Raw genomic sequence first — 57,391 nt, 5'->3', positions numbered from 1 at the left:
CCAGCACCATGCTGCGGTTCCGGGCCGCGTACGTGTCGGGGGCGTACCGGGCGCCGGGGCAGCAGGCGTCCGCCTCGCAGGCGCTGGTGCAGCGCCGGATCGTGCCGTACGGTCTCGACTTCGTTCCGGTGCAGGTCCCGCAGGTGCCGGTGGCCACCGCCCCGGAGCCGGAGCAGCCTGCCGACGGCAAGGCCGTGGCGATGCTCGACGTGCTGATCGACCAGCTCAAGGGTCGGGGCCGTCCTGCCCACCAGGTGTGGCTGCCGCCGCTGGCCGACCCGCCGGGCCTCGGTGAGCTGCTCGGCCCGCTGGCTGTCGACCCGACCTACGGCCTGTGCACCGCCTCCTGGCCGGGGCGCGGGCGACTGACGGTGCCGGTCGGCGTCGTGGACCGCCCCTACGAGCAGCGCCGGGACCCGATGATGGTCGAGCTGGCCGGGGCCGGCGGCAACGTGGTCATCGTCGGTCGGTCGCTGAGCGGCAAGAGCACGATGCTGCGTACGCTGCTCGCCTCGCTGGCGCTCACGCACACGCCGCGGGAGGTGCAGTTCTTCTGCCTGGACTTCGGCGGGGGCGCGCTGCGCAGCATGGAGCGGTTGCCGCACCTGGCCGGGGTGGCGGGTCGGCGCGACGTCGAGGCGGTCCGCCGGACGGTGGCCGAGGTGGTCGCCGTCCTGGACGACCGGGAGAGTCGTTTCGCCCAGCACGGCATCGACTCGGTGGCGAGTTACCGTCGTCGCCGTGCCGCCGGTGAGTTCGCCGACGACCCGTTCGGCGACGTGTTCCTTGTGGTGGACGGGTGGAACACCCTGCGCCAGGAGTACGAGGAGCTGGAGCAGACCATCACCACGTTGGCCAATCGGGGCCTCGGCTTCGGTGTGCACGTGGTGCTCACCGCCGTCCGGTGGGCGGAGATCCGGATCAACATGCGTGATCTGCTCGGCACCAAGTTGGAGCTGCGCCTCGGTGACGCGTCGGAGTCCGAGATCGACCGTCGGGCGGCGAACAACGTGCCGGAGAAGTCGCCCGGTCGTGGCCTGACCCGGGACAAGCTGCATTTCCTCACCGCCATCTCGCGGATCGACGGCCGTCGCGACATCGACGATCTGAGCGAGGCCTCGCTGTCCCTGGCCGGGCACGTGGCGGCGAACTGGCCGGGTCGCCCGGCGCCGAAGGTGCGGTTGCTGCCGCGCCGGATGCCGGTGGCGGAGCTGGCCCGGATCATCGACAGGTCGGCGCCCGGTCTCCCGATCGGCGTCAACGAGTCGGCGCTCGCTCCGGTCTACCTGGACCTGGCCAACGAGCCGCACCTGACGGTCTTCGGTGACGCGGAGTGCGGCAAGACCAACCTGCTGCGCCTGATCGCCCGGGGGATCACCGAGCGGTACACGCCTGCGCAGGCCCGGCTGGTGATCGCCGACTACCGGCGTGGCCTGCTGGGGGCGGTGGAGGGTGACCACCTGCTCGACTACGCCCCGTCGAACCAGGCGTTCGCCCAGGGGCTCGGATCGATCCGCAGCGCGCTGTCCAACCGACTGCCCGGCCCGGACGTGACCACCGCCCAGCTGCGTGATCGGAGCTGGTGGAAGGGTCCGGATCTTTACATCCTGGTGGACGACTACGACCTTGTGGCATCGGGTGGCAGCAACCCGCTGAGCGCCCTCCAGGAGTTGTTGCCGCAGGCCCGCGACATCGGTCTGCACCTGATCGTCACGCGTCGCGTCGGTGGTGTGTCCAGGGCGCTCTACGAGCCGGTGTTGCAACGGCTTCGCGAGTTGGACTCTCCGGGCCTGCTGATGTCCGGCAACCGGGAGGAGGGCGCGGTCTTCGGCACGTTGCGGCCGAGCCCGCAACCGCCCGGTCGGGGCACCCTGGTGCGCCGTCGCGATGGCCAGCAGTTGATTCAGACCGCCTGGTCCGAGCCGGCCTGAGCGCTGTCGTTCGTTCGGCAGGGTGGTGGGCCTTTCCGGCCCGATTCACCACCATCCATCGAACGTCGCCGGTCAGGGCTGCGAGGGCTGGACCCGTTCCGCTACGGTCTTCACAGGAGTGTCCGTCGGTGGGGTGTTGCTGCCTTGCCGCGGGGGAGGATGCGGCGAAGCCGCCACCACAACAGACGGAAGGGTGTGAAGCATGGCGTTCGAGGTCGAAGCTGCGACTCTGCATACCGCCGCGAGTGACGTGCGGTCCACGCGCAGCGAAGTCGACGGCGAGCTGAAGAAGCTGTGGAACGTCGTCGACGACCTGGCCATCGCGTGGAAGGGTCAGGCGTCCACGGGCTTCCAGTCGCTGATGACGCGCTGGAACGAGGACACCGTCAAACTGCTGACGGCGATGGACAGCATCGCTGACCTGCTCGACAAGTCGGGTACGACGCATCAGGTCAACGACGAAGAGCAGCAGCAGATGCTGGACAAGTTCCACTCTGCTCTCAACCCGTGATCCGTAGCCGGCAGAGGAGGAAATCGTGACGATCAAAGTTGACTATGCGGTCCTCGAGAGCAGCAACCAGCAGATGCAGGCCATCTCGAAGACTCTCGAGGAGAAGCTTGACACGCTGCGGTCGATGCTGACCAAGCTGCACTGGGACGGCGAGGACCGGGTTGCCTACGAGCAGCACCAGGCGAAGTGGGACGCGGCGGTCCGGGACATCAACCGCATCCTGAACGAGATCGGTGGTGCCGTGGGCATCGCCCGTGAGAACTACCTCACCACGGAGATGAGCAACTCCAAGGTGTGGAGCTGAGGCATTCGCACGAGCGGCTCCGGTCCGGTTCGCCCGGCCGGAGCCGCTCTGTGTCTGGTGTTGGCGGACGTAACCGTTGGCGGACGTAACAGTCGGCACCGGGCTGCGGTGCGCCGCTCAGCCGGCAGTTGGTGCGTCGGTGCGTCGGCCGGGGCGCCAGTCGCGTCGGCGGCCAAGGGTCATGATCGGTCGCGCGACCAGCAGCAGCAGGGCGAGTAGCCCGCCGATGACCGCCGCCCAGATCGCTGTGGGGCGCTGCCAGCTCAGCGGGTCGTCCCGTACGGCGGGCGCCGGGAGCACGCCGGCCGGAGGGTTCGCCCGGCTGCCGAGCAGGCTCGACACCGCCCGGTACGGGTTGACCATCCCGTGGCCGATGTCGGCGTTCTGGCCCTCGGGTGGGTTGTCCGCTGTGCGTGTCAGCCGGTCCGCGACCTGTTGCGGGTCGAGACTGGGGTAGGCGGCCCGGACCAGCGCGGCCACTCCCGAGACGTACGCGGCGGCGTAGCTGGTGCCGCCCTCCGGCACGGTGCGGTAGCCGCTGTTTCCGGGTGCCGGCCCGACGATGTTCATCCCGGGTGCGGCGATGTCGACGTAGTCGCCGCTGATCGAGGTGCCGACGTGGCCGCCCTGCTCGTCCACCCCGCCGACCGCTATCACCCCGGGGTACGCCGCCGGGTAACCCGGCAGGTTCTGCGAATCTTCCGACCGGTTGCCCGCGGCGGCGACCAGCACCACCCCTTTGGCCAGGGCGCGCTCGACGGCCGCCGTCAGTTCGGGGCGGGGAATTGTGGTCAGGGACAGGTTGATCACGTCGGCGCCCTGCGCGACCGCCCAGTCGATGGCCGCGGCGATCTCCGCCGGGAGTTGCGGGTTGTTGACCGCGCCGAGCTGCGGCAGAACCCGGATCGGCAGGATGCGGGCGGCCGGGGCGATGCCGCTGAAGGGGACGACAGTGCCCTCCCGGCCCGCGATGATGCCCGCGATCAGCGTGCCGTGCCCGGCCTCGTCGCACTGGCCCTGTCGGGCCGGCAGGCCGTTGAAGTCGCGCCCTTCGAGCACCTGCCCCTTGAGGAGCGGGTGGGCGGCGGAGACTCCAGAGTCGATCACGGCCACCGTGATCCCGGCGCCCCGGGACAGGGGCCACGCCGAGGACGGCTCCAGCCGGCGGAGCGCCCACGGCAACTGGGTCAGGCTGTCGGTGCCGGTGGGGCCGCAGAGGGGCGGCGCGGCGGTCGCGGGGGAGGGTGCCACCAGGCCGGCGCCGAGCAGGACCGCCAGCGTTCCACTGAGGACGCCGCGAAGGGCACGGCGGGACGGGGTCGCGCTCAACGGCGGGCATTCGCGCACACGCAAAGGTTACCGCCGTGACCATCGGTCAGCGGCCCCCGGTGACCACTGTCAGGCCCGGGGCTCTGCCTTCGCTGTGGAGTCGTCGGCGAACAGCGCGAGCAGGTCGCCGACCTGCCGGTCGGCCTCGGCGGGGTGCCGGAACCGGCCGGCCGGGTTGAGTGTGTATTCGTTGCGTCGCCCGACCCGGGTGCGGTGCAGGTACCCGCCCGCCTCCAGGTCGGCGACGATCGCCTGCGCGGCCCGTTCGGTCACGCCGACCTCGGCCGCGACGTCGCGCAGCCGGGCGGTCGGATCGCGGGCGATGGCCAGCAGGACGTGCCCGTGATTGGTGAGGAACGTCCAGTTCCGCCCGCCGCCGGTTTCGTCCGTCACCGTGCTCGCCATCGTGTGACCGCCTTTCCGGATGTCCGTCTGCCCTCGCGAGAGTCTGGTCCGCCCCGCCCCGGGAAGGTTGCCCAGGGGGTGGCCGAAGTCAACGTATGAAATCTAAATCACGCATACCTTGACGCATCTTACGGTGCGTGTGACGGTGGAGCACGAGCCAGCGCCCGCCGCCCGGCCGGCGGAGAGCCGGTTTGACCAGGTCAGATGCGTCGAGACGAGGTGCGGGATGAGTCATACCGGGAGCTCCGGCGGTCAGCCGGGTCCGCAGCGGACCACCGACCGGGCCGCCGCGCTCAGCGAGCCGACCCGGGCGTACGCCGAGCTGGTCGCCGGCAACCGGCGCTTCGTCGATGGCGCCCCACGCCACCCCAACCAGGATGCCGGGCACCGGGCCGCCGTGGCCGACGGGCAACACCCGTTCGCGGTGATCGTCGGCTGCTCCGACTCGCGGCTGGCTGCCGAGATCATCTTCGACCGGGGTTTGGGCGACCTGTTCGTGGTTCGCACCGCCGGGCACACCGCCGGTCCCGAGGTGCTCGGCAGCGTCGAGTACGCGGTGACAGTCCTCGGCACCCCGCTGGTGGTGGTGCTCGGCCACGACTCCTGCGGTGCGGTGCAGGCCGCCCGGGAGTCCGCCTCGACCGGCGCCGCGCCGAGTGGCCATCTGGGCGCGGTGGTCGACGCCGTTCTGCCCAGCCTGCGCCGAGCCGCGGCCGAGGGCGTGGACGACATCGACGGCATCGTCGACATCCACATCGCACAGACCGTCGAGACGTTGCTCGGGCAGTCGCCCGTGCTGGCCGACGCGGTGGCGCAGGGGCGGTGCGCGGTGGTGGGTGTGTCCTACCGGCTGGCCGCCGGCGCGGTGCGCCCGGTGGCCGCCGTGCCGGCCGGCCTGGCGGCGTTGGAGACCGCGGCCTCGACCGACCCGGCCGCGCCTGCCACCGTCTGACGCGTCGAGGGCCGCTCCGCATCACGCGGAACGGCCCTCGACGGGGATCGTGCGGGTCAGAGCAGTGACATGTGCACGTGGTCGGTGTGGTTCGACGGCCCGCTGTACGAACTCCAGCCGGTGGCCGGGAACCAGATCTGCCGGTTCCAGATCACGTAGTAGATGCCGAGCCGGTCGGCGTTACGGATGAGGAACGCGGCAACGTTGTTGCCGTACGTCCGGGTGTCGTTGTTGTGCCACGGGGAGAATCCGCTCTTCTGCAGCGACCAGTCGCAGGCGCGCCCCTTGGGGTGCTCCCACGGCCCGCCGGGGCGGTAGCAGCCGACGAACCGGTTGAAGCCGGCCGCCTTGACCTCCTTGTACGCGTGCAGCGTGCGCGGCGTGATGCAGCCGGACGTGGTGGGGTCATTCTCGCTGCACGACTGGGGCTTCCAGTCACCGTCGGCGGTGCGACCCGGGCCGATCTTCGCGACCTTGGAGGTGGCGTCCACCAGGCCTCCGGTGAAGCCCTTGCCGCCGACGAGGGAGAGCGCCTTGTCGGCCTCGCTCTTGCGCTTCGCCATCAGGGCGGTCTGCTTCTGCTGCTCGCGGACCTCGGTGTCGAGGGCCAGCTTCGCCTGCTCGGCGCGGGCCTTCACCTCGTTGACCTCGGAGAGCTTCTTCTCGTTGACCATGTTCATCTCGTCGAGCATCCCGGCGCGTTGGACGAACGAGTCGGGAGCCTCGCTCTCCAGCAGCATCGCGACCGCGCCGATCCGGCCGGTCCGGTACGCCTGGGCGGCGATCTGCCCGACCTGCGGGGCCAAGGCGTCCAGGTCGGCCTTGGCGCGGTTGACCTCCGCCGCCAACTCGCCCTGCCGCTTCTTGGATTTGTCCAGCTTGGACTTTGCGGCGGAGTAGTCGCGGTTGGCCTGCTCGATGACGTCGTTGAGCAGCTTGGGCTCGCCGTCCTCCTCGTGCCCGGACGGTGTGGGGTTCGTCGGGGCGGCGTGCGCCGGGAGCGGCCCGGCGAGCACTGTCAGTGCGGCGATCACGGCCACCACGGGTGTCAACCAGCGGCGTAGGGGTGCCGTCACAATGTTCCCTTCCGTCGACCGCCGACCGGGTTAGCTGACGGGTTCGGGGCGGAAGTGGCCCCTACCGCTGACGCGGATTCACCCCAGGCACCTGGGTCCCCGGCTCGCCGGTTGGCGATTGGGCGGTGGCACCGCAGGCGCCGCTTCGCGCCTTCATCGGTAACCGGCAGCGAGGTTACCCGAGAGTCGACCGCCTGAGCTACGCCTGGATGCCGACCAAAAGCGTCATTTCGCCATAGCGTTGAGTGACCAGTGACGTGGTTCTCAGGGTGGATGCCCGATCTGGTCACGCTGAGGAGTGTCACCATGTCGTATCCGTGCTCCTGTTCGGCTCCGGCCACCGGTCGGTGGCCTCGGATGGGGGTGCGGTCCGCGTCCGGTCCGGCTCGTCGGAGCCGGCCGTTCGCGGTGAGCTGAGTGCGGCCAGTGCCTCGCTGCGGTCCGGCTGGGGCCGGGGCGCGGGAGCGTCGGTGGACGCCGCGGCAGCGCTGCGCCCGGCGGCGGTCACCACAGCGGCCAGCCCCGTGGTCAGCGGCACGGCGGCGATCAGACCGAGGGTGGCGACAGCGCTGCGGACGATCTCCTGCGCGAGGAACTCACTGGTGAGGATCTGCCCGATCGGCCGCGCGTCGGCGGTGAGCAGGAGCAGCAGGGGCAGTGACGCGCCCGCGTACGCCAGCACGATGGTGTTGACAGTGGAGGCGATGTGCGCGCGGCCGACCCGGGTGGCGGCACGGTACAGCTGCAACCGGGTCAGCCCGGGGTTGGCGTTCGCCAGCTCGGTGACGGTGGCCGCCTGGGTGACAGTCACGTCGTCGAGCACCCCGAGCGAGCCGATGATGATTCCGGCGAGCAGCAGACCGTGCAGGTCCACGTCGCCCTGGAACATCGACAGGGTGGTGGCGTCTTCGCTGCCGAACCCGGTGAGGTGGGTCGCGGCGGTGGCGATGGTGGCGAGCACGCCGGTCAGCACCAGGCTGCCCAGGGTGCCGAGCACCGCGACCGAGGTCTGTGCGGTGACCCCGTGGGTCAGATAGAGCACCACGAACATGATCAGGGCCGCGCCGACCACCGCCACCAGCAGTGGCGACCTGCCCGCGCTGATGCCCGGCAGCACGAAGGTGAGCAGGATGGCGAAGCTGGCGGCCAGCCCGGCGAGCGCCGCCAGACCTCGCCACCGCCCGAACGCGACGATCGCGGCAGCGAAGACCACCGCCAGCCACACCATCGGGGTGCCGCGTTGGTGCTCGGCGATGTTCCAGTTGCTGGTGGTGGGATCAACCGGATCGGCCAGCTCGACCAGGACGACCTCGTCGCCGACCTCGACCCGGGGTGCGCCGGGCCCGTCGGGCACCGGAGTTCGTACCTGCTGGCCGGCGTTCGGTCCGTCGTCGACCCGGACGTCGACAGTGCCGCACCGCCCGTCGCCAACCCTCGGTGTGCCCTCCGGAACCGACGGCACCTGCGGGCACGGCTCGCTCACCACCCGGGTGACGGTGCCGGGGTGGCGCGGCACGTCCGCACCACCATCGGTCTGCGGTGACCCGCCGCGCGGCCAGAGCAGCACCGCGGCCAGCACTGTGGCGACGAAGAGGGGTACCACAGTCACGACGAGGATCCGTCGCACCCGTGGTGGGGCGGACGGAGCGGGGTGAGTGTGGTCGGCGGCCAAGGCGAGTCTCCCAACGATCCGGTGCGGGATACGGGTCAGCGGGCCGGGCGGTTCACAGTTGCTGTGGAAACGCGGCGGACGGCGGGGCTGATCGCTGCCTGACGACCGCCTGATCACGGACGGTCAGTGCTCGGCCCGGTCGGCCGGGGGCGACGCCATGACGTGGCGGCGCCGGTGCCCGACTGTGCAGCGGCATTCGGAGGGCCATCGTGGGAGATGCTAGCCAGCCCTCGCGGGGGTCGCAGGTCGTGGCGGAGTGTCGGGTGGCCGAACCGCTCGCGCGGCGGTCTCCGGGGCGGCATGTTGGAGCCATGCCCGCTCCGACACCGCCCGATCCTGACCGACCGCGACGCGCCGGACCCATGCCCGACGACAAGCACTCTGGGCACGACCAGCACGACCAGCACGACCAGCACGGCAAGCACGACAAGCACGCCGGGCACGATCCGGCGATGTTCCGCCGCCGGTTCTGGGTCTGCCTGGTGTTGACCGTCCCGGTGGTGCTGACGAGTCATCTCGTGTCGGGTCAGCTGGGCCTGGCCGGGGACGACAGCGTCCCCGGCCAGGACTGGGTGGGGCCGGTGCTCGGCTCGGTGGTGTTCTGGTGGGGCGGCTGGCCGTTCCTGGTCGGTGCGGTTCGGGAGGTCCGGGACCGGGCGCCCGGGATGATGTTGCTGGTCGCGATGGCGATCACCGTCGCGTACGCCGCGTCCCTGGCGACCAGCGTCGGCGCCTTCGACCTGGACTTCTGGTGGGAGTTGGCCGCGCTGGTCACCATCATGCTGCTCGGGCACTGGCAGGAGATGAAGGCCATCGGGCAGGCCCGGGGAGCGCTGACGGCGCTGGCCGCGCTGTTGCCGGACGAGGCCGAACGGGTGGCGGCGGACGGGCGGGTCGAGGCGGTGCCGGTGACCGGTCTGCGGATCGGCGACGTGGTGCTGGTCCGACCGGGGGGTCGGGTGCCGGCGGATGGCCAGGTCGTCAAGGGCGCCGCAGAGCTGGACGAGTCGATGATCACCGGGGAGTCGCGGCCGGTCGCCAGGTCGACGGGCGACCGGGTGGTGGCCGGCACCGTCGCCACCGACTCGGCGGTCCGGGTGCGCGTCGAGGCGTTGGGTGAGCAGACCGCCCTCGCCGGCATCCAGCGCATGGTCGCGCAGGCCCAGGCTTCCGGTGGACGGGCCCAACTGTTGGCCGACCGGTTCGCCGCGGCGCTGTTCTACCTGGCCACCGGCACCGCCGTGCTGACGGTGCTGGTCTGGACCGCGCTCGGTCAGCCGGACGAGGCGGTGGTTCGTGCGGTCACCGTCCTGGTGATCGCCTGCCCGCACGCGCTGGGTCTCGCCATCCCGCTGGTCGTGGCGCTCTCCACGGCGCTCGCCGCGCGGTCCGGGATTCTGGTCAAGGACCGGTTGGCGCTGGAGCGGATGCGGACCGTCGGCGCGGTGCTCTTCGACAAGACCGGCACGCTGACAAGGGGCGAGCACGGCGTGACCGACCTGGTGACGGTGTCCGGCGTCGAGCGGGACGAGGTGCTGCGGATCGCGGCCGGTGTCGAGTCGGAGAGCGAACATCCGTTGGCCCGGGCGATAGTGGCGGCGGTCGGGAGCGCCGGCCCGGCCCGGGCAGCCGGGTTCCGGTCGCTGCCGGGCCGCGGTGTGCAGGCGACGATCGACGGTACGGAGTACGCGGTGGGCGGGCCGGCGCTGCTGCGCGAGTTGGGCCTTCCGGTCCCGGCGGAGCTGGAGGCCGCGACCGGGCGGTGGTCGGCGCGGGGTGCCGCGGTGTTGCACCTGGTGCGGCTGCCGGACGCCGTGCTCGGTGCGTTCGCGTTGACCGACGAGGTGCGTCCGGAGGCCCGGCGTGCCGTCGACGAGCTGCGTGCCGAGGGTGTCCGCACCATCGCCATGATCACTGGTGACGCCCGGTCGGTGGCCGAGGCGGTCGCCGCCGACCTCGGCTTCCGACCGGGCGTCGACGAGGTCTTCGCCGAGGTGCTGCCGGCGGAGAAGGACGATCGGGTGGCCGAGCTTCAGCGACGGGGGTTGGTGGTGGCGATGGTGGGTGACGGGGTGAACGACGCGCCGGCGCTGGCCCGGGCGGACGTGGGCATCGCGATCGGCGCGGGCACCGATGTGGCGATCGAGTCCGCCGGGGTGGTGCTGGCATCCTCGGACCCGCGCGGGGTGGGGGCAGTGGTCCGGCTGTCCCGGGCGTCGTACCGGAAGATGCGACAGAACCTGGCCTGGGCGGCCGGCTACAACGTGGTGGCGCTGCCGTTGGCCGCCGGGGTGCTGGCCTGGGCCGGCGTGGCGTTGAGCCCGGCGCTGGCCGCGGTGCTGATGTCGGCGTCCACCATCGTGGTGGCGCTCAACGCGCAGTTGCTGCGCAGGGTCCGTCTCGACCCTGCGCCGGACTGAGCGCGGTCAGCCGCGCTTCATGAGCCGGCCGACCGCCGCCATCATCTCGGTGGCCATCTCGTCGGCCCGACCCTCGGCGGCGCCCTCGTGCATGCAGTGCCGGGCGTGCCCGTCGAGCAGCCCGAGGGCCACCTTGTCGAGGGCGGCCTGGATGGCGGAGATCTGGGTGAGCACGTCGATGCAGTAGCGGTCGTCGTCGACCATCTTCTCGATGCCCCGGACCTGCCCCTCGACGCGGCGGAGCCGCGCGAGCAGCTGGTCCTTGCTGGCGGTGTATCCGCGGATCGGGGTGGGTGCGGTCATGCCGACAAGGATAGCGTACCCCCAGGGGGTATGGTACGGTCGGCTCTGTCGAGATACCCCCACCGGGTACCGGTACCGCGAAGGAGACGATCCAATGGTCAACACGACGTATCAGGTGCAGGGCATGACCTGTGGGCACTGCGTCAGCGCGGTGAGCGCCGAGGTCGGCGCCATCGCGGGGGTGCGTGACGTCCAGGTCGACCTCGCGGCCGGCCGGGTCACCGTCAGCAGCGATCAGCCGCTGGACACCGCTGTCGTCCGAGCCGCTGTCGACGAGGCCGGCTACGACCTCGTCGACGCGTGATCGGCGGGCCGGCGTGCGTACCGTGACGAGACTCGCCGGGTTCGCCGTCGGCCTGGCGGCGGTGTTCGGCGCCACCTACGGGGTCGGCAGGGTCGTCGACACCGCCCCGGCCGCCGAGAGCCGGCACGACGATGCCGCCACCACCCCGACGGCGGACGAACGGGGCGGGACGGGCGATCGGCTCCCCGGCGGGCTGCTCGTCTCCGAACACGGCTACACCCTCGAACCGGTCGACGCCCCGGCCGGCGAGTTCGCCTTCCGGATCGCCGGCCCGGACGGCCGCCCGGTCACCCGGTACGACGTGGCGCACGACAAGCAGATGCACCTGATCGTCGCCCGTCGGGACCTCTCCGGCTTCCGTCACGTCCACCCCGAGCTGGCCCCGGACGGCACCTGGCGGGTCGACACCCCGCTGGCCGGCCCCGGGCAGTGGCGGGCGTTCGCCGACTTCACCCCGACCGGGGGTGAGCCGCTGACCCTCGGCGTGGACGTGACAGTCCCCGGCGAGTTGACCGAACGGCCGCTGCCCGCCCCGGCGACCACCACCACGGTCGACGGCTACACGGTCACCCTGACCGGAGCGCCGCAGCCCGGCCGCACGTCGTCGCTGACACTGACCGTCAGCCGGGACGGGCAGCCGGTCACCGACCTGGAGCCCTACCTGGGCGCGTACGGGCACCTTGTGGCACTGCGCCAGGGCGATCTGGCCTACCTGCACGTGCACCCGGACGGGACGCCCGGCGATGGGCGCACCCGACCCGGTCCGGCCGTCACCTTCCTCGCCGAGGTGCCCTCGACCGGCAGCTACCGTCTCTACCTCGACTTCCAACACGGTGGGCGGGTGCACACCGCCGAGTTCACAGTGGTCGCCGACGCTGCCCCGACCGGCGACGCCCCCACTCCGAGCGGGCCCGCACCGACCGGCGGGGCCGACCACGGCACCCCCGGGCACGGACACAACTGACGGGACCAGACGATGACCACCACCAGCAGACCCCTGCCCGAGGCGCCCAACCGGATCGAACTGGCGATCGGCGGGATGACCTGCGCCGCGTGCGCAGCCCGGATCGAGAAGAAGCTCAACCGGATGGACGGGGTGAGCGCCACAGTCAACTACGCCACCGAGAAGGCGACCGTCCGGTACGCCGACGGCATCACGCCGGACGACCTGATCGGGACCGTGCAGAAGACCGGTTACACGGCGGCGCTGCCAGCCCCGCCCAGCGCGGAACCCCCGGTGGACCCGTTGCGGGGGCCGCGTACCCGGCTCTGGGTGTCGGTGGCCCTGAGCGTGCCGGTGGTGCTGCTGGCCATGGTCCCGGCCTGGCAGTTCGACTATTGGCAATGGTTGTCGCTGACCCTGGCCGCCCCGGTGGTGGTCTGGGGTGGGCTGCCGTTCCACCGGGCCGCCTGGACCAACCTGCGGCACGGCGCGGCCACCATGGACACCCTGGTGTCGCTCGGCACCCTGGCCGCGTTCGGTTGGTCGCTCTGGGCGCTCTTCCTCGGCGACGCGGGGATGCCCGGCATGACGCACCCGTTCCGCTTCGACATCACCCGCACCGACGGCGCCGGCAACATCTACCTGGAGGCCGCCGCCGGGGTCACAGTGTTCATCCTGGCCGGTCGCTACTTCGAGGCCCGTTCCAAGCGGACCGCCGGCGCCGCCCTACGCGCCCTGCTCGACCTCGGCGCCAAGGACGTGACAGTGCTGCGTGACGGCGTGGAGACCCTGATCCCGGTGGACCGGCTCGCCGTCGGTGACCGGTTCGTGGTCCGCCCCGGGGAGAAGATCGCCACCGACGGAGTGGTCGACGAGGGCACCTCCGCCGTCGATGCCAGCATGCTCACCGGTGAGTCGGTGCCGGTCGAGGTCGCCCCGGGTGACGGCGTGGTCGGCGCCACGATCAACGCGGGTGGGCGGCTCATCGTCACCGCCACCCGGGTCGGCGCGGACACCCAGCTCGCCCGGATGGCCGACCTGGTGGAGCAGGCGCAGAGCGGCAAGGCAGCCGTGCAGCGGCTGGCGGACCGGATCTCCGGCGTCTTCGTTCCGATCGTCATCACCCTCGCCGTCGGCACGCTCGGCTGGTGGCTCGGCAGCGGGGCCGGCCCGACCGCCGCGTTCACCGCCGCCGTGGCCGTGCTGATCATCGCCTGCCCGTGCGCGCTCGGCCTGGCCACCCCGACGGCGCTACTGGTCGGCACCGGTCGGGGCGCCCAGCTCGGCGTGCTGATCAAGGGCCCGGAGGTGCTGGAGTCGACCCGCCGGGTGGACACCGTGGTGCTCGACAAGACCGGCACCGTGACGACCGGCCGGATGACAGTGGTGGACGTGGTGCCGGCGAGCGGTGTGGACCGGGCCGAGCTGCTCCGGCTCGCCGGAGCGGTGGAGGCCGCCTCCGAGCACCCGATCGCCCGTGCGGTCGCGGCCGCTGCCACCGACGCGGGCGCGCTGCCCCCGGTGACCGCCTTCGGCAACCTCGAAGGGCTGGGGGTGACCGGCACCGTCGACGGGCGGGCCGTGCTGGTCGGCCGGGTCCGGCTGCTGCGCGAGCGTGAGCTCGACGTACCGCCGGAGGTCGAGTGGGCAGTGCGCGACGCCGAGGCTGCCGGCCGTACGCCGATCGTCGCCGGCTGGGACGGACGGGCCCGGGGCGTGCTCACTGTCGCCGACGTGGTTCGGCCGACGAGCCGGGCGGCGGTGGCTCGGCTGCGCGGGCTGGGGCTGACTCCGGTCCTGCTGACCGGGGACAACACCACAGTTGCTCGCGCGGTCGCCGCCGAGGTGGGCGTCGACGAGGTGATCGCCGAGGTGCTGCCGGCCGGGAAGGTCGACGTGATCAAGCGGCTTCAGGCCGAGGGGCGGTCGGTGGCGATGGTCGGTGACGGGGTCAACGACGCCCCGGCGCTGGCCCAGGCCGACCTGGGGCTGGCCATGGGTACCGGCGCCGACGTGGCGATCGAGGCGGCCGACCTCACCCTCGTCCGGGGCGACCTGGACGCCGCTGTGGACGCCATCCGGTTGTCCCGCCGCACGCTCGGCATCATCCGGGGCAACCTGTTCTGGGCGTTCGGCTACAACGTGGCGGCGCTGCCGTTGGCCGCCGCCGGGCTGCTCAACCCGATGATCGCCGGCGCCACGATGGCGCTGTCCTCGGTCTTCGTGGTGGCCAACAGCCTGCGCCTGCGTCGCTTTCGTCCGGCCGCTGCCGATCTGTGACGACGGTAATGGTTGGGCCGGTGCCGGCGGGGGTACCTCTGTTGTCGTAGCGACGCTTGCAATGGAGGTTGGCAATGGGATTCGACGACAAGATCAACAACGCCACCGAGGACGCGACCGGCAAGCTGAAGGAAGGCGCCGGTCGGGCCACCGACAACGAGCAGCTGGAGGCGGAGGGTCGCGCTGACCAGTCCACCGCCAAGCTCAAGCAGGCGGGCGAGAAGATCAAGGACGCCTTCAAGAGCTGACGTACGACGTAACCCGCACGCCGGGCCGGTGATCATCACCGGCCCGGCGTGCTGTGTGTCAGGACTCTTTCGCCGACCCTGAGATCCCCCTGATTCCACTCGCGTCCCGCACCGCAGCGCGCCGACACCTGCTAACTTTCCTTGGCATGTGCAAGGGCTGGTTATGAGCGCCGCCTCACCGCCGACCGGCGACGACCTGGTCCGGGTGCTGGCCACCCTGGCCAACCCGCACCGGCTGCGGGTCGTCGCCGCGTTGGCCCGTGAACGTGCGTACGTCAGTGGGCTGGCCCGGCAACTGGGCATCAGCCGGGCGCTGTTGCAGGTCCACCTACGGAAGCTGGCGGCGGCCGGGCTGGTCACCGCCCGCCTGGAGTTGTCGGAGGACGGGAAGGCCATGAACTACTACGAGGTGGAGCCGTTCGTGCTCACACTCACCCCCGCTGTCATCGCGGCCGCGGTCGAGACGCTGACGGTGCCCGACTCGGGCGAGCAGCCGGGAGCACAGCGATGAGCGAGCACGACTGGACCGAGGTGGTCGGCGCGATCGGCATCTTCGCCTTCCTGATCAGCGTGGTCACGGTGACCGTCGTGCAGCTCGCCAAGACCCGGCGGGCCCGGTACGAGGCGGACCGGGCGGACGACTACCGCCGGCTCGCCGAGACGGCCGCTCAGGCCCAGGCGGACAACGCCCGACTGCTCGCGGCGATGGACGGCCGGCTGGGCGGGATGGAGACCCGGATGACCACGCTCGAACGCGTCCTGCGCGAGGTCGACTGACCCGGCGGACGAGAGGCCCCGGGCCGCCGAGCGGCTACTCGACGGCCCGGGTGGAAGCAGCATCACCTCGCCCAGTGGGCGAGTTTCACAGGCAACGCCCCTTCGAGGAGAGGACAGCACCTCATGCTGCGCGTACGCAAATCCGCAGTCGGCTGGGCGGTCGCCCTGGCCGTGACGGCCACCGGCCTGGCCCCGGCGAGCCCGGCCGCCGCCCGACCACAACCCGCCCCGACGATCGAGTGGCGGCCGTGCGCCGAGGACAGCAGCGCCGAGTGCGGCACCCTGTCGCTGCCCGTGGACTGGAACCGACCCCGAGGTGAGCGCTTCGACCTGTCGCTGGCCCGCCGGGCCGCCAAGCCGGCCACCCGGGAAGGCGCGCTGGTCTTCGGCCCCGGCGGGCCGGGCGACAGCGGGGTCGACCGGGTGGTGAACGGCAGCTCCCGGTTCAGCGCCGACCTGCGGGCCCGGTTCGACATCGTTAGCTTCGACCCACGCGGCACCGGCGACAGCCACCCCGTGGTCTGCGCCCGGGACCTGCTCGCCCGGCAACCACAACTGATCGCCGACCAGGCGCAGTTCGACGCCACGCTGGCCAACAACGCGCTGCTGCGCGCCGACTGCCGGGCCCGCACCGGGGCGCTCTACGACCACGTCGACACCACCAGCGCCGCCCGCGACCTGGACGCGATCCGCGCCGCGCTCGGCGAGCGGCAGTTGACCTTCCACGGCAGCTCGTACGGCACAGTGCTCGGGCAGCGGTACGCCGAGCTGTACCCCGACCGGGTCCGGGCCATCGTGCTGGAGGCCGCCATGGACCACAGCCTCGGCACCCGCGCCTTCCTGGACACCCAGGCCGCCACCGCCGAGGGCGCGTTCGACGAGTTCGTCGCCTGGTGTGACCGGTCCACGGCCTGCGCGCTGCACGGTCGGGACTTCCGGGCGATCTGGGCCGGGCTGCACGCCCGGGCCGAGCGCGGTCTGCTGACCGACCCGAAGCGGCCCGGGGTGGTGCTGAACCCATTCGAGTTGATCAGGCTCACCCACAAGGAGTTCTACGACACCCTGCGGTGGCCGGGCCTGGCCGAGTGGATCCTCCGACTGGAGGGAACGGCCATCACGCCGAGCGTCCGCCCGTTGGCGGACGAGGCCGTGGCTCCGTACCCCTTCGCGGTTTTCTGTCAGGACTGGAGCCTGCCGGTGCGCGACTACCGGGAGTACGCCGGACATCTGCGCCGGGCGGCCCGGCTCGCGCCGGACCTGCGCTACCCGCCGGCGCTGTTCGCGCTGGTCACCTGCCTGGGCACCCCGACGCCGGTGGCCAACCCGCAGCATCGGCTACTGGTGCACACCGACGTGCCGCTGCTGGTTGCCGCCACGGTGCACGACCCGGCGAGCGGCTACGACTGGGCGCGCAACGTGGCGCGGCAGTTGGGTCGGCACGGCGCGCTGCTCACCTACCGGGGGTGGGGGCACGGCAGCTACAGCAGCAGCCCGTGCGTGCAACGAGCCGTCGACTCGTACCTGATCGATCAGGTGGTGCCCGTCCGGGGCGCCAGCTGCCCGGCCGTCGAGCCCGCTGTGTGACAGCCGCTGCCGGCCGCCGGGACGCCCGGCGGTCGGCAGCGGTGTGCTCACTGGCGTCGGGTGGCGCGTACGACCACGTCGTGCAGCGGCGCCTCGCGGCCCGGCATCGTGCGGCGGTGCTCCTCGGCGGTGACGATCTCCCAGGTGCTGCCGTCCAGGCCGGCGGTGATGTCCGCGAGGGTGACCGATGCCTCGTCCGGCGGGTGGTGCCCAGGCCCGTGCCCGTGCCCGTGTCCGTGCCCCGGCGCGGAGGCTTCCGAGGTGTGCAGATGCCCGACGATCAGGAGGGTGCCGCCGGGTGCCACCCACTCGGCGATGCGGTCGTAGAAGGCCAACTGCGGCATCGCGGGGTGCGCGTAGTGCGTCGTGACCAGGTCAAACCGTGCCTCCGGAGCCCAGGCCGTCAGGTCCGCCTCCACCCACCGCACGCGCTCGGACACCCCGCTCTCCGCTGCGCGTTCGGCGGCTCGGGCGAGCGCGACAGGTGCGATGTCGACGGCGGTGACCTGCCAGCCGTGGGCGGCGAGCGAGATCGCCTCGGCGCCAGCGCCGCACCCGGCGTCCAACGCCGAACCCGGCACCAGAGCGCCGATCTCCCGGGCCAGGTACGGGTGCGCGGGACTCGTGCTCATCGCGCCGGGACGGTCGTGGTGCGCCTGGTGCCAGTGCCGCTCCCAGTAGTCCTTGTCGAACTCGTGCTGCTCGGTCATCTGTGCCTGCTCCTTCGCGCGTCGCCCACGACTGTGACCGGCGACCGAGCGATGCGCAAAGATTGTTGCCAAAACGGCAAGACGACGTCGTTCACCCCTGCCCGGTCAGCCGGGCCGCCCGCACCTCCAGGTAGCGCTGCTCGGGCCGGCTCGTGGTGCCCCGCGCCGCCACCAGGTACGCCTCCCGCGCCGCACCGACCTCCCCGGCCAACTCCAACAGGTGAGCCCGGACGGCGGCCAGCCGGTGGTGCCCGGCCGTGCGTTCGTCGGCGTCCAACGGCGTGAGCAGAGCGAGCCCCGCGCGGGGCCCGTCGACCATCGCCACCGCCACCGCCTGGTTGAGGGTGACCATCGGGTTCGGCGCGACCCGGGCCAGCAGCCGGTAGAGCGCGACGATCTGCCGCCAGTCCGTCTCCGCCGCCGTCGGCGCCTCGGCGTGCACAGCGGCGATCGCCGCCTGGAGCTGGTACGGCCCGGGCGGCGACCAGGTCAGCGCCTCGGTGATCAGCGCGACCCCCTCCGCGATGGCGGCGGCGTCCCATCGGGAACGGTCCTGCTCCGCCAGCGGCACCAACTCCCCGTCCGGCCCCACCCGGGCCGCCCGGTGCGCGTCGGTCAACAACATCAGCGCCAGCAGCCCGGCCACCTCACCGTCGTCGGGCAGCAGCCCGCGCAGGATCCGAGCCAGCCGGATCGCCTCGCCGGTCAGCTCGGCCCGGCGCAGATCCGGGCCACTGGACGCGGTGTAGCCCTCGTTGAAGATCAGATACAGGACCCGCAGCACGGTTCCCAGCCGCTCGCCCCGCTCGCCCGGCCCCGGCATCGTGAACCGTGCCCCGGCGGCCTCGATCCGCTGCTTGGCTCGCCGGATCCGTTGACTCATCGTCGCCTCGGGCACCAGGTGCGCCCGGGCGATCTGGGCGGTGCTGAGACCGCCGACCGCTCGCAGGGTGAGCGCCACCTGCGCCGATCCGGGCAGCGCCGGGTGGCAGCAGAGGAACAGCAGCGTGAGGGTGTCGTCGTCGGTCGGAACTGTGGGCTCCGCGTCCGCCGCGGGCGCCACTCCGGCGTACGCCGGCTCGCGCCGCGCCACCGCCACCTCGCGGTCGCGGCGCGCGCTCTCGCTGCGCCACTCGTCGGTGAGGCGGCGAGTGGCCACCGTGAGCAACCAGGCGCGCGGATTATCCGGTACGCCCTGGCCGGGCCACTGCGTCGCGGCGGCGAGCAGGGCCTCCTGGACCGCGTCCTCGCACCTGTCGAACTGTCCGTGCCGACGGACCAGCAGGCCGAGGACCTGCGGCGCGAACGTGCGCAGCAGATCCTCGACCGTCCGGTCCCCGGTCACATCTCCGTCCCGGCCTCGTCCATGATCGGGCGGACCTCCATCGCACCGCCGTACCGGACGTCCGGCCAGCGGGCGGCGATCTCGGCGGCCCGCTGCGGGCTGTCGCAGTCGACGGCCAGGTAACCGGCGAACTGCTCCTTGCTCTCCATGAACGGACCGTCGAGGACCTCGGGGCTGCCGTCCACGAGCCGGACCGTCAACGTCTGCGACGGATTGGCCAACGCCTGGCCGCCGATCAGCTCGCCCGTCTCGGCCAGCTCCTTCATGATCTCGTCGACCTCACCGAAGAGGGCGGTGCGCTCCTGCTCGCTCAGCTCCTCGGTGAAGCCGGGGCGGTTCCAGATCAGCAGCATGTACTTCACGGCGATGCTCCTCAGGCTCTGGCCGCACCCCCGACCGGGGCGCGACTCACCGGAGGGTCGGAGCCGTTCCCCCGATCCCTACCGCGTACCGAAGAAAATCGCAGAAACGTCCGCCGGGGGCGGTCCCACGCCGGACGGGCCGAGATCGAGGCCCGGTCAGCGGAACAGCGTTCAGCGCGGATCGGGTCGGCCGGGCACCTGTCGGGGCTTCCGGGCACCGCCGACGTCCAGCGAAGCCCGGTCGGCCGCCGAGGTGCCGGACGACCAGCCCTCGGCGTCACGCACGCTGAGCCGGTGCCGGGTGACGCCGGGAAAGAGCGTGTCCAACCGCTCCCGAACCGCCTCGCCCCGCGCCGCGAGCACCGGCAACAGCCGTTCCGCCCCGGCCGTCTCGGCCGCCGCCTGGTCCGCCGCGTGTGTCGCCGCCTCGGTGGCAGTACGCAGCCGCTCGCCGATCCGCAGCGCGAACGCGTTGAGGAAGGACTCGTCCCAGACCTTCGTCCGTCGCCCCGACCCCGGCCGGCGCTCGGCGCGCCCACGCAGCATCGCCGCCGTGGCCTGGACCAGCAGCGACGTGTAGAGCAACTCCACCGCCACCAGATCGGCCGGCCAGCCCAGCACTGTGGCGAAGCCCAGATCGTCGGACCAGACCGCCTCGCACCGGTTCGCCGCCGCCACCTCCTGCACCAGCAGCGCCTTCGCGCCCGCGTACGGGGCGTCGGTGCTCAGGCGGACGCCGCCGGGCAGGTCCCCGCGCTCCGACCCGACCGCCAGCAGCGCCTCGTCGATGCTGTGCCGGGCGATCAGCTCCTGGGCCTTCCCCGTCAACGCCTCCGCCTCCGCCGGGAAGGTGGTCGACTCGGCCTTCGCCAGCAGCGCCCGCACCCGATCCAGCATCGGCGACCCGCTGCGAGCCGTGCCCGCCGTGCGAGGCAGTGCCGCGCCGCTCGTACCCGGCGGTGGACGCAGCACCGCGATCGGCGGCAGGCTCTCCACCAGCGCGAGAGTGTCCACGGCCGCGCGGAGCGCGTCGGCGCGGTCCAGACCCTCCCGGCCGGCCCAACCAGCCAACACGCTGCGGTCGGCACCGCCCTCGGTGGCCACCAGCTCGCGTAGCTGGTCGTCCCACCAGGCCGGGACCGGCTCGGTCTGGTCGCGCCGCTGGGCGGCCATCGCGGCACGAACCAGCCGGGCCGCGCGGGCGTCGAGCCGTCGACTGGTGATCCGGTCCACGTCGACCGGCTGCCAACCGCGCGGCCAGAGCCGGCCCAGGCCGCGAACCAGGCGACGCAGCAGAGCGGCGTCCACCGCAGTGGTGCCGTCCGCGGCGCCGGTGCCGACCATCAGTTGGTCCAGCTGCCGTTCGGCCTGCCGTACGTCAGTGCCGCGCACCGCCGCGAGCGCGTTGGCGACGAGTTCGTCCGCGTCCGGCACGGGCACCTCCTTCTCGGGATCTGGCTGTCGCTGCCCCTCCAGGCTCCATGATCATGCCGCCACTGGTGCGGGAGTCGTGAAACGGGGATGGCCCGGGGTCGGCTCGACCGCGATCGGCGGCATGTTCGGGGTAGTTTCGACCTGACCCGAGGCGGATGCGAGGTTTGTGGTGGCCGATTCGAGCCTGCCGAGCGCACGCGCCGCCGACGTACGCTCCTCCACGCTCGTCGGCGTCCTGATCGGCATCGCAATCATGGCTGCGGTGGACGAGATCGTCTTCCACCAGTTGCTGGCGTGGCACCACTTCTACGACCGGTCCACCCCATCGGTGGCGCTGCTCTCCGACGGACTGCTGCACGCCGCCGAGCTGATCATCCTGGTCGGCGGGTTCTTCTGGTTCGCCGACCAGCGTCGACGACGTGCCCTGTCGAACCGGCTGGCGTGGGGTGGCTTCCTGCTCGGTGCCGGAGGGTTCCAGGTCTTCGACGGGGTGGTCGACCACAAGGTGCTCCGGCTGCACCAGATCCGCTACGGCGTACACCTGCTGCCGTACGACGTGCTGTGGATCGCGTCCGGCGCGGTGCTGCTGTTGGCCGGCGCCGGGGTGGTGTGGTGGGCCCGGTCCCGCCGGCCCGGCCCCCGATGACGGTGGCCGGGCCGCTGGCGCACGCCGGGCACGGTGCGGCCGGACCGACCTGGTTCCCGCTGTTCACTGTCGCGTTGGTGGCGGTCGGCTACCTGCTGGCAGCCGTCCGCGACCCGCGGGGTTGGGACCACCGGCGTACCGCCTCCTGGCTGGTCGGCTGCGCCCTGTTGGCGGTCGCCGTCGGGCCGCTGACCCAACTCCCCGACAACCCGAGCGGGCACACGGCGCAGCACCTGCTGCTCGGCATGCTGGCCCCGCTCGGGCTGGTGCTCGGCGCCCCGGTGACGCTGTTGCTGCACGTCGCGCCTCCGCCGATGCGCCGGCTGGTGGGACGGCTGCTGCGCGCCCGCCCGCTGCACCTGCTCGCCCACCCGTTCACCGCCGCGCTGCTCACCACCGGCGGGCTGGCGTTGGTGCTGCTCACCCCGTTGTACGCGGCGGCCGAACGGCAACCAGTCCTGCATCACGCGGTGCACCTGCACTACCTGGCCGCCGGGTACCTCTTCGCCTGGTCGTTGGCCGGGCCGGACCCGGCGCCGCGTCGCCCCGGCCTGGCGGTACGGGTCGGCGCGTTACTGGCCACGTCGGCCGGCCACGCCGTGCTGGCCAAGTACCTGTACGCCCAGGCCGAAAACCTCCCGCCCGGTCTCGCCGACCGGGACCCGGAAGCGTTTCGCTCGGCCGCCCAACTCATGTACTACGGCGGCGACCTGGCCGAGCTGCTCCTGGCAGCAGCCCTCTTCGCCACCTGGTACCACTCCCGCCGCCCCCGCCCGTCCCCACCCCCGCCCCCGCCCCCGCCCCCGTTGATCAAGAAGTTTGCGTCACCGGAAGGCAATTCCTTGACGCAAACCTCTTGATCAACAAGATCAGGCGCGGTGGGGCCAGTCGGTGAGGATCTCCTCTACCGGTTGGACGTCCTGCTCCGGATCTGGTGCCGGGGTTGGTCGGTCGGTCGGGGTGCGGTCGAAGCGGGGTGCGGGGGCCGGCTGGATCTCGCCGCCCACCTCGACGAACGTGCCCCGGGCAGCGTTGTGCGGGTGCCCATGCGCCTCGCCGGGGGCGAGCACCGGCGCGACGCAGGCGTCCACGTCGGCGAAGACCGCCGTCCACTCGTCCCGGGTGCGCTCGGCGAACCGCTCGGTGAACCGGCGGCGCAACTCGTCCCAGCCGCTCGGGTCGTACTGGGCGGGCAGGTCCGGGTCGTCGGCGAGGCCGAGGCCGGTGAGCAGTACGGCGTAGAAGGCCGGTTCCATCGCGCCGACCGCCATGAATCCACCGTCGGCGGTGGCGTACGTGTCGTAGAACGGCGCCCCGCCGTCGAACATGTTGCGCCCACGCGGGGCGGCCCACAGGCCGGTGCCGAGCAACCCGTGCAGGAACGAGGTGAGCAGCGCCGAGCCGTCCACCATCGCCGCGTCGACCACCTGGCCGAAGCCGGAGTGCTCCCGCTCCAGCAGCGCGGCCAGCACCCCGACGGCGAGCAGCATCCCGCCGCCGCCGAAGTCGCCGAGCAGGTTCATCGGCGCGTACGGGCGTTCGCCGGCCCGCCCCAGCGGCTCCAACGCCCCGGCCACCGCGATGTAGTCGATGTCGTGCCCGGCTCGGGCTGCCAGCGGGCCGTCCTGACCCCAGCCGGTCATCCGCGCGTACACCAGTCGGGGGTTGCGGGCCCGGCACACCTCCGGCCCGATGCCGAGCCGCTCGGCCACCCCGGGCCGGTACGCCTCGACCAGCACGTCCGCGCGCTCGGCGAGGCGCAGCAGGTCCGCCACGCCGGCCGGGGACTTCAGGTCCAGCGCGGTGACCCGCCGGCCGCGTTGCAACGGCCCGCTGGTCGGTGCTGCCAGCCGGCCCGCTCCCGGGGCGCCCGGCCGGTCCACCCGCACCACGTCCGCGCCGAGGTCGGCGAGCACCATGCAGCCGAACGGCGCCGGGGCGAGGCTGGCCAGCTCGACCACCCGCACCCCGGCCAGCGGCCCGCCGCGGGCCGCCGTCATGCGACGTCAGCCGGTTCGGCCCGGAGAACGGCGAGCCGCTCGGCCAGGTCGGCGGGGGGCGTGAACCGGTCGCCGTAGATGCCCGCCAGCTCGGTGGCACGGGCCGCGAAGCCGGCCGGGCCGCCCGCGTACTGCCGGACGTAGCGGATCACCCCGCCCGTCCACGCCGGGAAGCCGATGCCGAAGATCGAGCCGATGTTGGCGTCGGTCTCGGTGCGCAACACTCCCTCGTCGAGGCAGCGCAGCGCGTCCAGCGCCTCGGCGAAGAGCATCCGTTCCTGGAGGTCGGTGAACGGCACCGCCCGACCCGCGTCGGTGGTCAGGTCGGCGAGACCGGGCCACAGCCGACCCCGGTTGCCGTCGTCGTAGGAGTAGAAACCCCGTCCGGCGGCGCGCCCCGGCCGCTCGTACGCGTCGACCAGCTCGTCCACCAGGCGGTGCGCCGGCAGCGGTCGGAACTCCTCGCTGGCCGCCTCGAACTGGCGGCGGATCCGCTGGATGAGCGTGAGGCTGACCTCGTCGGCCAGCGCCAGCGGCCCGGTCGGGTAGCCGGCCTGAAGGGCGGCCTGCTCCACCGATGCGGCGGGGACACCCTCGGCGACCATGCCGACCGCCTCGTCGATGAACTTGCCGATCACCCGGCTGGTGAAGAAACCCCGGCCGTCGTTGACCACGATCGGGGTCTTGCCGATCCGCCGGCCCAGGTCGAACGCACGGGCCAGCGCCATGTCCCCGGTGCGTTCGCCGACCACGATCTCCAGCAGGGGCATCCGGTCCACCGGAGAGAAGAAGTGCATGCCGATGAAGTCCGTCGGCCGGTCCACGCCCTCGGCCAGCCCGGTGATCGGCAGGGTGGAGGTGTTGGAGGCGAGCAGCGCGCCCGGCGCGAGCACCGGCAGCACCTCGGCGAACACGGCCTTCTTCAGGGCCGGGTCCTCGAAGACGGCCTCGATGACCGCGTCGCAGTCGGCCAACGCGTCCACCTGGTCGGTGGTGGTGATCCGGTCCAGCACGGCACGCGCGTCCGCCTCGGTAGTGCGGCCCTTGCGTACCGCCCGGGTCAGTAACCGCTCGGCGTGCTCCCGGGCCCGGCCGGCGGCCTCCGGCGTGACGTCCTTGACGACCACGTCCAGCCCGGCGCTGGCGCAGGCGTACGCGATGCCCGCGCCCATCATGCCCGCGCCGAGCACCGCCACCCGGCGCACCGGCGGCGCATCCACGCCCGGCGGTCGGGCCGCGCCACCGTTGACGGCCTTCAGGTCGAAGAAGAACGCACCGATCATGTTCTTGGCGACCTGCCCGGTGAGCAGGCCGATCAGGTGCCGGGTCTCCACGGTCAGGGCGGTCTCCAGGTCGACCTGTGCGCCCTCGACAGCGGCGGCGAGGATCGCCTCGGGCGCGGGCAGCCGGGCACCCTTGAGCTGCTTGCGCAGCGTCGCCGGGAAGGCGGGCAGTTGTGTGGCCAGCGAGCGGCTGGCCGGGGTGCCGCCCGGCATCCGATAGTCCGGCCGGTCCCACGGCTGTGCCGGGTGCGGGTTCGCCGCGATCCAGGCCCGCGCCCGGTCCAGCAGCTCGGTGGGCGTGGCGACCACCTCGTCGACCAGCCCGGCGGACAGGGCGTCGACCGGGCGCATCCGCCGGCCGGTGAGCAGCACAGTGGTCAGCGCGCCGGCCAGGCCGAGCATCCGTACGGTCCGGGTGACACCGCCAGCACCGGGCAGCAGGCCCAGGGTCACCTCGGGCAACCCGAGCCGGCTGCCGGGCGCGTCCAGCGCGATCCGGTGGTGGCAGGCGAGCGCGATTTCCAGGCCACCACCGAGCGCCGAGCCGTTGACAGCGGCGACCACCGGCCGGCCCAGCGTCTCCAGCCGGCGCAGGTCCCGTTTGATGGTGCCGAGCAGGTCGGCGAGCGCGGGCGCGTCGGCGCGGGTGGCCCGGATCATCTCGGGCAGGTCACCGCCGGCGAAGAAGGTCGACTTCGCGCTGGTCACGATGACGCCGACGAGATCGCTCTCGGCCTCCAGCCGGTCCAACGTGGCGCTCATCGAGGCGGCGTACGCCCGGTTCATTGTGTTGGCGGACTGGGTGGGGTCGTCCACTGTGAGCGTGACGATGCCGTCGGCGCCGCGGTCGTACCGGATGGTGTTGGTCATTGTCGTCCTCCGGGTCAGCAGCGCTCAAGAACTGTGGCGACGCCCATGCCGCCGCCGATGCAGAGGGTCACCACGGCCCGGCGCAGGTCGCGGCGCTCCAACTCGTCCAACGCCGTACCGAGCAGCATCGCTCCGGTCGCGCCGAGCGGGTGGCCGAGCGCGATCGCGCCACCGTTGACGTTCACCCGGTCCGGGTCGAGGCGCAGGTCGCTGACGTACTTGAGCACCACAGCGGCGAACGCCTCGTTGATCTCGAACAGGTCGATGTCGTCGACTGTCAGCCCGGCCACAGCGAGCGCCTTGTGGGTGGCCGGGATCGGGCCGGTCAACATCAGCGTCGGGTCCGCGCCGGTGACCGCCGCGCCGACGATCCGGGCGCGCGGGGTGAGGCCGAGATCCCGACCGACCTGCTCCGAACCGATCAGCACCAGCGCCGCACCGTCCACGATGCCGGACGAGTTGCCCGCGTGGTGGACGTGCTCGATCGCCTCCAGCCAGTGGAACTTCTGCAACGCGACAGCGTCGAAACCGGCCGCCTCACCCATGGTGGCGAAGGATGGGGTGAGCTTGGCCAGCGCCTCCCGGGTGGTTTCCGGGCGCGGGTGCTCGTCGACGGTGAGGATGTCCAGCCCGTTGCCGTCGCGGACCGGCACCACCGAGCGGGCGAAGTACCCGCCGGCCCAGGCCTTGGCGGCCCGCTCCTGCGACCGCAGCGCGTAGCCGTCCACGTCGTCGCGGGTGAAACCCTCCAGTGTGGCGATCAGGTCGGCGCTGACGCCCTGCGGCACGAACGACGTGGCCAGCGCGGTCTGCGGATCGGTGGCCCAGGCCGCCCCGTCGGAACCCATCGGCACCCGGGACATCGACTCGACCCCGCCGGCGAGCAGCAGATGCTCCCAGCCGGAGCGGATCCGCGCGGCGGCGGAGTTGACCGCCTCCAACCCGGAGGCGCAGAACCGGTTGAGCTGCACCCCGCCCACCTGGTCGGGCAGCCCGGCCAGCAGCGCGGCGGCCCGGGCCAGGTCGCCGCCCTGCTCGCCGACCGGGGTCACGATGCCGAGCAGCAGATCCTCCAGCCGGCCGACGTCCAGGCCGGGGTTGCGTTCCCGCAACGCGTCGATCAAGCCGACCACCAGGGAGATGGGCTTGACCCCGTGCAGCGCGCCGGTGTCCCGGCCGCGTCCGCGCGGGGTGCGGACCGCGTCATAGACGTACGCCTCAGAGAGCACGGGCGATCAACTCCTTCATGATCTCGTTGGTGCCGCCGTAGATCTTCTGGACGCGGGCGTCGGCGTACATGCGGGCGATCGGGTACTCCGTCGTGTAGCCGTAACCGCCGAAGAGCTGAAGGCACCGGTCGACCACCTCGCACTGCCCGTCGGTGAGCCACGACTTCGCCATCGCCGCCGTGGAGACGTCCAGGTCGCCACGCGTGTGTCGGACGATGCAGTCATCCAGGAAGACCCGGCTGACCCGGGCGCGGGTGGCGCACTCGGCGAGCACCATCCGGGTGTTCTGGTGACCCATCAGGGGCTTGCCGAACGCGGTGCGCTCCTTGGCGTACGCGACGGTCAGCGCGACCGCCCGTTCCATGGCGGCGACCGCGCCAACGCCGATGACCAGCCGTTCCTGCGGAAGCTGCTGCATGAGCTGGACGAAGCCCAGCCCTTCGGCGCCGCCGAGCAGGTTGGCCGTCGGCACCCGGAACTCGTCGAAGAACAACTCCGCGGTGTCGTTGGCGTGCAGGCCGATCTTGGACAGCAGTCGGCCTCGCCGGAAGCCCTCCGGGTCGCCGCCCACCTCGCACACGAGCAGCGAGACGCCGGCCGCCCGCTGCTCGGGGTTGGTCTTCACGGCCACGATGACCAGGTCGGCCAGGCCGCCGTTGGTGATGAACGTCTTCGCGCCGGTCACCAGGTAGTCGTCGCCGTCGCGGACCGCCCGGGTGCGCATCGCCTGAAGATCGGAGCCACCGTCCGGCTCGGTCATCGCGATGGCGCCGACCAGCTCACCGCTGCACAGGCCGGGCAGCCAGCGCCGCTTCTGCTCCTCGCTGCCGTACGCCACCAGGTAGCCGGTGACGATGCCACTGTGGACGGCCAGGCCGAGGCTGCCCTCCCCGGCGTACGCCTGCTCGTGCAGCAACACCGCCTCGTGGGTGAACCCGCCGCCCCCACCGCCGTACTCCTCCGGAACCGACAGGCCGAGCAGCCCCAGCTCACCGGCGCGCCGATAGTGCTCGCGGTCCGGGTGGCCCTGCTCCTGAAGGCGCTCGGCGTGCGGCAACACCTCCTTGGTGAAGAAGGTGCGGGCCAGCTCGGCCAGGTCGTCGTGCTCCGGCTCGCGCCAGGGGGAGGGGGGACCGTCGGGCGTCGGCATGTGCACCACCCTCGCGCGCTGTTGGCAGCGTGTCAATAAGTCGTGATCGGCAGCCGGCGCGGCGGGACGGAGTCGGCATGGTTGCGGGATCGGGTCGGGGGCCTGGAGCCAGCGCTGCACTGCGCGCGGAGCGGGTTGTTCGATCTCCGTCGTCTGCTGACGTTGATTGGCCGGGCATCAAGTGATCAAGGTGAGGAACGGCGGCCGACCGGTGAGCTGTCGATAGGGTCGGGCAGATGAGTGTCGAGACGGCTCCGCGCCGCCGCCGGTTGGAGCCCGACGCCCGGCGTGGGCAGATTCTGGCCTGCGCGGTCCGGCTGTTCGGCGAGCGCCCCTACGCGGAGGTGTCGACCACCGACGTCGCCCGTGAGGCGGGTGTCGCCCGCGGGTTGGTCAACCACTACTTCGGCGCGAAGAAGGACCTCTACCTGGAGGTCGTCCGGGTCATGGTGACGATCCCGGAGGTTGCCCTGGAACGGCTGCCCAAGGGCGATCTGCGGACCCGGGTCGAGGCCAGCGTCACATGGTTCCTCGACGTGGTGTCCCGACACAGCACCTCGTGGCTGGCGGCGGTCACCGCCCGGGGGATGGGCGGCGACGCCGACGTGGAGCGGGTGCTCGCCGAGGCCGAGGAGGTCGCCGCGGACCGGATGCTGGTCGCCGTCGGGCTGGCTGGCCAGGCCGAGCACCACGAGGAGCTTCGCGGCATGGTCCGGGCGTACTGCGGGTTGGCGACGTCGACCGCCCGGGAGTGGCTCCAGCGTGGCGCGCTGACCCGCGCCCAGGTGCACCTGCTGCTCACCACGACCCTGCTGACGATCGTCGAACAGGTCGTCCCGCAGATCCTCGCCGGCGATCAGGCGGCGCGCCGTTCGCCGGCCTGATCGGTACGCGTGACACGCCCGCCCCGCGCCGCCGGCGCGGCGAACCGGTCGGCGGCCTGCGCCGGATAGGAGTCGGGGCGTACCACCCGCAGCGGTCGGTCCACCTCGTCGGCCCCGAACCGCCAGCGCGACGGTCCCGGCTGCCGCTGCGGTGCCGGCCCACCGGGGCGCAGACCGGGCCGGGACAGCAGCACCGTGATCAGGTAGCCGACCACCAGGAAGCCGTGGCTGATCAGCCGTTCCCCGCCCACCGAACCGGTGGCCAGGTCGTTGACCGACAACAGCAGCAACGTGCCGACGAACGCGCTGAGCATCGGCAGCAGCCCGGCGGGTGGGCTGCGGCGCAACGCCACGAAGAGGAAGCCCGCGCCCACTGCCACGTTCCACGCTGCCGACTCGTGCCACAGGTGCTGGCCGGTGGGGTGCAGGTGGTCGGCGGTCGCACCCCGGCCGACCTGGGCCAGGCCGAGCACCAGTTGCACCGCGCCGAGCAGCCCGAGCGCCGACCGAAGGCCGGCGACGAGCGGGCCACGTCCGAACGCCGCGCGCAACCCGGCGGCGAGCTGGCCCCGTCCGGGCACCTTTCGCAGGCCGGCGACGAGCGGCCCACGCCGCCACCGCGACCGGCGGGCCGGGGCCGCGCTGGCGGCAGCAAGGATCGCGGCCGTCCGGTCCGGCACCTCAACCACCAGTCGGGTACGAACCCGACGGGTCACCGCCGCCGCAGCCGTGAACCAGGCCCGGCACTCGGCACACCCGTCCAGGTGCCCCTGCACCGCCGTCAGTTCGGCGGCGGTCTCCTCCCCGTCCAACTGCGCGGACAGGACCTCCCGCCACTGCTCACACCCCATGTATCGGTAGTCGCTCCGGCAGCCGCTCCGGTTCCCGGCGACCGTGACCGGTTGTGGAATACTCGCCGGATCATGACGCGTTACGGCCTGCTGATCCTGCCCGCCACCAACCGGGTGTACGCCCGCGCCGCAGTCGACCTCACCCGAGCTGAGCTGGAGATCTTCGGCCGCTCGGCGTTGGACGGCCGGATCGGCGAGCTGGACACCGAGGTCGTCGGAGGGGCGTCCTACATCACGTTCACCGGTGACGGGCTGACCGAGCGTGACCTGGCCGTCCTGGGCAACCTCTCCGCCGGGTACGCGTTGTTCGAGATCGTCGGTGAGTTGTTGCGGCCGATCGAGTGGAGCCGTCTGGACCGTTACGACGACGATCTGCTCACCATCCAGAAGTACCCGGGCAAGACCAACGAGCAGTTCACCAAGCTGCTGCTCAACGTCACACTGCTCGCCTCGGACTGGGCCGCCGAGATGACCAGCCGCCGGTTCCGGGTGCTCGACCCGCTCTGTGGTCGGGGCACCACCCTCAACCAGGCGCTGATGTACGGCTTCGACGCCGCCGGGATCGAGCGCGACCAGAAGGACGTCGAGGCGTACCGGGCGTTCATCACCACCTGGCTGAAGCAGAAGCGGGTCAAGCACCGGGTGCTGGAGTCGGGGCCGGTGCGGCGGGAGCGCAAGGTGGTCGGCCGGCGGGTGCGGATCGAGTTGGCGCCGACCCGCGAGGAGCACAAGGCCGGCCAGACGCAGTTGCTGGACGTGGTCAACGCCGACACCGCCCGTTCGGCGGAGTTCTTCCGCCCGGAGACAGTGGACCTGGTCGTCGCCGACGCGCCGTACGGCGTGCAGCACGGCAGTCGTACCGCTGGGCAGGGGTTGACCCGCGACCCGCTGGCGTTGCTCGCGGACGCCGCGCCGGTCTGGGCCCGGTTGTTGCGTCCCGGCGGTGCCCTCGGGATCTCCTGGAACACCCACGTCGCCAGTCGGGACGACGCGGCGGCGGCGTTGGCCGACGCCGGCCTGACAGTGGTCGACGCCGAGCCCTACCGCGCGCTGCGGCACCGGGTGGACCAGTCGATCATGCGCGACGTGCTGGTGGCCCGCCGCCCGGCCTGAGCGGCCCCGCACCCCCGCCCCTCGCCGCGCTATGCGCCATCCCATCCGGGTCGCGCATGGTCTCGTAGGTCCTTTGCTCTGCACCCCCCGAGGCGACGCTCACGGTCGGTAGCCGGTGCCTCCGCGGGTGCAGAGCAAAACTGGTGCCCCCGCGGGTGCAGAGCAAAGGGCGGACAACTGCTCTCGACCTCGCGGACCACCGCGGGGCTGTGCCGCATTTCACCTGCTCCGTGGCGGGTGTGAAAACCACGTCAAGAAAAGGTTCGCCGCCGTCATGGTCGCGTTATGACTCGTGCCGTCCGGCGGGTGGTGGGGCTTTGATTGCCCGGCGCGACCGGAAGGCGGTCGCGACGAACCTTTCCGGCTGAGGAGTCAGCGTGTCTGACGTGGTGTTCGTGGTCCTGACGGTGGTGCTGTTCGCAGTGCTCGCCCTGGTGGTCCGGGCGGTGGAGAAGCTGTGAACGCGGTAAACGCCGTCGGTCTGGTGCTCGCGGTCGTCCTGGGCGCGTTCCTGGTGTTCGCGCTGCTGTTTCCGGAGCGCTTCTGATGACCATGACAACAGCGGGCGTCATCTTCGTGTTGACGCTGGTGGCGGCCCTCGTCGCCGTCTACAAGCCGTTCGGCGACTACATGTTCCGGGCGGTCTCCGGCACCAAGCAGTCGCGGGTCGAGCGGGGCATCTTCCGACTGGTCGGGGTCAACCCGACCGCCGAGCAGACCTGGGGCGTGTACGCCCGCAGCGTGCTGGCGTTCTCCGCGGTCTCGATCCTGTTCCTGTACCTGTTCCAGCGGGTGCAGAACCACCTGTGGCTGTCGCTGGGCTTCGACTCGGTGGTTCCGCACGGCGCGTGGAACACCGCCGTGTCGTTCGTGACCAACACGAACTGGCAGTCGTACTCGGGTGAGTCGACGATGGGCCACCTGGTGCAGATGGCCGGCCTGGCGGTGCAGAACTTCGTCTCGGCGGCGGTCGGCATCGCTGTGGCGGTCGCGTTGGTACGCGGCTTCGCCCGCAGCCGCACCGGGCAGCTCGGCAACTTCTGGGTCGACCTGACCCGGATCACGCTGCGGATCCTGCTGCCGATCGCGGTGCTCGGCGCCATCGCGCTGATGATCGGCGGGGCGGTGCAGAACCTGTCCGCCGGCACCGACGTGAGCACGCTGACCGGTGGCACCCAGACCATCACCGGCGGGCCGGTCGCCAGCCAGGAAGTGATCAAGGAGCTGGGCACCAATGGTGGCGGCTTCTACAACGTCAACAGCGCGCACCCGTTCGAGAACCCCACCACCTGGACGAACTGGCTGGAGATCTTCCTGATCTTCCTGATCCCGTTCAGCCTGCCCCGGGTCTTCGGCCGCATGGTCGGGCAGAACCGGCAGGGTTACGCCATCGCCGCCGTGATGGGCATCCTCGCGTTCCTCAGCGTCGCCATCACCAACATCTTCGAGCTGGCCGGGCACGGCACCGTGCCGCAGGCGGTCGGCGCGGCGATGGAGGGCAAGGAGGTGCGGTTCGACGTGTCGAACTCGGCCACCTTCGCCGCCGCCACCACGCTCACCTCGACCGGTGCGGTGAACTCGTTCCACGACTCGTTCACCTCGCTCGGCGGCATGATGACGATGGTCAACATGATGCTCGGCGAGGTCGCGCCGGGCGGCACCGGCTCAGGGCTGTACGGCCTGCTCATCCTCGCGGTGATCACCGTCTTCGTGGCCGGCCTGATGGTGGGCCGCACGCCCGAGTACCTGGGCAAGAAGATCGGGTCGCGCGAGATCAAGTTCGCCTCGTTGTACTTCCTGATCACGCCGATCCTGGTGCTCGTCGGCACGGCGGCGGCGTTCGGCACCGGCAACAACTCCACTGCGCTCAACGTCGGCCCGCACGGCCTCTCCGAGGTGCTGTACGCGTTCACCTCGGCCAGCAACAACAACGGCTCCGCGTTCGGCGGCATCACCGTCAACACCGCCTGGTGGGACACCGCGCTCGGGTTGTGCATGCTGCTGGGCCGGTTCCTGCCGCTGATCTTCGTGCTCGCGTTGGCCGGCTCGCTGGCCCGCCAGGCACCCACCCCCGCGTCCGAGGGCACCCTGCCGACCCACCGACCGCTGTTCATCGGCATGGTCGTCGGCGTCACCGTGGTCCTCGTCGCGCTGACCTTCCTGCCCGCGCTCGCGCTCGGCCCGCTGGCAGAGGGGCTCTGACCATCATGAGGAACGAGGACATGTCCGTGACATCCGGGCAGCTCGCCACAGCAGCCGACCAGGGCAGACGGATCGGCGGAGGCCTGCTCGACCCCCAGCAGTTGATCCGGTCCCTGCCGGACGCCGTACGCAAGCTCAACCCCGCCACCCTGTGGCGCAACCCGGTGATGCTGATCGTCGAGGTCGGCGCGGCCTTCACCACAGTCCTGGCGGTGCTCGACCCGTCGGTGTTCGCCTGGGCGATCACCGTCTGGCTCTGGCTGACAGTGGTCTTCGCCAACCTGGCCGAGGCGGTCGCCGAGGGTCGGGGCAAGGCCCAGGCCGCGACACTGCGGCAGGCGAAGAAGGACACCATCGCCACCCGGCTGATCGACTGGAAGCCGGGCGCGCGGGCCAACACCTATCGCGACGAGGCGGTGCCGGCGCCGGACCTGCGTCAGGGCGACGTCGTACTCGTCGAAGCCGGCGGCATCATCCCCGGCGACGGCGACATCGTCGAGGGCATCGCCAGCGTCGACGAGTCGGCCATCACCGGAGAGTCGGCACCGGTCATCAGGGAGTCCGGCGGCGACCGCAGCGCTGTCACCGGCGGCACCAAGGTGCTCTCCGACCAGATCATCGTCAAGATCACCCAGAAGCCGGGGGAGAGCTTCATCGACCGGATGATCGCCCTGGTCGAGGGGGCCAACCGGCAGAAGACGCCGAACGAGATCGCGCTGAACATCCTGCTCGCCGCGCTCACCGTCATCTTCCTGCTGGCAGTGGTCACCCTCCAGCCCCTCGCGATCTTCTCCAAGGCGTACCAGGCTGCCGCGCCGGACAGCGGGGCGATCACCGACTCCGGCGTCACCGGCGTGGTGCTGATCTCGCTGCTGGTCTGCCTGATCCCCACCACCATCGGCGCGCTGCTCTCCGCCATCGGCATCGCCGGCATGGACCGCCTCGTGCAGCGCAACGTGCTGGCCATGAGCGGCCGGGCCGTCGAGGCGGCCGGCGACGTCAACACCCTGCTGCTGGACAAGACCGGCACCATCACGCTGGGCAACCGGCAGGCCGCCGAGTTCGTACCGGTCGAGGGGGTCGACGCCGCGGCGCTCGCCGACGCCGCGCAGCTGTCCAGCCTGGCCGACGAGACCCCGGAGGGGCGCTCGGTGGTCGTCCTGGCGAAGAACGAGTTCGGGCTGCGCGAACGCGAGCCCGGCGTGATGCCGCACGCCACCTTCGTACCGTTCACCGCGCAGACCCGGATGAGCGGCGTCGACCTCACCCCGGACGCCAGCGTCGACGGCGGCGCGGTCGGCACGGCCCGCCGGGTCCGCAAGGGCGCCGCCGCCGCCGTGATGAAGTGGGTACGCGAGAACGGCGGCCACCCGACCGAACAGGTCGGCGAGATCGTGGACGCGATCAGCGGCACCGGCGGCACCCCACTGGTCGTCGCCGAGCACGTCGACGGTGCGCCCGCCCGAGCCCTGGGCGTCATCCACCTCAAGGACGTGGTCAAGTCCGGCATGCGGGAGCGGTTCGACGAGATGCGCCGGATGGGCATCCGAACCGTGATGATCACCGGCGACAACCCGCGGACCGCGAAGGCGATCGCCGACGAGGCCGGGGTGGACGACTTCCTGGCCGAGGCGACGCCCGAGGACAAGCTCGCGCTGATCAAGCGGGAGCAGGAGGGTGGCCGGCTGGTCGCGATGACCGGTGACGGCACCAACGACGCGCCGGCGCTCGCGCAGGCCGACGTCGGGGTGGCGATGAACACCGGTACGTCGGCCGCGAAGGAGGCCGGCAACATGGTCGACCTCGACTCCGACCCGACGAAGCTGATCGAGATCGTGGAGATCGGCAAGCAGTTGCTGATCACCCGCGGCGCGCTGACCACCTTCAGCATCGCCAACGACATCGCGAAGTACTTCGCGATCATCCCGGCCATGTTCGCCGGCCTCTACCCGGGCCTGGACGCCCTGAACATCATGCGGCTGGCCAGCCCGGAGTCGGCGATCCTGTCCGCCGTCATCTTCAACGCCCTGGTGATCATCGCGCTGATCCCGCTCGCCCTGCGGGGCGTGCGGTACCGGCCGGCCGCCGCGTCGAAGCTGCTCAGCCGCAACCTGCTGGTCTACGGGCTGGGCGGCATCATCGTGCCGTTCATCGGGATCAAGCTCATCGACCTGCTCATCCAGTTCATCCCGGGGATTTCGTGATGCGTCTACCCACCTGGATCGCCCAACACCTCGCCGCGCTGCGCGCCGTACTCGTCTTCACCGTGCTGCTCGGCCTGGTCTACCCGCTGGCCCTGGTAGCTGTTGGTCAGTTGCCCGGCCTCAACCACAGGACCGACGGCTCGCTGATCACCTCGGGCGGGACGACTGTCGGCAGCGCGCTGATCGGCCAGTCCTTCACCGACGCGGACGGCAACCCCGTCGCCCGGTACTTCCAGTCCCGCCCCTCCGCCGCCGGTGACGGCTACGACCCGACGGCCACCTCGGCCAGCAACCTGGGCCCGGAGAGCGTTGTCGACACCCTTGCCACCGACCCGGAGGAGTCCAGCGAGAGCCTGCTCACCCAGGTGTGCGGGCGCAGCAAGTCGGTCGGCGAGCTCAACGGTGTCGACGGCCGGCGCCCGTACTGCACCGACGACGGGGTGGGCGCCGTGCTCGCGGTGTTCCGCGCCGACGGTCTGACCGGTCCGGTCACCCGGGTGGTCAGCGTCAACCAGGCCGCCCCGACCACTCCCTTCGTCTCCGAGTACCAGGGTGTCGCGGTGGAGCCGGCCCAGCCCGGCGAGGACTACGTCGCCGCCGGTGGGGTGGTCACACCGATCCGGGGCGACGCGCCCGCCGACCCGGTGGTGCCCGCCGACGCGGTCACCGCCAGCGCCAGCGGCCTCGACCCGCAGATCAGCCCGGCGTACGCCGAACTACAGGTGAACCGGGTCGCGCGGGAGCGCGGCGTGGACCCGGCGTCGGTCCGCAAGCTGGTCGAGGAGCACACCGGCGGGCGAGGGCTCGGCTTCCTGGGTGCGCCCGGCGTCAACGTGCTGGAGCTCAACCTCGCGCTCGACAAGCAGTTCGCCGCACGCTGAGCACCTCGCGGGCGGGGCCGGGCCGACCGGCGCGGCCCCGCCCGCCGATCTGACCAGGGAGGATGGTCCCCGTGCCACGCGGAGAACTGCGCATCTATCTGGGGGCCGCCCCCGGCGTCGGCAAGACGTACGCCATGTTGGAGGAGGCCCAGCGGCGGGCCGCGCGCGGCACCGACGTGGTGATCGGCTTCGTGGAGACCCACGGCCGCCAGCACACCGCCGAGATGCTCGGAGACCTGGAGCAGGTGCCCCGCCGCACGATGACCTACCGGGGCGTCGAGTTCACCGAGATGGACCTGGACGAGGTGCTGGCCCGCCGGCCGCAGATCGCCGTGGTCGACGAGTTGGCGCACACCAACATTCCCGGCTCCCGCCACGACAAGCGCTGGCAGGACGTCCAGGAGCTGCTCGACGCGGGGATCGACGTGCTCTCCACTGTCAACGTGCAGCACCTGGAGTCGGTGAACGACGTCGTCGCGCAGATCACCGGCACCACCCAGCGGGAGACAGTGCCGGACGAGATCGTCCGCGCCGCCGAGCAGGTCGAGCTTGTCGACATGACCCCGGAGGCGCTGCGCCGGCGGATGGCGCACGGCAACATCTACCGACCCGACAAGATCGACGCCGCGTTGGGCAACTACTTCCGGGTCGGCAACCTCACCGCGCTGCGCGAGCTGGCGCTGCTCTGGCTGGCCGACAAGGTCGACGAGCAGCTCGACCGCTACCGCAGCCAGCAGGGGATCGCTGCCACCTGGGAGGCCCGGGAACGGGTGGTGGTAGCGCTGACCGGTGGCCCGGAGGGCGAGACGCTGATCCGTCGGGCGGCCCGGGTCGCGGCCCGCAGCAAGGGCGCCGACCTACTCGCCGTGCACGTGGCCCGCAGCGACGGCCTGGCCGGCGCCGACCCGGCCCAGTTGGCCCGGCAACGAGTGCTGGTGGAGAGCCTGGGCGGCACGTACCACCAGGTGCTCGGCACCGACGTGCCGGCCGCGCTGCTGGACTTCGCCCAGGGCGTGAACGCCACCCAGCTGGTGCTCGGGGCCAGCCGGCGGGGCCGCCTCGCGCAGATCTTCGCCAGGGGTGTCGGGGTGACCACCACAGCGCTCTCCGGCTCGATCGACGTGCACCTGGTCACCCACAAGCAGGCCGGCAAGGGCCGCCGGGCGGCGGCGGTTCCGGCGGCGCTGTCCCGCCGCCGCCGGCTGCTCGGCTTCGGCCTGGCGGTGCTGGGCATGCCGCTGCTCACAGTGCTGCTGAAGACACTGCCCGACCTGACGCTGACAAACGACATCCTGCTGTTCCTCGCCGGGGTCGTCGGGGTCGCGCTGGTTGGCGGGGTGTGGCCGGCCCTGGTCGCCGCGCTCGGCGGTTCGCTGCTGCTCAACTGGTTCTTCACCCCGCCCTTCCGCACGCTGACCATCGCCGAGGCGGACAACCTCCTCGCGCTGGCCGTCTTCGTCGGGGTGGCCCTCGCGGTGAGCTGGATCGTCGACCTGGCCGCCCGGCGTACCCGGGAGGCCGCGCGCGCCGCCGCCGACGCGCAGACCCTCGCCGCCGTCGCCGGTGGGGTGCTGCGTGGCGAACGACCCCTGCCCGCCCTGCTGGATCAGCTCCGGGAGACCTTCGGGCTGCGCGCGGTGAGCGTGCTGGAGCTGGCCGAGGAGGCCGGTGGACGGCCGGAGCGGGCCCGCGAGGAGCACGCCTGGTGTGTGGTGGCCAGCGTCGGCGAGCAGCCGGCCGGCACGCCCGACGGCGGCGAGACCGCGGTGCCGGTCGACGACCGGATCACCGTCGTGCTCAGCGGCCGACGACTGGAGGCCGCTGATCGGCGGATCGTCGAGGCGTTCGCCGCCCAGGCCGCCGTAGCGCTGCGCCAGGAACGGCTCGCCGAGGAGGCCGCCACCGCCCGACCCCTCGCCGCCGCGGACCGGATGCGCACCGCGCTGCTCGCGGCGGTCAGCCACGACCTGCGTACGCCGCTGGCGTCCGCGAAGGCGGCAGTGACCAGCCTGCGCAGCCACGACATCGAGTTCGACGAGTCCGACCGCGAGGAGTTGCTGGAGACCGCGGAGGAGTCGCTGGACCGGCTTGCCCGGCTGGTCGGCAACCTGCTGGACATGAGCCGGCTCCAGGCAGGCGTGCTGGGCATCTCGGCGACCGCGATCGGCCTGGAGGACGCCGTACCCCTGGCGCTTGACGAACTTGGCCCGGTGGCCGCGACGGTCGGCACCGACATCCCGGCCGACCTGCCGGCCGCCACCGCCGACCCGGGCCTGCTGGAACGGGTGCTGGTGAACATCGTCGCCAACGCGCTGCGGTACAGCCCGCCCGGTCAGCCGCCCACGATCACCGCCAGCGCCCACGCCGGTCAGGTCGAGCTGCGGGTGATCGACAGAGGGCCCGGCATCCCGGAGGACCAGTGGGAGCACGTCTTCCTGCCATTCCAACGCCTCGGTGACCGGGACAACCAGACCGGCGTCGGTCTGGGTCTTGCCCTGTCCCGGGGGTTGGCCGAGGCGATGGGTGGCAGCATCACCCCGGAGACCACCCCCGGTGGTGGGCTCACCATGGTGCTGCGGCTGCCCGCCGCGCCGACCAGTTCGGAGGGGCCGCAGGAATGACGCGCATCCTGGTCGTCGACGACGAACCGCAGATCCTGCGCGCCCTGCGCATCAACCTGCGCGCCCGCCGCTACGACGTGGACGTCGCCGGCACCGGAGCCGCCGCGTTGAAGGCCGCCGCCAGCCACCCACCCGACCTGGTGGTGCTGGACCTCGGCCTGCCCGACATCGACGGCGTGGAGGTGATCCGGGGCCTGCGCGGGTGGACCACAGTGCCGATCATCGTGCTCTCCGGCCGAGCCGGCAGCGAGGACAAGGTCGCGGCGCTGGACGCTGGCGCGGACGACTACGTGACAAAGCCGTTCGGGGTGGAGGAGTTGCTGGCCCGCATCCGCGCGGTGACCCGCCGCCTCGGCGCGCCCAGCGAAGCGGTGCCGGCCCTGCGGATCGGCCAGCACACAGTCGACCTGGCCGACCACAGCGTGCTGCGGGACGACGGCACCGAGGTCAAGCTGACCCCCATTCAGTGGAGCGTGCTGGAGAAGCTGCTGCGTCACCCCGGCAAGCTGGTCAGCCAACGTCAGCTCCTCCAGGACGTGTGGGGGCCGGAATACCAGAACGAGACCAACTACCTGCGGCAGTACCTGGCCCAGCTGCGGCGCAAACTGGAGGACGACCCGGCCCGCCCTCGCCACCTCATCACCGAGCCGGGAATGGGCTACCGCTACCGCCCCTGACCCCGTTGACACCCGCCTGTGGACATTGAAGAATTTCGTTAGCAGCGGCAGCGGCGTGCTTCTGTAACCGCCCCCTTCACCGGTTACCCCTCGGGAGCCCGCCGTGTCCGTGCCCCTGCCCCTGTCCCGTCGTCGGCTGCTGGTCGCCGGCGGTGCCGGCCTCGTCCTGGCCGGCCTCACCGACCCGTTCCGGGCCGCCCCCGCCCGAGCCGCCGTCACCACCGCCGACCTTGTCGTCTACGGCGCCACCTCCGGCGGGCTGGCCGCCGCTATCACCATGCGCCGGCTCGGGCGCACCGCAGTGGTGGTGGAGCCCACCAGCCACGTCGGCGGGTTGAGCACCGCCGGGCTGGGCGCCACCGACACCGGCGTCCAGGCGTCCATCGGCGGGCTGGCCGCCGAGTTCTACCGCCGGGTGTACGTGAAGTACCACGGCGGAACCCTCACCTCGACGTCACCGCTGCGGATGACCTTCGAACCGCACGTCGCCACAGCCGTCTTCGCCGAGATGCTGGCCGAGGCGGGCGTCCCGGTGGTCGTCGACGCCCGGCTGGCTGGTCTCGGCCGAACCGGGAACCGGATCACCGAGCTGCGCACCGAGGACGGGTCGATCTACCGGGGCGGGGTGTTCGTCGACGCCACCTACGAGGGCGATCTGCTGGCCATGGCCGGGGTGGGGTTCACCGTCGGGCGGGAGTCCAACGACACCTACGGCGAGACGATCAACGGGGTGCAGTCGCGCAACACCCACCAGTTCGCCTACCCCGTCGACCCGTACGTGACGGCCGGCTCGCCCGCCAGCGGGCTGCTGCCGGGCATCTCCGCCACCCCGCTCGCCCCGCAGGGCAGCGGCGACGACCGGATCCAGGCGTACTGCTTCCGAATGTGCCTCACCCAGGCGGCCAACCGGATCCCGTTCGGCAAGCCGTCCGGTTACGACCCGATCCGCTACGAGCTGCTGCTGCGACACATCCAGGCCGGCTACCCGGGGCCGTACTTCACCACCCACTCGGTCGGCGGCGGAAAGACCGACTCCAACAACAACGGCGCCGTGTCGACCGACAACATCGGCTTCAACTACGCGTACCCGACGGCGAGCTGGGCGACGCGGGAGAGCATCATCGCCGAGCACCGCAGCTACCAGCAGGGGCTGATGTGGTTCCTGGCCAACGACAGCCGACTGCCGGCGTCGGTGCGCGACTCGACCGCCCGATGGGGACTGCCGGTGGACGAGTTCACCGGCACGGGCGGCTGGCCACCGATGCTCTACATCCGCGAGGCCCGCCGGATGATCTCCGCGTACGTGATGACCGAGGCCGACTGTCGGGGCCGGGTACGCGCCACCGACTCGGTGGGCCTGGCCAGCTACACGATGGACTCGCACAACTGTCAGCGGGTGGTAGTCGACGGCAAGGTCCGCAACGAGGGGGACGTGCAGATCGGCGTGCCGGCGCCGTACCCGGTGAGCTACCGCGCGATAGTGCCGCACCAGGCGCAGTGCGCCAACCTGCTGGTGCCGGTCTGCCTCTCGGCGAGTCACATCGCGTACGGCTCGATCCGGATGGAACCCGTGTTCATGATCCTCGGGCAGGCCGCTGCCACCGCGGCGTCCCTGGCCCTCGCCGGGAACCTCGCCGTGCAGGCCGTCTCCGTGCCCGACCTCCAGACCCGGCTGCGCCAGGACGGCGCGGTGCTGGAGTGGGGCAGCACCAGCGAGGTGATCCTGGACAACGCGGCGGCCAGCGGGATCACCCGGGCCGGGACGTGGCTGCGCAGCACCAGCACCGGTGGCTACTACGGCCCGGACTACGAGCACGACGGCAACACCGCCAAGGGCGTCAACCGGCTGCGGTTCCGCCCGACACTGCCCGCCTCCGGGTCGTGGACGGTGCAGCTGCGCTGGACCGGGCACCCGAACCGGGCGACGAACGTGCCGGTGGACATCGCGTACTCCGGGGGGTTGGTCACCACGACGGTGGACCAGCGGCAGTCCGGCGGCCAGTGGGTGGCACTGGGCACCTACCCGTTCACTGCGGGCAGCGATGGCAGCGTGCTGATCCGTACCGAGGACACCGACGGGTACGTGGTCGCCGACGCGGTCCGCTTCGTCCGCGCCTGAACGGCGTCGGATCCGTGCCCGATCGACTTCTTGACGCCCCGTTCACGCGGCTGCCGGCCGGGCACGCCGACACGGCGAGTAACGTTCCGAACGGACCAAGATCGGCGTACGAGGAGGCACGGTGCTGACGACGACGGTGGACATCCCGACCAGTGACGGAGTGGCGGACGCGAGTCTGACCCGACCGGACGGCGACGGCCCGTTCCCTGCGGTGCTGCTCTTCATGGACGCGTTCGGGCCGCGCCCCCGCCTGGTCGAGATGGCCGAGCGGATCGCCGAACGCGGCTACCTGGTGCTGACGCCCCACCTGTTCTACCGGGCCGGTCGGGCACCCCTGTTCGACCTGTCCCGCCTCGGCGAGGCCGACCAGCGCGGCGCCCTCTTCGAGAAGATCATGCCGCTGGTCGGCGCGTTGACCCCCGACGTGATCAGCCGGGACACCGCCGCGTTCCTCGACTTCCTGGCCGCCCGCGACGACGTCCGACCGGGCCCGGTCGCCATCACCGGTTACTGCATGGGCGGCACGAACGCGCTGCGGGCCATCGAGGCGCACCCGGACCGCATCGCCGCGGTGGCGAGCTTCCACGGCGGGCGGATCGTCACCGAGGCGCCGGACAGCCCACACCTGGGCGTCGCCTCGATCACCGGCGAGGTGTACTTCGGGCACGCCGACGCCGACCAGTCGATGACGCCCGAGCAGATCGCCACGCTGGAGCAGGCGCTCGACGCCGCCGAAGTGCGCTACCGCTCCGAGGTGTACACCGGGGCGCACCACGGCTACACCATGGCCGACACCCCGGCGTACGACGAGCAGGCCACCGAGCGTCACTGGGCCGCCCTGTTCGACCTCCTGGACCGCAATCTGCCAGCGAGCTGATCGATCTGCTCCGGCAATCTTGGACAGTTTCCGTTAGCTCCTAACGGAAACTGTCCAAGATTGCGTTGGCCATGCGGCCGCAGGCCCGTTCAGCGGCGCAGCAGCACCGGGCCGGCGTCGATGCGGGTGCGGAACAGCGCGTACGGCTTGCGCCGCAGGTCCTTGCCGCGCTGGTACTGCGGCTGCCGGTGCAGTTGGTTCGCGGTGACGTAGAGGTACCCGTCGGTGGCCACCGACATGGTGTCCGGCCAGAGCAGTCGCGGGTCGTGCACCAGCGTCTCGTACTCGCCGTCGGGCAGTCGACGTAGCACAGCGTTGTGCTCGTACGAGGTGATGTAGAGCCGCCCGGCGTCGTCGCTCTCCAACCCGTCCGAGGCGGTGCCCCGGTCGCCCTCGTCGACAACCGTCGCGGCGACCGCCTCCTGGGTGACGCCCGGGTCGGCCAGCGCCTCGGTGGACACGCTGTAAAGGCGCCGGGACGCCAACGGGCAGTAGTAGAGCCGGGTGCCGTCGGCGGAGATGGCGATGCCGTCGGAGCCCATGCCCACCGGTTTCGGCGGCCCGTCGGCCGGTCGTTCCAGGAACGGTCGGCCCTCGACAATCGGGCGGAACGACGTCAGCGGCTCCGCCTTGGTGGACGGGTGGTCGTGCAGCCGCCTCCAGGAGGCCCCGCTGGCCAGGTCCACCACGATGATCCCGTTCGGCCCGGCGAACGCGGAGTCGGTGATGTAGGCGACCCCCGCCTCGCCCCGCCGGAGGTCGAAGCGGACGTCGTTGAGGTACGTCGTCGGCAGCGCCACGTCCGCCGGGAAGGTGATCACCTGGGCGACGGTGTCGGTGTCCAGGTCGACCCGGACCAGCTTCGGGCCGCCCGGCTTTGTGGGTTGCAACATCGGGCTGCCGGTGTCCAGCACCCAGAGCCGGTCCGCCGGGTCCACCACGATGCTCTGCACCGAGACGAACGCGCCCGCGTCGTCGTCGCCGGACGGGTCGTTCCACGCCTGGTCGGGGTAGGGCATCTCCTGGCCGTCGCGCAGTTCGACGACTGTGGCCGGCACCTCGTCGCCCCACTTCGGGAAGTTGACGAAGATCCGGCCCCGGTGCGAGACGCTCACCCCGGTCGGCATCGGGCCGGTGAAGGTGTGCACCAGTTCCAGTTCGCCCATCGGCTCGTCGCCGACCGGCCCGTTCATGACGTCCGCCCCACGGTGCTCATCGGCTCGCTCCCTACCGGTCGACTGTTACGGCGCTTGTTCCCGCCCTGGCGTCCGGTATGCCTCCGATCAGCTCGCTGGCGCGGCGGCGCGCGCGGCGGGCAGGCCGGGCACCGGAACGTCCACCGCGAGCAGCGCGCCGTCCTGCGGGCCCGGCGAGTCCAGCCCCACCCGGGCGGTGCCGATGAAGAGTCGCCGCAGGTCGGGGCCGCCGAGGCAGATGCCGGCCGGCTGCTTGGCCGGCAGCCGGATCTCCCGGTCGAGGGTGCCGTCCGGCCGGTAGCGGCGTACCGCCGAGCCGCCCCACAGCGCGATCCAGAGGTGGTCGGCCGCGTCGAGCGTCATGCCGTCCGGGCCGCCGTCGGCGGGGGACAGCCGCAGGAACGGCTCCCGCCCGCGCAGGGCCCCGGTGGCGGGGTCGACTGTGAACCGGTCGATCTCGCCGCGCGGGGTGTCGGCCAGATACATGGTGGTGCCGGTCGCGTCGAACGCCGGCCCGTTCGGGATGGTCAGCCCGGTCACCGCGGGGACCGGCTCGGCGCCCGGTGTGAGGCGGAACAGCGTGCCTCCGCCGGGCACCATCGCGTACGTCATGCTGCCGGCCCAGAAGCGGCCGTGCGGGTCGGCGACCGCGTCGTTCATCCGGGTCGGCTCGGGTGCCTCGCCCACCAGGTCGGTGACCGGTCGGGGGTCGCCGGTGGCGGGCAGCACCGTGACGCCGGTCCCGGCGGCGGCCAGCCATTCACCGGGTCGGTCGGCCACCGGGGCGACCGCGCCGAGCGGCACGTCGAGGCGGCGCAGCACCCGCAGCGGGCTCGGGGCGTCGCCGTCGGTCTCCAACAGTCGCCCGGCCAGCAGGTCGACCAGGACCAGCCGGTCGTCGACCCAACGCAGGCCCTCACCCAACTCCAGTCGGTCGATGCTCCAGACGGTCGGCTCGGTCAGCTCCATGGTGTTCCTCCAAAGGATCGTCAGCGGACCGTACCGCCAGGGCCGTGGTCGAGCAGCGCCAGCTCGGTCCGGTCGGGCAGGCCCTCCCAGTCACCCCGGGTGGCGACCGCGAACGCGCCGGTGGTGACGGCCCGGTCCAGTCGGGCCGACGCGTCGAGGCCGTCGAGCCAGCCGGAGAGCAGCCCGGCGACGAACGCGTCGCCAGCGCCGACGGTGTCCACCACCGGCACCGTCCGGGCTGGACAGTGGATGACGCCGGCCGCGCTGTGGCTGGTCGCGCCGTCGCCGCCGTGCTTGACCACTACCTCGGTGACGCCGGCCGAGAGTAGCGCCGTGGCCGGGTCGGTGGCGTCGGTCAGCACCGCCAACTCGTCGTCGGAGGCGATCACCAGGTCGATCGAGGGCAGCAGTGGGCGCAGCGCGGCGGCGGCCTCGGCGACCGACCAGAGCCGGTTGCGGTGGTTGACGTCAAGGCAGATCGTGCTGCCGGCCGCGCGGGCACGCCGCACGGCTTCCACCACCGCCTGGTACGGCTCGACGCCGAGCGCGCAGGTGATGCCGGTGACGTGCAACAGCCGGGGTGGCGGCCCGGGCGCGTCGAAGGCAGGTGTCACGTCGGTCGGGCCCAGCCGGGACCCGGCCGACCCGGCACGGTGGTAGGTGACCCGGTTGATGTCGGCGACCCGGTTCTCGAAGAGGATCAGGCCGGTGGGGGCGGTCGCGTCGACCCGGGACCAGGTCAGGTCGACACCCTCGGCGCGCAGCGTACGGCGGACCAGCTCGCCGGGCTCGTCGGCGCCGGTGACGCCGACCCAGGCGGCCCGGTGGCCGAGCCGCGCCAGGCCGATCGCCACATTCGACTCGGATCCGGCGACGGAGATGCTGGCGGTGCCGCCCAGTCGCAGCGGGCCGGTGGTGCGGAACGCCGCCATCGTCTCGCCGAGCGTGAGCAGGTCGGTCATTGCCGGACCGCCGCGAGGAAGGCGGCGGCGCGCTCCCGCAGCGCCACCTGGTCGCCGCCACGGACGGCGTCGCCGAGCAGCGGGGAACCGACGCCGACAGCGACCGCTCCCCGTTGCAGGTAGCGTCGCGCACCGTCCGCGTCGACCCCACCGACGGGCACGAACGCGGCACCGGGGAACGGGTCGCGCAGGGCGCCGAGGTAGTCGGGCCCGCCGAACGAGGCCGGGAAGAGCTTGATCGCGGCGGCCCCGCCGTCGGTTGCCTGCACCACCTCGGTGGGGGTGAGGGCACCGGCGAGCACCGGCAGGCCGAGCCGGCCGCCCTCGGCGAGGCTCGCCGCGATGGCCGGCGTGACCAGGAAGCCGGCCCCCGCATCGGCCGCCGCGCGGGCGTCCTCGGCGCTGAGCACTGTGCCGGCGCCCAGGGCGTAGCCGGGGCCGAGGGCAGCCCGGGCGCGGCGGATGACGCCGAGCGCGTCGGTGCTGGTCAGCGAGACCTCGACCAGGGCGACGCCGCTCTCGGCCAGTGTGAGCACGGCGGTCAGCGCGGCGGCCGGATCCGGGCCGCGCACGATGGCCAACAGCCGGTGGGTACGCAGCTCGTCGAGCAGGTTCATCACGGTGTCCTCAGTGGTTGCGGTGGGCGGTGATGGTGAGTCGCCAGGTGACCTCGCCGGTGGGCGGGACGACCGCCGCGTCGGAGGGGCCGGCGTCGGCCAGGTCGAAGGCGCTGCCGAGCATCGGTTCGACACCGATGCTGCGGTAGGGGCAGTCGGCCGGCCAGCCGCCCAGGTTGCGCCAGAGCGCGGTGCTGCGGGGCTGGCCGTCACACTCCAGCTCCAGAGTCAGCCGGTCGTCGCCGTCGACCACCTGGACCCGTGGGCAGTCGAGCAGCACCGCGCCGAGGGCCGTGCCGTCGTCGGCGCCGAAGGTGTCCAGCGTCAGCCCGGCGGGAGCGGGCCACGGCCCGGTCAGCCACGGGCTACCGGTGGGCCAGACGCCCGGCGGCAGGAGCGCCGCGGCCTCCGGATGCAGCCGGGTGGGCGTGCCGGCGGGGGCGTCGAGATGAGCCTCGGGGGAGAGGCCGAGCAGGGCGTGTGCGGCCCACACGAAACGGTAAGCGGGGTCGGCGGCCAGCCGGTAGTCGGCCACCACCACGCCACCGTCGTCGGTGATCCGCCGGCTCAGCGTGAACGTCGGCCGCTCGATGACCAAGGTTTCAGGGCCGCCGCTGCGCCACTGCCGCGACCACACCTCGCCGTGGTCGGGCTCGCCGCGCACTGTGGGCAGGCACTCCTCCAGCCCACCGGCGTCGACGAACGCGTCGTCGGGGCGTACCCCGTGGCGGCCGGGTTCCGGGCCACGCCACAGCCACTCCCGGCCGCCGCCGCGCAGACTCGTCCACCGACCGCCGTGCGCCGCGTCGTACGCCACCCGCAGGGCCACCGGCCGCGCGCCGGTCACCACTCGGCGAAGGACCCGTCGGCGTGCTGCCAGACCGGGTTGCGCCAGGCGTGGGGCGTCTGGGCGGCCTTGCGGACCGCCGCCTCGTCGACGGTGATGCCCAGGCCGGGCCGGTCGAGGCGGGCGATGTGCCCGTCCACGAACCGGAACGGCTCCGGGTCGACCAGGTAGTCGAGCAATTCCGAGCCGGCGTTGTAGTGGATGCCGATGCTCTGCTCCTGGATCAGGAAGTTCGGCGTCGCGAAGGCCACCTGGAGACTGGCCGCCAGGGAGATCGGGCCGAGCGGGCAGTGCGGGGCGAGCAGCGCGCCGTACGTCTCGGCCAGCGCGGCGATCCGGCGGACCTCGGAGATCCCACCGGCGTGCGACAGGTCCGGTTGGACCACTGCGACCCCGGCCTGCAACGGGGCGAGGAACTCGGACCGACCGTAGAGCCGTTCGCCGGTGGCCACCGGGATCGGCGTGCTGGCGACGATGTCGCGCAGGTGGTGAGCCTGATCGGGCAGGACCGGCTCCTCCACGAAGAACGGGCGCAGGGCGGCCAGCTCGGGCAGGATCCGGCGGACGGCGGCCAGTCCGGCGCGACCGTGGAAGTCCACAGCGATGTCCCGGTCGGGGCCGAGCACCTCGCGGGCGGCTGCCACCCGGCCGATGACCGCGTCCACCTCGGCCGAGGTGGGGATCGGCGAGAGTCGCCCGCAGGCGTTCATCTTGATCCCGGTGAGGCCGGCGGCTACCTGCGCTGCGGCGGCGTCGGCCACCTCGCCGGGTTCGTCCCCGCCGACCCACGAGTAGATCCGTACCCGGTCGCGCACGTGCCCGCCGAGCAGCGCGTGCACCGGCGCGCCGTACGCCTGCCCGGCGATGTCCCAGAGCGCCTGGTCGAGGCCGGCGACAGCGCTGGAGAGGATCGGGCCGCCCCGGTAGAAGCCGCCCTTGGTGAGCACCTGCCAGTGCTGCTCGATGCGCAGGGGGTCCGCACCGATCAGGTGTTCGGAGAGCACCTCGACCGCGCTGCGCACCACCTCGGCGCGGCCCTCGACCACCGGCTCGCCCCACCCGACCAGCCCGTCGTCGGTCTCCACCCGGCAGAACAACCACCGTGGCGCGACCAGGAAGGTCTCGATCCGTTCGATCTTCACTGACTGCCCCTTCGTCCCCGTACCTTCTCGACGTCGCGGACGGCCTTGTCCAGCAACTGACGCATCGCGGTCTCGGCCGCCGTCTCGTCCCGGTCGCGCAGCGCGTCGACCACGGCGCGGTGGCTGGGCACCGGGTCGTCGTGCGGGGTGCCACCGTGCACCAGCCGGTCCCGTTCGGCGAGCCCGGTCTCCATCACCACCTCCATCCGTTCCAGCAGCTCGTTGTGGGTGGCGGTGAGCAGCGCGCGGTGGAAAGCGAGGTCGGCGGCGATGGCGGCGGCGGGATCACCGTTGGCCCGGGCCATCTCGGCCAGCGCCCGGTCGAGGGCGGTCAGGTCGTCCTCCGTGGCGCGGGTGGCGGCCAGCCGTGCGGCGGCCGGCTCGATGATGGCGCGCACCTCGTGCAGTTGGTCGAGCAGCCGCTGGTCGGTGCCCTCGGCGAACTGCCAGCGGATCACGTCACCGTCGAGCAGGTTCCAGTCCGCACGGGGTCGGACGAAGGTGCCGCGCTTCTGTCGGGCGTCGACGATGCCCTTGGCCGAGAGGACCTTCAGCGCCTCGCGGAGCGCGGTGAGGCTGACGTCGAACTCCTCCTGCAACGCGACGATGTTCAGCGTCGCTCCGGCGGCGATCTCGCCGGTGAGGATGCGACGGGCGATCGCTTCGACTGTCTGCCCGTGGACGCCGCGGCGTGCGTACTGTGCCAATGCTCCTGGCCTTTTCGCTGGTCGGTATCGATCTCTCTCAGGCCGAGGCTTTCACCGCTGTCCAGCCACCGTCCACCACGAGGCTCGCGCCGGTGATGTAGGCGGCGTCCGGCGAGGCGAGGAAGGCGACTGTGGAGGCCACCTCGTCCGGTGTGCCGAAGCGCTTCGCGACGGTCTCCGCGATGCTTTGCTGGCGGTCCTCTTCGGACACGTCGGCCCAGGCGGCGGTGAGGATCGGCCCGGGCAGCACCGTGTTGACCCGGACCTGCGGGCCGTACTCGACGGCGAGTTGGCGGCCGAGCGCGAGCAGGCCACCCTTGGCCGCCGCGTACGCGGGTCGGCCGGGCAACCCGACCAGCGCGTGCACCGAGGAGATCAGCACCACCGCGCCGGAGCGTGCCCGCAGGTCGTCCAGGCAGGCGCGGACGCCGAGGAAGGAGCCGGTGAGGCTGACGCCGAGCTGTTGGTCCCAGGACTGCCTACTGGTCTCGTGCGCCGGGGCGACCCGCACGGCGTAGGCGGTGCTGACCAGGATGTCGACCGGGCCGAGGTGGTCCCGTACGGCGCTCACGGCGACCGTCCAGTCGGCCTCGTCGCTGACGTCGCCCACTACGGACAGTGCGCGGTCGCCTCGCGCTGTCAGTTCCTCGGCCAGCGGGGCCGGGTCGGTCACGTCGAGTAGCGCAACCGCTGCCCCCTCGGCGGCGAGTCGCCGGGCGATGGCCGCGCCGATCCCACCCATCGCACCGGTGACCAGGGCGTTCTTGCCCTCAAGCCGACGCATAAGCTGATCCACCTGGCCCTCGCCTTGGTCTCGTCTAATCATTAATTACGAAGATATCTTGACAGCCGGCGACGGCCGATGCAACCTTCTGGTCACAGCATTCACATGGACGACACATCGCGTGGTGACGCTGAGTGTCGTAAAGGAAGGGATACCTCCGTGAGCGACTTCGACCCCGGTCGCCGGCGATTCCTTGGCCACCTTGGGCTCGCCGGCCTGGGCGCGCTCGGCGCCAGCTCGTTCCTCAGCGCGTGCGCCAGTTCCGCCAGCGGGCCGACCACGAGCAACGGCTCGGGCGCTGTCACCATCCAGTCCAACCTCTCCTCGCCGCAGGCCAAGGCGGCGATGGAGAAGCTGATCGAGACCTTCAACGCGCAGGGCAAGGGCACGGCGAGCCTCAACACGATCGCCTCGGAGACCTTCCGGACCCAGTTGCCGACGTACCTGACCTCGGCCAACCCGCCGGACCTCTACACCTGGTACGCGGGCTCGGTCGCCAACGACTACGCCAGCAAGAACCTGCTGCTGGACGTCTCCGAGGTGTGGAAGTCACTGGACGACTACCCCCAGTCGCTGCGCACCCTCTCCACCGACGCCAGCGGCAAGCAGATCTTCGTGCCGATGAACAACTACTGGTGGGGCTTCTTCTACCGCAAGTCCAACTTCGCCAAGTGGGGCGTGCAGGAGCCGAAGACCTGGACCGAGTTCCTGGCGCTGTGCGAGACGCTGAAGAGCAAGGGCGTCCCGCCGATCGGCATCGGCCTCGGCGACACCCCGTGGGTGGCCTCGGCCTGGTTCGACTACCTGAACATCCGGATCAACGGCGCGCCGTTCCACCGCGAGCTGCTCGCCGGCAAGCAGCGCTTCGACGACCCGAAGGTCAAGGCGGTCTTCACCCGCTGGCGTGAGGCCCTGCCCTACTTCGACCCCAAGGGCAAGGCGTACCCGTTCCAGGAGGCGACCACAGCGCTGCTGGCCGGCAAGACCGGCATGTTCCTGATCGGTACGTTCTTCGCCGACGCCGCACCCAAGGACGCGCTCGGCGACCTTGACTTCTTCCGGTTCCCGATCATCGATCCGGCGGTGCCGTTGGCCGAGGAGGCACCTACCGACGGCTTCTTCGCCAGCGCGAAGACCGCCAACCCGACCGGCACCAAGGCCCTGCTCAGCTACCTCTCCGGGGTCGAGGCCCAGGAGGCGTACGTCAAGGCCAGCTCCGGCATCGTGCTGCCGGCCAACCCGAAGGCCAAGGCGTCCGACTCGCCGCTGGTGGTCAAGGGCAAGGCGATGCTGGACGAGGCCAAGGAGCTGACCCAGTTCTTCAACCGCGACTCCAGCGACGCGCTCCAGCCGACGGCGGACACCGCGCTGACCAAGTTCATCGACAAGCCGGACCAGATCGACGCGATCCTGCGGGAGTGGCAGGCCGGCGCCGAGAAGGTCTTCAAGGGCTGACGTGACAGCAACGATCTCCACGACTTCGGTCACCCCCACCCGGCGGCGGCGACGGTCGGCTCGACTGTCGCCGCTGCTGGTGGCGTTCGTCCTCGTGCCGTTCGCGGTGGAGAGCGTCTGGGTGTTCTGGCCGGCGCTCCAGGGCTTCTGGTTCTCCCTCACCCGGTGGGACGGGATGACACCGCCGACCTTCGTCGGCACCGACAACTACGTCGAGCTGGCCGGTGACGCCACCTTCCGGGGTGCGCTGATCAACACGGTGATCTGGCTGGTGCTCTTCGGCGGCCTTTCCGTGCTGGGTGGCTTCGGGATGGCGCTCGTCCTGCAGAAGGAGCGGCGCTTCGTCGGCTTCTACCGGGCCGCGCTGTTCACCCCTGTGGTGTTCTCGCTGGTGGTGACCGCACTGGTCTGGCGGGTCTTCTACCAGCCCGACGGCATCGCCGACACGCTGCTGCGGGCGGTCGGCCTGGAGCACCTGATCCGGCCCTGGCTCGCCGACCCGCAGACCGCCCTGTACGCGGTCATCCTGCCCGCCCTGTGGCGGCAGATCGGCTACGTGATGGTGCTGTTCCTGGCCGGGCTGAAGGCGATCGACCCGGCGCTGCACGAGGCGGCGCGGATGGACGGCGCCAACGCCTGGCAGCGGTTACGACACGTCACGATTCCCCAGCTCAAGGGGGTCAACGCCGTGGTGCTGTCGGTCATCGTGATCGACTCGCTGCGCTCGTTCGACATCGTCTGGTCGCTGACCAAGGGCGGGCCGTACCACTCGTCGGAGCTGCTCAGCACCTACATGTACTCGACAGCGTTCCAGAGCCTGCGGCTGGGCTACGCCTCAGCGATCGCCGTCGTGATCTTCGTGCTCGCGCTGGCCGTCATCCTCGGCTACCTGGTCCGCGCGTTCCGGGAGGAAGCGTGATGAACAAGCTCCGTACCGGGGCCTTCCACACCGGCATGATCCTGCTCTCGCTGCTCTGGCTGGGCCCGGTGCTCTGGGTGGTGGTGATGTCCACCCGGTCGTTCGACGACATCGCGGCGCACGGCGTGGGCAGCCTGCCCCGGTCCTTCACACTGGACACCTACCGGCAGGCGTGGACCGACGGCGGCGAGCTGCGCGCGCTGATCAACAGCATGTTGGTCACCGTTCCGTCGGTGGCGTTGAGCCTGGGGTTGGCCGCGATGGCCGCGTTCGCGCTGAGTCGCTTCCGGATCCCCGGGCGGCGCACGATCCTGCTGCTGATGCTCGCCGGCAACCTGCTGCCACCGCAGATCCTGCTCATCCCGGTGGCCAAGTTCAGCGAGCTGACCGGCCTGTACGACACGCTCTGGGCGTTGATCGCGGTGCAGGTCGGCTTCGGGCTCGGCTTCTACACGTTCGTCCTGCACGGCTTCATGCGGGACCTGCCGGGCGAGATCCAGGAGGCGGCCACCATCGACGGCGCCGGCACCGCGCAGATCTTCACCAGGGTGATGCTGCCGCTGACCCGACCCGCTCTGGCAGCTCTCGGGGCGCTCTCCTTCACCTGGATCTTCAACGACCTGCTCTGGGCGATCACCGTGCTGCGTACCGATGACAACATGCCGGTCACCCCGGCGCTGCTCGCCCTTCAGGGCCAGTTCGTCTCGTCCTGGAACGTCATCGCCGCCGGTACTGTCATCGCGGCGGTGCCCACCGTCGCGGTCTTCCTCCGCTTCCAGCGGCACTTCGTCTCCGGACTGGCGCTCGGAGCGGTCAAGTGACCGCCGGGGCCGGGCAGCGCTGGACGCTGCGCGGCACGCACACCGAGTACACCGTCGCCGTGCCCGCGCACGGCCGTTGGCTGGAGCTTGTCGCGTGGGGGCCGCACGGTGTCTCCGACGGGCCTTCGCCGGTCGCCTACGACGGCCCGGTCCCGTTCCTCACCGCCGGGGACGCGGCCCCCATCGAGTACGCGACCGACGCCGACCGCCCGTTCACCGGTGCCGACCTGGTGATCGAGACCGTGAACGGGCAGCGCCGGGTGGGTTTCGTGCACACCGACGCGCGGGTCGACGCCGACCAGCGGGAACTGGCCGTCGAGTTCGCCGACCCGGTGACCGGGCTGCGCGCCACAGTGCACTACCGGGTGCCGGTCGGCACCGACGTGGTGCAGCGGTGGGTCGAGCTGGCCAACGACGGCACCGACGCGCTGCGGGTCGTCCGGGCCGGCTCGGGCGGGTTCTGCGTACCGACGCCGCACGGCGCGCTGCTCAGCCACCAGTGGGGGCAGTGGGCGCAGGAGTTCCAGCTCTCCCACGTCGAGCTGGGCCACGGCACGTTCAGCATCGGCAGTTCCCAGGGCGTACCCGGGCACCTGCACGTGCCCTGGCTGGCCGTGCGCGACACCGCCGAGCCGGCCGGTCCGGCGTGGGGGATGGCGCTGGCCTGGACCGGCTCCTGGGAGATCAGCGCCGAGCGGGACACCGGCGGCCTGACCCGGGTCCGGGTCGGCCGTCAACTGGTCGACGGCCCGCTGGAGTTGGCCGCCGGCGAACGGTTGACACTCCCGGTGGCCACCGGGGCGTACAGCCCGGACGGCCTGGACGGGCTGGCCCGGGTCTGGCACACCCACCAGCGGTTGCTGGCCGCCGACCGGCTCAGCCCTCGCCCGGTGCTCTACAACTCCTGGGAGGCTACCTACTTCGCCGTCGAGGCGCAGAGTCAGCTCGCGCTCGCCCGGATCGCCGCCGAGTTGGGCGTGGAGACGTTCGTGGTGGACGACGGCTGGTTCGTCGGCCGCGACGACGACACCGCCGGGCTGGGCGACTGGACGCCCGACCCGGCGAAGTTCCCGGCCGGGTTCGACACCTTCATCGCCGACGTCCGCGCCCTCGGGCTGAACTTCGGGCTCTGGGTCGAGCCGGAGTGCGTCAACCCGAAGTCCTCCCTGTACGCCGAGCACCCGGACTGGGTCTACTCCGTCGACGGCCGACCCCTCACTCCGGTCCGTAACCAGTACCTGCTCGACCTGGGCCGGCCGGAGGTCGCCGAGTTCGTCCACTCCACAGTCGACGGCCTGCTGCGCCGGTACGACATCGACTACCTGAAGTGGGACTTCAACAGGCCGCGCACCGAGCCGGGTCGGTCCGGCGGGTTGGGCCCGCTCGACCTGGACGGCGCGCACGTCGCCAACCTGCACCGGATCTACGAGCGGTTGCGCCGGGACCATCCCGGCGTGCTGATCGAGGCGTGCGCCGGCGGGGGCGCGCGGACCGACCTGGCGATGGCCGCCCGGGCCGACGTCTTCTGGCCCAGCGACAACACCGGCCCGCTGGACCGGCTCGCCATCCAGTACGGCTTCCTGCACGCCAACGCCCCGCACCTGCTCAGCTCCTGGGTCACCGACGCGCCCGGCCTGTTCGACAGCCGCCCCCGATCGCTGGCGTTCCGATTCGTCCTGGCGATGGCCGGTGTGCTCGGCATCGGCGCCGACATCAGGGCGTGGACCCCGGCCGAGCGGGCCGAGGCGGCCGGCTGGATCGCCCGCTACAAGGAGATCCGGGACGTCGTCACGCGCGGCGAGGTGCACCTGATCGGTGGCCCCGACCAGGCCCGCTGTGCGGTGCAGTACACCGCGCCGGACGAGAGCCAGGTGGTGGTGCTGGCCTGGCACACCGGCCGGCTCGACGGCACCGGGCTGCTTCCGTCCCGACCGGTCCGGTTGCCGCTGCGCGGCCTCGACCCGGCGGCCCGTTACTCGCACGGCGATCAGCACTACTCCGGCAGCCACCTCGCCACTGTCGGCCTGCCGGTGCAGTGGAGCGCTACCCACGACGCCGACCTCATGGTGCTGACCCGCTGCTGAGTTCGGAGCACCACCACCCCCACCCCCGAGGGACAGGAGTACCTCCATGCGCCTGAACCGACAGCTGACCGCTGCCCTGGCCGTGCTCGGCCTGGGCCTGGCCAGCCCGATGCCGGCGATGGCCGGCCCACCCCACGCCGACCCGCCGCAGGCCGGCCACGGGCCCGGCCGCCCCGGTCACGCCCCGGCAGCCACCGGCGCGGAGGACCAGGGCGCGCCGACCTTCTTCAACAGCGGTCTCGCCCCGACGCCCTACCAGGGTTGGAACACCTACTTCGGTCTCGGTGGCGACCCCACCGAGGCCGAAGTACGGTCGGTCACCGACCACATGGTCAACAGTGGCCTGCGGGACGCCGGCTACACCTACGTGTGGATCGACGGCAACTGGGCAGCACCCACCCCGCGCAACGAGGCCGGCCAGCTCGTCGCCGACCCGGCCCGCTTCCCCGGCGGAATGCCGGCGCTGGCCGCGTACATCCACAGCAAGGGGATGAAGGCCGGCATCTACACCGACGCCGGCCCCTACCTGCCGGGGCAGTGCGGCCTCGGCAGCAACGGTCACTACCGGGCGGACATCGCCCAGTTCGCCGGCTGGGGCTTCGACGCGCTGAAGGCCGACTGGCTGTGCGGCCGGGCCGCCGGCCTCGACCCGGAGGCCACGTTCCGGGAGCTGGCCGAGGCGGTACGCCAGTCGCCCCGACCGATGCTGCTCAACATCTGCAACCCGGTCAGCTCGGACTGGGGCGGCGGCCCGTACACCCCGGAGCAGCTCTCCACCTGGAGCTACACGTACGCGCCCACCATCGCCGACTCCTGGCGGACCTACACGGACGTGGGGCTCACCGACCCGTCCCCGCAGTGGGCGTACCAGTGGGTGCTGCGCAACATGGACGTCAACGCGTACCACCCGGCGGCCACCGGGCCGGGGCACTACAACGACCCGGACTACCTGCTGCCGATGCGCCCGCTGCCCGACGGTGGGTACGAGTTGAGCCTGGACGAGTCCAAGACGCAGCTCGGCATGTGGGCCATCATGGCCGCTCCGCTGGTGATCGGCTCCGACCCGCGTGGCCTGCCGAAGGAGATGATTTCGGCGCTGACCAACCCGGAGATCATCGCGGTGGACCAGGACCCGTTGGTCCGGCAGGGCATCAAGGTCGCCGACACCGGCACCGACGCGCAGGTCTGGAGCAAGGTGCTCACCGGCTCCGGAAAGCGGGCGGTCGCGCTGCTCAACCGGCACGACACCGCCCAGCAGATCACTGTGAACTTCGCCGACGTCGCCCTCGGCGGGTCGGTTCGGGTCCGTGACCTGTGGGCCCGCGCCAACGTGGACGCCCAGCCGGGCAGCCCGGGTGTTCAGCCGTTCACCGGCTCGTACACCGTCGAGGTGCCGGCGCACGGGGTGGCCATGCTCGGCCTGACCGGCACCGACCAGGTCGCCGGCGCCGACCTCGGCGGCACCGCCAGCGCCAGCCCGGCGCTGGTCCGGGTGGACGACGCCCACGCCACCGCCTTCGTGCGCGACGCTTCCGGCGCGCTGGCCGTCAACACCCGCACCGGTACGACGTGGGGCACGCACTGGACCTCCCTCGGCGGCCCGGTCGGCGGCCGGATCCTCGGCCAGCCGGCGGCGTACGGCTCCGCCGACGGGCGGCTCGACGTCTTCGTCCGCGGCACCGACGACGCCGCCTGGCAGCGCAGTTACGTGGCCGGTAGCTGGGGACCGTGGCGCAGCCTCGGTGGCACGCTGACCGACGCGCCCACAGTGGCCTGGACCAGCCCGACCCAGTGGACGCTCGTCGCCCGCGGTGCCGACGGCAAGCTCTGGTCGCGTACGCCGACCGCCGGCTGGACCGGCGTCGGGGCCCCGGAGAACCGGCCGTTCTACGGTCGGCCGAGCGCCGTCGTCGACGACGCCGGCGTGCTGCACGTGGCCGTCCGCAGCCGCACCGACGAGGTGTGGTGGAGCAGCCGGACCGGCACCACCTGGTCAGCCTGGACCAACCTGGGCGGCACCACCAGCGGCAGCCCGACCCTGCTCGCCACCTCCGGCCGGGTCTACCTGTTCGCGCTGGCCGCCGACAACCGGCTCTGGCAGCGCAACCTGGCCGACGGCGCCTGGGGCGGCTGGTTCCGACGCGGTGAGTTCGCCACCGACGCGTTCCGGGGTGCGCCCGGAGCCGCCGCCGGTGCCAACGGCAGCGCCTGGCTGGCGGTACGCGGTGTCGACAACCGGGTGCACCAGGTCACCCTCTGATGCACTGTGGCGGGCCGTCGACAGACGGCCCGCCCCACCCGCCGCCGGGCTTTGGCCGGCACGAATGGCCGGCCAGGGCGGGGGGGGGCCCGGGGCCCGCGCGCGGGCCGGCCCCCCGAGCCCGGCGCCAC

Annotated in this window: 51 protein-coding genes and 1 riboswitch (1 of these 52 cut by a window edge); of the genes, 29 read left to right on the top strand and 22 right to left on the bottom strand. The window is 72.0% G+C overall.

Annotated elements, in window-relative coordinates; all coding sequences use genetic code 11:
* The 3 genes from eccCa to AB0B98_RS25015 all read left to right on the top strand — a co-directional run.
* On the top strand, positions 1–1,931 hold the 3' portion of the coding sequence (gene eccCa, locus AB0B98_RS25025; RefSeq protein ID WP_357365708.1) for a type VII secretion protein EccCa. Its footprint begins 2,035 nt before the window's first position; the window shows 1,931 of its 3,966 coding nt (coding positions 2,036–3,966); the start codon falls outside the window, past its left edge; it ends in the stop codon at positions 1,929–1,931.
* A gap of 202 nt (positions 1,932–2,133) precedes the next feature.
* On the top strand, positions 2,134–2,442 hold the full coding sequence (locus AB0B98_RS25020) for a WXG100 family type VII secretion target (protein ID WP_030329557.1): 309 nt from the start codon (positions 2,134–2,136) through the stop codon (positions 2,440–2,442).
* Positions 2,443–2,467: 25 nt separating this feature from the next.
* Entirely contained in the window at positions 2,468–2,746 is a 279-nt protein-coding gene (locus tag AB0B98_RS25015) for a WXG100 family type VII secretion target (protein WP_030329555.1), read from the top strand.
* Between the two features lie 117 nt (positions 2,747–2,863).
* Here the strand turns inward: AB0B98_RS25015 and mycP are convergent, their stop codons facing one another.
* Positions 2,864–4,093, bottom strand: coding sequence for a type VII secretion-associated serine protease mycosin (gene mycP / locus AB0B98_RS25010; RefSeq protein ID WP_357365706.1), 1,230 nt, complete (start codon positions 4,091–4,093; stop codon positions 2,864–2,866).
* 51 nt (positions 4,094–4,144) lie between these two features.
* Entirely contained in the window at positions 4,145–4,468 is a 324-nt protein-coding gene (locus tag AB0B98_RS25005) for a MarR family winged helix-turn-helix transcriptional regulator (RefSeq protein WP_357365704.1), read from the bottom strand.
* A gap of 238 nt (positions 4,469–4,706) precedes the next feature.
* Here AB0B98_RS25005 and AB0B98_RS25000 point away from each other — a divergent pair, with 238 nt between their 5' ends.
* On the top strand, positions 4,707–5,432 hold the full coding sequence (locus AB0B98_RS25000; RefSeq protein WP_357365703.1) for a carbonic anhydrase: 726 nt from the start codon (positions 4,707–4,709) through the stop codon (positions 5,430–5,432).
* Positions 5,433–5,488: 56 nt separating this feature from the next.
* Here the strand turns inward: AB0B98_RS25000 and AB0B98_RS24995 are convergent, their stop codons facing one another.
* Positions 5,489–6,508, bottom strand: coding sequence for a hypothetical protein (locus AB0B98_RS24995; RefSeq protein ID WP_357267049.1), 1,020 nt, complete (start codon positions 6,506–6,508; stop codon positions 5,489–5,491).
* A gap of 4 nt (positions 6,509–6,512) precedes the next feature.
* Positions 6,513–6,643: riboswitch (cyclic di-AMP (ydaO/yuaA leader) on the bottom strand.
* 166 nt (positions 6,644–6,809) lie between these two features.
* Positions 6,810–8,180 carry a YibE/F family protein gene (locus AB0B98_RS24990; RefSeq protein WP_357365701.1) on the bottom strand — a complete coding sequence of 457 codons (1,371 nt, stop codon included), beginning with the start codon at positions 8,178–8,180 and terminating at the stop codon, positions 6,810–6,812.
* A 362-nt stretch (positions 8,181–8,542) separates the two neighbouring features.
* Between AB0B98_RS24990 and AB0B98_RS24985 the strand changes: the two genes are divergently transcribed.
* Complete coding sequence (locus AB0B98_RS24985; protein WP_357365699.1) at positions 8,543–10,600, top strand: heavy metal translocating P-type ATPase; 2,058 nt, start codon at positions 8,543–8,545, stop codon at positions 10,598–10,600.
* Between the two features lie 6 nt (positions 10,601–10,606).
* Here AB0B98_RS24985 and AB0B98_RS24980 read toward each other — a convergent pair whose 3' ends face one another.
* Positions 10,607–10,903: a metal-sensitive transcriptional regulator gene (locus tag AB0B98_RS24980; protein ID WP_030329541.1), complete on the bottom strand. Its 297-nt coding sequence runs from the start codon at positions 10,901–10,903 to the stop codon at positions 10,607–10,609.
* A 94-nt stretch (positions 10,904–10,997) separates the two neighbouring features.
* Here AB0B98_RS24980 and AB0B98_RS24975 point away from each other — a divergent pair, with 94 nt between their 5' ends.
* From AB0B98_RS24975 to AB0B98_RS24945, 7 genes are all read left to right on the top strand, one after another.
* Positions 10,998–11,207 (top strand): copper ion binding protein, encoded by a 210-nt coding sequence (locus tag AB0B98_RS24975; protein WP_091395144.1) that lies wholly within the window; start codon positions 10,998–11,000, stop codon positions 11,205–11,207.
* Between the two features lie 13 nt (positions 11,208–11,220).
* Positions 11,221–12,171 carry a hypothetical protein gene (locus AB0B98_RS24970; RefSeq protein ID WP_357365697.1) on the top strand — a complete coding sequence of 317 codons (951 nt, stop codon included), beginning with the start codon at positions 11,221–11,223 and terminating at the stop codon, positions 12,169–12,171.
* 12 nt (positions 12,172–12,183) lie between these two features.
* Positions 12,184–14,430 carry a heavy metal translocating P-type ATPase gene (locus AB0B98_RS24965; protein WP_357365695.1) on the top strand — a complete coding sequence of 749 codons (2,247 nt, stop codon included), beginning with the start codon at positions 12,184–12,186 and terminating at the stop codon, positions 14,428–14,430.
* Between the two features lie 74 nt (positions 14,431–14,504).
* Complete coding sequence (locus tag AB0B98_RS24960) at positions 14,505–14,678, top strand: CsbD family protein (RefSeq protein ID WP_036410891.1); 174 nt, start codon at positions 14,505–14,507, stop codon at positions 14,676–14,678.
* A gap of 163 nt (positions 14,679–14,841) precedes the next feature.
* Positions 14,842–15,189 carry a helix-turn-helix domain-containing protein gene (locus tag AB0B98_RS24955; protein ID WP_357267031.1) on the top strand — a complete coding sequence of 116 codons (348 nt, stop codon included), beginning with the start codon at positions 14,842–14,844 and terminating at the stop codon, positions 15,187–15,189.
* Positions 15,186–15,455, top strand: coding sequence for a hypothetical protein (locus AB0B98_RS24950; RefSeq protein WP_238671325.1), 270 nt, complete (start codon positions 15,186–15,188; stop codon positions 15,453–15,455). Before AB0B98_RS24955 ends, AB0B98_RS24950 begins: the two co-directional genes overlap by 4 nt.
* A 123-nt stretch (positions 15,456–15,578) precedes the next feature.
* Complete coding sequence (locus tag AB0B98_RS24945; protein ID WP_357365693.1) at positions 15,579–17,039, top strand: alpha/beta hydrolase; 1,461 nt, start codon at positions 15,579–15,581, stop codon at positions 17,037–17,039.
* Between the two features lie 47 nt (positions 17,040–17,086).
* On the opposite strand, the gene AB0B98_RS24940 is transcribed toward AB0B98_RS24945, so the two are convergent.
* The 4 genes from AB0B98_RS24940 to AB0B98_RS24925 form a co-directional block, all read right to left on the bottom strand.
* The gene (locus AB0B98_RS24940; RefSeq protein ID WP_357365691.1) at positions 17,087–17,749 is read right to left on the bottom strand and encodes a class I SAM-dependent methyltransferase; all 663 of its coding nucleotides are present in this window, start codon (positions 17,747–17,749) and stop codon (positions 17,087–17,089) included.
* Between the two features lie 91 nt (positions 17,750–17,840).
* Complete coding sequence (locus tag AB0B98_RS24935) at positions 17,841–19,094, bottom strand: DUF6596 domain-containing protein (protein WP_357365689.1); 1,254 nt, start codon at positions 19,092–19,094, stop codon at positions 17,841–17,843.
* The gene (locus AB0B98_RS24930; protein ID WP_238671370.1) at positions 19,091–19,447 is read right to left on the bottom strand and encodes a YciI family protein; all 357 of its coding nucleotides are present in this window, start codon (positions 19,445–19,447) and stop codon (positions 19,091–19,093) included. Before AB0B98_RS24930 ends, AB0B98_RS24935 begins: the two co-directional genes overlap by 4 nt.
* A gap of 180 nt (positions 19,448–19,627) precedes the next feature.
* Positions 19,628–20,890 carry a DUF2786 domain-containing protein gene (locus tag AB0B98_RS24925; RefSeq protein WP_357365687.1) on the bottom strand — a complete coding sequence of 421 codons (1,263 nt, stop codon included), beginning with the start codon at positions 20,888–20,890 and terminating at the stop codon, positions 19,628–19,630.
* A gap of 169 nt (positions 20,891–21,059) precedes the next feature.
* Here AB0B98_RS24925 and AB0B98_RS24920 point away from each other — a divergent pair, with 169 nt between their 5' ends.
* Positions 21,060–21,536, top strand: coding sequence for a DUF2243 domain-containing protein (locus tag AB0B98_RS24920; protein WP_357365685.1), 477 nt, complete (start codon positions 21,060–21,062; stop codon positions 21,534–21,536).
* A complete protein-coding gene (locus AB0B98_RS24915; protein WP_357365683.1) occupies positions 21,503–22,396 on the top strand; it encodes a cytochrome c oxidase assembly protein in 894 nt (297 codons plus the stop codon). Before AB0B98_RS24920 ends, AB0B98_RS24915 begins: the two co-directional genes overlap by 34 nt.
* Before the next feature lie 9 nt (positions 22,397–22,405).
* Here the strand turns inward: AB0B98_RS24915 and AB0B98_RS24910 are convergent, their stop codons facing one another.
* From AB0B98_RS24910 to AB0B98_RS24895, 4 genes are read right to left on the bottom strand one after another with little or no spacing between them, the layout of a single operon-like run.
* A complete protein-coding gene (locus AB0B98_RS24910) occupies positions 22,406–23,536 on the bottom strand; it encodes a CaiB/BaiF CoA-transferase family protein (RefSeq protein WP_357365681.1) in 1,131 nt (376 codons plus the stop codon).
* Complete coding sequence (locus AB0B98_RS24905) at positions 23,533–25,689, bottom strand: 3-hydroxyacyl-CoA dehydrogenase NAD-binding domain-containing protein (protein ID WP_357365680.1); 2,157 nt, start codon at positions 25,687–25,689, stop codon at positions 23,533–23,535. Before AB0B98_RS24905 ends, AB0B98_RS24910 begins: the two co-directional genes overlap by 4 nt.
* 14 nt (positions 25,690–25,703) lie before the next feature.
* Positions 25,704–26,918 (bottom strand): acetyl-CoA C-acetyltransferase, encoded by a 1,215-nt coding sequence (locus AB0B98_RS24900; RefSeq protein WP_357365678.1) that lies wholly within the window; start codon positions 26,916–26,918, stop codon positions 25,704–25,706.
* Complete coding sequence (locus AB0B98_RS24895; RefSeq protein ID WP_357365676.1) at positions 26,908–28,068, bottom strand: acyl-CoA dehydrogenase family protein; 1,161 nt, start codon at positions 28,066–28,068, stop codon at positions 26,908–26,910. Before AB0B98_RS24895 ends, AB0B98_RS24900 begins: the two co-directional genes overlap by 11 nt.
* A gap of 236 nt (positions 28,069–28,304) precedes the next feature.
* Here AB0B98_RS24895 and AB0B98_RS24890 point away from each other — a divergent pair, with 236 nt between their 5' ends.
* Positions 28,305–28,952, top strand: coding sequence for a helix-turn-helix domain-containing protein (locus AB0B98_RS24890; RefSeq protein ID WP_357365674.1), 648 nt, complete (start codon positions 28,305–28,307; stop codon positions 28,950–28,952).
* On the opposite strand, the gene AB0B98_RS24885 is transcribed toward AB0B98_RS24890, so the two are convergent.
* The gene (locus tag AB0B98_RS24885) at positions 28,925–29,803 is read right to left on the bottom strand and encodes a zf-HC2 domain-containing protein (RefSeq protein ID WP_357365672.1); all 879 of its coding nucleotides are present in this window, start codon (positions 29,801–29,803) and stop codon (positions 28,925–28,927) included. The genes AB0B98_RS24890 and AB0B98_RS24885 overlap by 28 nt on opposite strands.
* Positions 29,804–29,875: 72 nt before the next feature.
* Between AB0B98_RS24885 and AB0B98_RS24880 the strand changes: the two genes are divergently transcribed.
* The 9 genes from AB0B98_RS24880 to AB0B98_RS24840 all read left to right on the top strand — a co-directional run bounded on the left by AB0B98_RS24880 (position 29,876) and on the right by AB0B98_RS24840 (position 42,497).
* Positions 29,876–30,916, top strand: coding sequence for an SAM-dependent methyltransferase (locus tag AB0B98_RS24880; RefSeq protein WP_112603623.1), 1,041 nt, complete (start codon positions 29,876–29,878; stop codon positions 30,914–30,916).
* 457 nt (positions 30,917–31,373) lie between these two features.
* Positions 31,374–31,463 (top strand): K(+)-transporting ATPase subunit F, encoded by a 90-nt coding sequence (gene kdpF, locus AB0B98_RS24875; RefSeq protein ID WP_036410889.1) that lies wholly within the window; start codon positions 31,374–31,376, stop codon positions 31,461–31,463.
* Positions 31,463–33,118, top strand: coding sequence for a potassium-transporting ATPase subunit KdpA (gene kdpA, locus AB0B98_RS24870; RefSeq protein ID WP_357365670.1), 1,656 nt, complete (start codon positions 31,463–31,465; stop codon positions 33,116–33,118). The genes kdpF and kdpA overlap by 1 nt, the downstream gene beginning before the upstream one ends.
* 20 nt (positions 33,119–33,138) lie before the next feature.
* A complete protein-coding gene (gene kdpB / locus AB0B98_RS24865; RefSeq protein WP_357365669.1) occupies positions 33,139–35,322 on the top strand; it encodes a potassium-transporting ATPase subunit KdpB in 2,184 nt (727 codons plus the stop codon).
* Positions 35,322–36,203: a potassium-transporting ATPase subunit C gene (locus AB0B98_RS24860; RefSeq protein ID WP_357365667.1), complete on the top strand. Its 882-nt coding sequence runs from the start codon at positions 35,322–35,324 to the stop codon at positions 36,201–36,203. Before kdpB ends, AB0B98_RS24860 begins: the two co-directional genes overlap by 1 nt.
* Before the next feature lie 71 nt (positions 36,204–36,274).
* Positions 36,275–38,824, top strand: a complete 2,550-nt coding sequence (locus AB0B98_RS24855) for a DUF4118 domain-containing protein (RefSeq protein WP_357365665.1) — start codon at positions 36,275–36,277, stop codon at positions 38,822–38,824.
* Positions 38,821–39,501: a response regulator gene (locus AB0B98_RS24850; RefSeq protein ID WP_238683747.1), complete on the top strand. Its 681-nt coding sequence runs from the start codon at positions 38,821–38,823 to the stop codon at positions 39,499–39,501. The genes AB0B98_RS24855 and AB0B98_RS24850 overlap by 4 nt, the downstream gene beginning before the upstream one ends.
* A 103-nt stretch (positions 39,502–39,604) precedes the next feature.
* On the top strand, positions 39,605–41,620 hold the full coding sequence (locus AB0B98_RS24845; RefSeq protein WP_357365663.1) for an FAD-dependent oxidoreductase: 2,016 nt from the start codon (positions 39,605–39,607) through the stop codon (positions 41,618–41,620).
* A gap of 121 nt (positions 41,621–41,741) precedes the next feature.
* Complete coding sequence (locus AB0B98_RS24840) at positions 41,742–42,497, top strand: dienelactone hydrolase family protein (RefSeq protein ID WP_357365661.1); 756 nt, start codon at positions 41,742–41,744, stop codon at positions 42,495–42,497.
* Between the two features lie 89 nt (positions 42,498–42,586).
* Here the strand turns inward: AB0B98_RS24840 and AB0B98_RS24835 are convergent, their stop codons facing one another.
* From AB0B98_RS24835 to AB0B98_RS24800, 8 genes are all read right to left on the bottom strand, one after another.
* Entirely contained in the window at positions 42,587–43,690 is a 1,104-nt protein-coding gene (locus AB0B98_RS24835; RefSeq protein WP_357365659.1) for an L-dopachrome tautomerase-related protein, read from the bottom strand.
* Positions 43,691–43,780: 90 nt separating this feature from the next.
* Positions 43,781–44,662: an SMP-30/gluconolactonase/LRE family protein gene (locus AB0B98_RS24830; RefSeq protein ID WP_357365657.1), complete on the bottom strand. Its 882-nt coding sequence runs from the start codon at positions 44,660–44,662 to the stop codon at positions 43,781–43,783.
* Positions 44,663–44,682: 20 nt separating this feature from the next.
* Positions 44,683–45,624, bottom strand: coding sequence for a sugar kinase (locus tag AB0B98_RS24825; protein ID WP_357365655.1), 942 nt, complete (start codon positions 45,622–45,624; stop codon positions 44,683–44,685).
* Positions 45,621–46,241, bottom strand: a complete 621-nt coding sequence (locus AB0B98_RS24820; RefSeq protein WP_357365653.1) for a bifunctional 4-hydroxy-2-oxoglutarate aldolase/2-dehydro-3-deoxy-phosphogluconate aldolase — start codon at positions 46,239–46,241, stop codon at positions 45,621–45,623. The genes AB0B98_RS24825 and AB0B98_RS24820 overlap by 4 nt, the downstream gene beginning before the upstream one ends.
* A 10-nt stretch (positions 46,242–46,251) precedes the next feature.
* On the bottom strand, positions 46,252–47,091 hold the full coding sequence (locus AB0B98_RS24815) for a hypothetical protein (RefSeq protein ID WP_357365651.1): 840 nt from the start codon (positions 47,089–47,091) through the stop codon (positions 46,252–46,254).
* Positions 47,085–48,230, bottom strand: a complete 1,146-nt coding sequence (dgoD, locus tag AB0B98_RS24810) for a galactonate dehydratase (RefSeq protein WP_238671297.1) — start codon at positions 48,228–48,230, stop codon at positions 47,085–47,087. The genes AB0B98_RS24815 and dgoD overlap by 7 nt, the downstream gene beginning before the upstream one ends.
* Positions 48,227–48,937 (bottom strand): FCD domain-containing protein, encoded by a 711-nt coding sequence (locus AB0B98_RS24805; RefSeq protein WP_238671296.1) that lies wholly within the window; start codon positions 48,935–48,937, stop codon positions 48,227–48,229. The genes dgoD and AB0B98_RS24805 overlap by 4 nt, the downstream gene beginning before the upstream one ends.
* 37 nt (positions 48,938–48,974) lie before the next feature.
* On the bottom strand, positions 48,975–49,721 hold the full coding sequence (locus tag AB0B98_RS24800; RefSeq protein WP_357365649.1) for an SDR family oxidoreductase: 747 nt from the start codon (positions 49,719–49,721) through the stop codon (positions 48,975–48,977).
* 159 nt (positions 49,722–49,880) lie between these two features.
* On the opposite strand from AB0B98_RS24800, the gene AB0B98_RS24795 reads away from it, so the two are divergent.
* The 5 genes from AB0B98_RS24795 to AB0B98_RS24775 are packed head-to-tail and all read left to right on the top strand — an operon-like array spanning position 49,881 to position 57,260.
* Positions 49,881–51,176 (top strand): extracellular solute-binding protein, encoded by a 1,296-nt coding sequence (locus AB0B98_RS24795; protein ID WP_238671294.1) that lies wholly within the window; start codon positions 49,881–49,883, stop codon positions 51,174–51,176.
* Position 51,177: 1 nt separating this feature from the next.
* On the top strand, positions 51,178–52,095 hold the full coding sequence (locus AB0B98_RS24790; RefSeq protein ID WP_357365647.1) for a sugar ABC transporter permease: 918 nt from the start codon (positions 51,178–51,180) through the stop codon (positions 52,093–52,095).
* A complete protein-coding gene (locus tag AB0B98_RS24785; RefSeq protein ID WP_112581751.1) occupies positions 52,095–52,916 on the top strand; it encodes a carbohydrate ABC transporter permease in 822 nt (273 codons plus the stop codon). Before AB0B98_RS24790 ends, AB0B98_RS24785 begins: the two co-directional genes overlap by 1 nt.
* A complete protein-coding gene (locus AB0B98_RS24780) occupies positions 52,913–55,000 on the top strand; it encodes an alpha-galactosidase (protein ID WP_357365644.1) in 2,088 nt (695 codons plus the stop codon). Before AB0B98_RS24785 ends, AB0B98_RS24780 begins: the two co-directional genes overlap by 4 nt.
* A gap of 46 nt (positions 55,001–55,046) precedes the next feature.
* On the top strand, positions 55,047–57,260 hold the full coding sequence (locus AB0B98_RS24775) for a glycoside hydrolase family 27 protein (protein ID WP_357365642.1): 2,214 nt from the start codon (positions 55,047–55,049) through the stop codon (positions 57,258–57,260).
* Positions 57,261–57,391: the final 131 nt, after the last annotated feature.

The sequence above is a fragment of the Micromonospora sp. NPDC048947 genome (genome assembly GCF_040649495.1).
GTDB lineage: Bacteria > Actinomycetota > Actinomycetes > Mycobacteriales > Micromonosporaceae > Micromonospora > Micromonospora alfalfae.
This window is presented reverse-complemented; position numbering and strand designations above follow the sequence as displayed.

What these genes read in the sequence shown, in the direction of transcription:
- AB0B98_RS25020 (WP_030329557.1), top strand. Translation starts at nt 2,134, where the DNA reads ATGGCGTTCGAGGTCGAAGCTGCGACTCTGCATACCGCCGCGAGTGAC.
- AB0B98_RS25000 (WP_357365703.1), top strand. Translation starts at nt 4,707, where the DNA reads ATGAGTCATACCGGGAGCTCCGGCGGTCAGCCGGGTCCGCAGCGGACC.
- AB0B98_RS24985 (WP_357365699.1), top strand. Translation starts at nt 8,543, where the DNA reads ATGCCCGACGACAAGCACTCTGGGCACGACCAGCACGACCAGCACGAC.
- AB0B98_RS24980 (WP_030329541.1), bottom strand. Translation starts at nt 10,903, where the DNA reads ATGACCGCACCCACCCCGATCCGCGGATACACCGCCAGCAAGGACCAG.
- AB0B98_RS24975 (WP_091395144.1), top strand. Translation starts at nt 10,998, where the DNA reads ATGGTCAACACGACGTATCAGGTGCAGGGCATGACCTGTGGGCACTGC.
- AB0B98_RS24965 (WP_357365695.1), top strand. Translation starts at nt 12,184, where the DNA reads ATGACCACCACCAGCAGACCCCTGCCCGAGGCGCCCAACCGGATCGAA.
- AB0B98_RS24960 (WP_036410891.1), top strand. Translation starts at nt 14,505, where the DNA reads ATGGGATTCGACGACAAGATCAACAACGCCACCGAGGACGCGACCGGC.
- AB0B98_RS24955 (WP_357267031.1), top strand. Translation starts at nt 14,842, where the DNA reads ATGAGCGCCGCCTCACCGCCGACCGGCGACGACCTGGTCCGGGTGCTG.
- AB0B98_RS24950 (WP_238671325.1), top strand. Translation starts at nt 15,186, where the DNA reads ATGAGCGAGCACGACTGGACCGAGGTGGTCGGCGCGATCGGCATCTTC.
- AB0B98_RS24945 (WP_357365693.1), top strand. Translation starts at nt 15,579, where the DNA reads ATGCTGCGCGTACGCAAATCCGCAGTCGGCTGGGCGGTCGCCCTGGCC.
- AB0B98_RS24940 (WP_357365691.1), bottom strand. Translation starts at nt 17,749, where the DNA reads ATGACCGAGCAGCACGAGTTCGACAAGGACTACTGGGAGCGGCACTGG.
- AB0B98_RS24930 (WP_238671370.1), bottom strand. Translation starts at nt 19,447, where the DNA reads ATGCTGCTGATCTGGAACCGCCCCGGCTTCACCGAGGAGCTGAGCGAG.
- AB0B98_RS24910 (WP_357365681.1), bottom strand. Translation starts at nt 23,536, where the DNA reads ATGACGGCGGCCCGCGGCGGGCCGCTGGCCGGGGTGCGGGTGGTCGAG.
- AB0B98_RS24905 (WP_357365680.1), bottom strand. Translation starts at nt 25,689, where the DNA reads ATGACCAACACCATCCGGTACGACCGCGGCGCCGACGGCATCGTCACG.
- AB0B98_RS24895 (WP_357365676.1), bottom strand. Translation starts at nt 28,068, where the DNA reads ATGCCGACGCCCGACGGTCCCCCCTCCCCCTGGCGCGAGCCGGAGCAC.
- AB0B98_RS24890 (WP_357365674.1), top strand. Translation starts at nt 28,305, where the DNA reads ATGAGTGTCGAGACGGCTCCGCGCCGCCGCCGGTTGGAGCCCGACGCC.
- AB0B98_RS24885 (WP_357365672.1), bottom strand. Translation starts at nt 29,803, where the DNA reads ATGGGGTGTGAGCAGTGGCGGGAGGTCCTGTCCGCGCAGTTGGACGGG.
- AB0B98_RS24880 (WP_112603623.1), top strand. Translation starts at nt 29,876, where the DNA reads ATGACGCGTTACGGCCTGCTGATCCTGCCCGCCACCAACCGGGTGTAC.
- kdpA (WP_357365670.1), top strand. Translation starts at nt 31,463, where the DNA reads ATGACCATGACAACAGCGGGCGTCATCTTCGTGTTGACGCTGGTGGCG.
- kdpB (WP_357365669.1), top strand. Translation starts at nt 33,139, where the DNA reads ATGTCCGTGACATCCGGGCAGCTCGCCACAGCAGCCGACCAGGGCAGA.
- AB0B98_RS24860 (WP_357365667.1), top strand. Translation starts at nt 35,322, where the DNA reads ATGCGTCTACCCACCTGGATCGCCCAACACCTCGCCGCGCTGCGCGCC.
- AB0B98_RS24850 (WP_238683747.1), top strand. Translation starts at nt 38,821, where the DNA reads ATGACGCGCATCCTGGTCGTCGACGACGAACCGCAGATCCTGCGCGCC.
- AB0B98_RS24835 (WP_357365659.1), bottom strand. Translation starts at nt 43,690, where the DNA reads ATGAACGGGCCGGTCGGCGACGAGCCGATGGGCGAACTGGAACTGGTG.
- AB0B98_RS24830 (WP_357365657.1), bottom strand. Translation starts at nt 44,662, where the DNA reads ATGGAGCTGACCGAGCCGACCGTCTGGAGCATCGACCGACTGGAGTTG.
- AB0B98_RS24825 (WP_357365655.1), bottom strand. Translation starts at nt 45,624, where the DNA reads ATGACCGACCTGCTCACGCTCGGCGAGACGATGGCGGCGTTCCGCACC.
- AB0B98_RS24820 (WP_357365653.1), bottom strand. Translation starts at nt 46,241, where the DNA reads ATGAACCTGCTCGACGAGCTGCGTACCCACCGGCTGTTGGCCATCGTG.
- AB0B98_RS24800 (WP_357365649.1), bottom strand. Translation starts at nt 49,721, where the DNA reads ATGCGTCGGCTTGAGGGCAAGAACGCCCTGGTCACCGGTGCGATGGGT.
- AB0B98_RS24785 (WP_112581751.1), top strand. Translation starts at nt 52,095, where the DNA reads ATGAACAAGCTCCGTACCGGGGCCTTCCACACCGGCATGATCCTGCTC.
- AB0B98_RS24775 (WP_357365642.1), top strand. Translation starts at nt 55,047, where the DNA reads ATGCGCCTGAACCGACAGCTGACCGCTGCCCTGGCCGTGCTCGGCCTG.